At 72.3% G+C, this 55,588-nt stretch carries 48 protein-coding genes and 1 pseudogene (2 of these 49 cut by a window edge); 21 read left to right on the forward strand and 28 right to left on the reverse strand.

Translation table 11 applies throughout. The features are described 5' to 3' along the window. Positions 1–142, forward strand: the 3' portion of a protein-coding gene (locus ACZ6B8_RS17590; RefSeq protein ID WP_471607749.1) for a haloacid dehalogenase type II. The gene continues 554 nt to the left of window position 1, outside the view; 142 of the gene's 696 nt are visible here — the last part of the coding sequence; its start codon lies off the left edge, out of view; it ends in the stop codon at positions 140–142. Between the two features lie 244 nt (positions 143–386). Then, positions 387–3,032 carry a rifamycin-inactivating phosphotransferase gene (gene rph, locus ACZ6B8_RS17595; RefSeq protein ID WP_471607750.1) on the forward strand — a complete coding sequence of 882 codons (2,646 nt, stop codon included), beginning with the start codon at positions 387–389 and terminating at the stop codon, positions 3,030–3,032. 70 nt (positions 3,033–3,102) lie between these two features. Here the strand turns inward: rph and ACZ6B8_RS17600 are convergent, their stop codons facing one another. Together ACZ6B8_RS17600 and ACZ6B8_RS17605 are read right to left on the reverse strand one after the other, a co-directional pair. Then, a complete protein-coding gene (locus ACZ6B8_RS17600; RefSeq protein WP_471083248.1) occupies positions 3,103–4,224 on the reverse strand; it encodes a tetratricopeptide repeat protein in 1,122 nt (373 codons plus the stop codon). Then, positions 4,221–5,603, reverse strand: coding sequence for an ATP-binding protein (locus tag ACZ6B8_RS17605; protein ID WP_471607751.1), 1,383 nt, complete (start codon positions 5,601–5,603; stop codon positions 4,221–4,223). The genes ACZ6B8_RS17600 and ACZ6B8_RS17605 overlap by 4 nt, the downstream gene beginning before the upstream one ends. 65 nt (positions 5,604–5,668) lie before the next feature. Here ACZ6B8_RS17605 and ACZ6B8_RS17610 point away from each other — a divergent pair, with 65 nt between their 5' ends. The 3 genes from ACZ6B8_RS17610 (at position 5,669) to ACZ6B8_RS17620 (ending at position 9,613) form a co-directional block, all read left to right on the forward strand. Continuing rightward, a complete protein-coding gene (locus tag ACZ6B8_RS17610) occupies positions 5,669–6,535 on the forward strand; it encodes a hypothetical protein (RefSeq protein ID WP_471607752.1) in 867 nt (288 codons plus the stop codon). Between the two features lie 421 nt (positions 6,536–6,956). Next, a complete protein-coding gene (locus ACZ6B8_RS17615) occupies positions 6,957–7,520 on the forward strand; it encodes a CbrC family protein (protein ID WP_471607753.1) in 564 nt (187 codons plus the stop codon). A 500-nt stretch (positions 7,521–8,020) separates the two neighbouring features. After that, a complete protein-coding gene (locus ACZ6B8_RS17620) occupies positions 8,021–9,613 on the forward strand; it encodes a protein kinase domain-containing protein (protein ID WP_471607754.1) in 1,593 nt (530 codons plus the stop codon). Between the two features lie 467 nt (positions 9,614–10,080). Here ACZ6B8_RS17620 and ACZ6B8_RS17625 read toward each other — a convergent pair whose 3' ends face one another. Both ACZ6B8_RS17625 and ACZ6B8_RS17630 read right to left on the reverse strand, forming a co-directional pair. Continuing rightward, the gene (locus ACZ6B8_RS17625) at positions 10,081–11,478 is read right to left on the reverse strand and encodes an MFS transporter (RefSeq protein ID WP_471607755.1); all 1,398 of its coding nucleotides are present in this window, start codon (positions 11,476–11,478) and stop codon (positions 10,081–10,083) included. After that, the gene (locus ACZ6B8_RS17630) at positions 11,475–12,320 is read right to left on the reverse strand and encodes an alpha/beta hydrolase (RefSeq protein ID WP_471083230.1); all 846 of its coding nucleotides are present in this window, start codon (positions 12,318–12,320) and stop codon (positions 11,475–11,477) included. Before ACZ6B8_RS17630 ends, ACZ6B8_RS17625 begins: the two co-directional genes overlap by 4 nt. A gap of 93 nt (positions 12,321–12,413) precedes the next feature. On the opposite strand from ACZ6B8_RS17630, the gene ACZ6B8_RS17635 reads away from it, so the two are divergent. Continuing rightward, entirely contained in the window at positions 12,414–13,370 is a 957-nt protein-coding gene (locus tag ACZ6B8_RS17635; RefSeq protein ID WP_471607756.1) for a LysR family transcriptional regulator, read from the forward strand. On the opposite strand, the pseudogene ACZ6B8_RS17640 reads toward ACZ6B8_RS17635, so the two are convergent. Then, a pseudogene (locus ACZ6B8_RS17640) lies at positions 13,342–13,428 on the reverse strand (putative immunity protein); the annotation flags it as partial. The gene ACZ6B8_RS17635 and the pseudogene ACZ6B8_RS17640 overlap by 29 nt on opposite strands. A gap of 144 nt (positions 13,429–13,572) precedes the next feature. Between ACZ6B8_RS17640 and ACZ6B8_RS17645 the strand changes: the two are divergent. Next, entirely contained in the window at positions 13,573–14,331 is a 759-nt protein-coding gene (locus tag ACZ6B8_RS17645; RefSeq protein ID WP_471607925.1) for a phosphotransferase family protein, read from the forward strand. A gap of 28 nt (positions 14,332–14,359) precedes the next feature. Here the strand turns inward: ACZ6B8_RS17645 and ACZ6B8_RS17650 are convergent, their stop codons facing one another. Beyond that, positions 14,360–14,989 carry a class I SAM-dependent methyltransferase gene (locus ACZ6B8_RS17650; RefSeq protein ID WP_471607757.1) on the reverse strand — a complete coding sequence of 210 codons (630 nt, stop codon included), beginning with the start codon at positions 14,987–14,989 and terminating at the stop codon, positions 14,360–14,362. Between the two features lie 205 nt (positions 14,990–15,194). On the opposite strand from ACZ6B8_RS17650, the gene ACZ6B8_RS17655 reads away from it, so the two are divergent. After that, a complete protein-coding gene (locus ACZ6B8_RS17655) occupies positions 15,195–15,743 on the forward strand; it encodes a hypothetical protein (RefSeq protein ID WP_471607758.1) in 549 nt (182 codons plus the stop codon). A 43-nt stretch (positions 15,744–15,786) separates the two neighbouring features. Here the strand turns inward: ACZ6B8_RS17655 and ACZ6B8_RS17660 are convergent, their stop codons facing one another. The 4 genes from ACZ6B8_RS17660 to ACZ6B8_RS17675 all read right to left on the reverse strand — a co-directional run bounded on the left by ACZ6B8_RS17660 (position 15,787) and on the right by ACZ6B8_RS17675 (position 21,949). Beyond that, a complete protein-coding gene (locus ACZ6B8_RS17660; RefSeq protein ID WP_471607759.1) occupies positions 15,787–16,599 on the reverse strand; it encodes an acyl carrier protein in 813 nt (270 codons plus the stop codon). 246 nt (positions 16,600–16,845) lie between these two features. Next, a complete protein-coding gene (locus ACZ6B8_RS17665) occupies positions 16,846–19,971 on the reverse strand; it encodes an AAA family ATPase (protein WP_471607760.1) in 3,126 nt (1,041 codons plus the stop codon). Continuing rightward, positions 19,968–21,131 (reverse strand): exonuclease SbcCD subunit D, encoded by a 1,164-nt coding sequence (locus ACZ6B8_RS17670; RefSeq protein ID WP_471607761.1) that lies wholly within the window; start codon positions 21,129–21,131, stop codon positions 19,968–19,970. Before ACZ6B8_RS17670 ends, ACZ6B8_RS17665 begins: the two co-directional genes overlap by 4 nt. Positions 21,132–21,322: 191 nt before the next feature. Beyond that, positions 21,323–21,949 carry a YigZ family protein gene (locus ACZ6B8_RS17675; RefSeq protein WP_471083212.1) on the reverse strand — a complete coding sequence of 209 codons (627 nt, stop codon included), beginning with the start codon at positions 21,947–21,949 and terminating at the stop codon, positions 21,323–21,325. A 160-nt stretch (positions 21,950–22,109) separates the two neighbouring features. On the opposite strand from ACZ6B8_RS17675, the gene ACZ6B8_RS17680 reads away from it, so the two are divergent. Beyond that, positions 22,110–22,787, forward strand: a complete 678-nt coding sequence (locus tag ACZ6B8_RS17680; RefSeq protein WP_471083912.1) for a 4'-phosphopantetheinyl transferase family protein — start codon at positions 22,110–22,112, stop codon at positions 22,785–22,787. A 178-nt stretch (positions 22,788–22,965) separates the two neighbouring features. Here ACZ6B8_RS17680 and ACZ6B8_RS17685 read toward each other — a convergent pair whose 3' ends face one another. From ACZ6B8_RS17685 to ACZ6B8_RS17695, 3 genes are all read right to left on the reverse strand, one after another. Continuing rightward, the gene (locus ACZ6B8_RS17685) at positions 22,966–24,636 is read right to left on the reverse strand and encodes an amidohydrolase (protein ID WP_471607762.1); all 1,671 of its coding nucleotides are present in this window, start codon (positions 24,634–24,636) and stop codon (positions 22,966–22,968) included. A gap of 120 nt (positions 24,637–24,756) precedes the next feature. Further along, complete coding sequence (locus tag ACZ6B8_RS17690) at positions 24,757–26,241, reverse strand: APC family permease (protein WP_471607763.1); 1,485 nt, start codon at positions 26,239–26,241, stop codon at positions 24,757–24,759. Positions 26,242–26,371: 130 nt separating this feature from the next. After that, on the reverse strand, positions 26,372–27,046 hold the full coding sequence (locus tag ACZ6B8_RS17695; protein WP_471607764.1) for a thiaminase II/PqqC family protein: 675 nt from the start codon (positions 27,044–27,046) through the stop codon (positions 26,372–26,374). Between the two features lie 158 nt (positions 27,047–27,204). Here ACZ6B8_RS17695 and ACZ6B8_RS17700 point away from each other — a divergent pair, with 158 nt between their 5' ends. Continuing rightward, positions 27,205–27,660: a tellurite resistance TerB family protein gene (locus tag ACZ6B8_RS17700; protein ID WP_471083199.1), complete on the forward strand. Its 456-nt coding sequence runs from the start codon at positions 27,205–27,207 to the stop codon at positions 27,658–27,660. A gap of 57 nt (positions 27,661–27,717) precedes the next feature. Here ACZ6B8_RS17700 and ACZ6B8_RS17705 read toward each other — a convergent pair whose 3' ends face one another. Further along, on the reverse strand, positions 27,718–28,650 hold the full coding sequence (locus ACZ6B8_RS17705) for a M56 family metallopeptidase (protein ID WP_471607765.1): 933 nt from the start codon (positions 28,648–28,650) through the stop codon (positions 27,718–27,720). Between the two features lie 23 nt (positions 28,651–28,673). Then, positions 28,674–29,081 (reverse strand): BlaI/MecI/CopY family transcriptional regulator, encoded by a 408-nt coding sequence (locus ACZ6B8_RS17710; protein WP_355806730.1) that lies wholly within the window; start codon positions 29,079–29,081, stop codon positions 28,674–28,676. A gap of 158 nt (positions 29,082–29,239) precedes the next feature. Here ACZ6B8_RS17710 and ACZ6B8_RS17715 point away from each other — a divergent pair, with 158 nt between their 5' ends. Beyond that, a complete protein-coding gene (locus tag ACZ6B8_RS17715) occupies positions 29,240–29,815 on the forward strand; it encodes a TerD family protein (protein WP_355806729.1) in 576 nt (191 codons plus the stop codon). Positions 29,816–29,883: 68 nt separating this feature from the next. Beyond that, complete coding sequence (locus ACZ6B8_RS17720; RefSeq protein ID WP_471083192.1) at positions 29,884–30,291, forward strand: CoA-binding protein; 408 nt, start codon at positions 29,884–29,886, stop codon at positions 30,289–30,291. Positions 30,292–30,421: 130 nt separating this feature from the next. Here the strand turns inward: ACZ6B8_RS17720 and ACZ6B8_RS17725 are convergent, their stop codons facing one another. Then, on the reverse strand, positions 30,422–31,483 hold the full coding sequence (locus tag ACZ6B8_RS17725; RefSeq protein ID WP_471607766.1) for a PucR family transcriptional regulator: 1,062 nt from the start codon (positions 31,481–31,483) through the stop codon (positions 30,422–30,424). Positions 31,484–31,663: 180 nt separating this feature from the next. On the opposite strand from ACZ6B8_RS17725, the gene ACZ6B8_RS17730 reads away from it, so the two are divergent. Next, on the forward strand, positions 31,664–32,104 hold the full coding sequence (locus tag ACZ6B8_RS17730; RefSeq protein WP_471083186.1) for a nitroreductase family deazaflavin-dependent oxidoreductase: 441 nt from the start codon (positions 31,664–31,666) through the stop codon (positions 32,102–32,104). 163 nt (positions 32,105–32,267) lie between these two features. Here ACZ6B8_RS17730 and ACZ6B8_RS17735 read toward each other — a convergent pair whose 3' ends face one another. Next, on the reverse strand, positions 32,268–33,263 hold the full coding sequence (locus ACZ6B8_RS17735) for a tellurite resistance/C4-dicarboxylate transporter family protein (RefSeq protein WP_471607767.1): 996 nt from the start codon (positions 33,261–33,263) through the stop codon (positions 32,268–32,270). 305 nt (positions 33,264–33,568) lie between these two features. Here ACZ6B8_RS17735 and ACZ6B8_RS17740 point away from each other — a divergent pair, with 305 nt between their 5' ends. Beyond that, positions 33,569–35,113 (forward strand): FAD-dependent oxidoreductase, encoded by a 1,545-nt coding sequence (locus ACZ6B8_RS17740; RefSeq protein WP_471607768.1) that lies wholly within the window; start codon positions 33,569–33,571, stop codon positions 35,111–35,113. On the opposite strand, the gene ACZ6B8_RS17745 is transcribed toward ACZ6B8_RS17740, so the two are convergent. The 7 genes from ACZ6B8_RS17745 to ACZ6B8_RS17775 form a co-directional block, all read right to left on the reverse strand. Further along, positions 35,108–36,337, reverse strand: a complete 1,230-nt coding sequence (locus tag ACZ6B8_RS17745; protein ID WP_471083177.1) for a carboxylesterase family protein — start codon at positions 36,335–36,337, stop codon at positions 35,108–35,110. The two genes, ACZ6B8_RS17740 and ACZ6B8_RS17745, sit on opposite strands and share 6 nt — an antisense overlap. 124 nt (positions 36,338–36,461) lie before the next feature. Further along, a complete protein-coding gene (locus tag ACZ6B8_RS17750) occupies positions 36,462–37,436 on the reverse strand; it encodes an anti-sigma factor RsbA family regulatory protein (RefSeq protein ID WP_471083174.1) in 975 nt (324 codons plus the stop codon). After that, complete coding sequence (locus ACZ6B8_RS17755; protein ID WP_471607769.1) at positions 37,433–38,326, reverse strand: MEDS domain-containing protein; 894 nt, start codon at positions 38,324–38,326, stop codon at positions 37,433–37,435. The genes ACZ6B8_RS17750 and ACZ6B8_RS17755 overlap by 4 nt, the downstream gene beginning before the upstream one ends. A 161-nt stretch (positions 38,327–38,487) precedes the next feature. After that, complete coding sequence (locus ACZ6B8_RS17760) at positions 38,488–39,663, reverse strand: XdhC family protein (RefSeq protein WP_471607770.1); 1,176 nt, start codon at positions 39,661–39,663, stop codon at positions 38,488–38,490. Beyond that, positions 39,656–41,797 carry a xanthine dehydrogenase family protein molybdopterin-binding subunit gene (locus tag ACZ6B8_RS17765; RefSeq protein WP_471083168.1) on the reverse strand — a complete coding sequence of 714 codons (2,142 nt, stop codon included), beginning with the start codon at positions 41,795–41,797 and terminating at the stop codon, positions 39,656–39,658. Before ACZ6B8_RS17765 ends, ACZ6B8_RS17760 begins: the two co-directional genes overlap by 8 nt. After that, complete coding sequence (locus ACZ6B8_RS17770; RefSeq protein ID WP_471607771.1) at positions 41,794–42,786, reverse strand: FAD binding domain-containing protein; 993 nt, start codon at positions 42,784–42,786, stop codon at positions 41,794–41,796. Before ACZ6B8_RS17770 ends, ACZ6B8_RS17765 begins: the two co-directional genes overlap by 4 nt. Further along, positions 42,783–43,325, reverse strand: coding sequence for a (2Fe-2S)-binding protein (locus ACZ6B8_RS17775; RefSeq protein WP_471607772.1), 543 nt, complete (start codon positions 43,323–43,325; stop codon positions 42,783–42,785). Before ACZ6B8_RS17775 ends, ACZ6B8_RS17770 begins: the two co-directional genes overlap by 4 nt. A 240-nt stretch (positions 43,326–43,565) precedes the next feature. Here ACZ6B8_RS17775 and ACZ6B8_RS17780 point away from each other — a divergent pair, with 240 nt between their 5' ends. Continuing rightward, positions 43,566–44,144: a TetR/AcrR family transcriptional regulator gene (locus ACZ6B8_RS17780; RefSeq protein ID WP_471607773.1), complete on the forward strand. Its 579-nt coding sequence runs from the start codon at positions 43,566–43,568 to the stop codon at positions 44,142–44,144. On the opposite strand, the gene ACZ6B8_RS17785 is transcribed toward ACZ6B8_RS17780, so the two are convergent. Then, positions 44,107–44,991 carry a DNA-binding protein gene (locus tag ACZ6B8_RS17785; protein ID WP_471607774.1) on the reverse strand — a complete coding sequence of 295 codons (885 nt, stop codon included), beginning with the start codon at positions 44,989–44,991 and terminating at the stop codon, positions 44,107–44,109. The genes ACZ6B8_RS17780 and ACZ6B8_RS17785 overlap by 38 nt on opposite strands. A 303-nt stretch (positions 44,992–45,294) precedes the next feature. On the opposite strand from ACZ6B8_RS17785, the gene ACZ6B8_RS17790 reads away from it, so the two are divergent. After that, complete coding sequence (locus ACZ6B8_RS17790; RefSeq protein WP_471607775.1) at positions 45,295–45,990, forward strand: type 1 glutamine amidotransferase domain-containing protein; 696 nt, start codon at positions 45,295–45,297, stop codon at positions 45,988–45,990. A gap of 157 nt (positions 45,991–46,147) precedes the next feature. On the opposite strand, the gene ACZ6B8_RS17795 is transcribed toward ACZ6B8_RS17790, so the two are convergent. Together ACZ6B8_RS17795 and katG are read right to left on the reverse strand one after the other, a co-directional pair. Further along, entirely contained in the window at positions 46,148–47,512 is a 1,365-nt protein-coding gene (locus tag ACZ6B8_RS17795) for an FAD-dependent oxidoreductase (RefSeq protein WP_471607776.1), read from the reverse strand. Positions 47,513–47,848: 336 nt separating this feature from the next. After that, the gene (gene katG, locus ACZ6B8_RS17800; protein ID WP_471607777.1) at positions 47,849–50,077 is read right to left on the reverse strand and encodes a catalase/peroxidase HPI; all 2,229 of its coding nucleotides are present in this window, start codon (positions 50,075–50,077) and stop codon (positions 47,849–47,851) included. 313 nt (positions 50,078–50,390) lie between these two features. Here katG and ACZ6B8_RS17805 point away from each other — a divergent pair, with 313 nt between their 5' ends. Beyond that, positions 50,391–50,810 carry a Fur family transcriptional regulator gene (locus ACZ6B8_RS17805; protein WP_471083146.1) on the forward strand — a complete coding sequence of 140 codons (420 nt, stop codon included), beginning with the start codon at positions 50,391–50,393 and terminating at the stop codon, positions 50,808–50,810. Positions 50,811–50,895: 85 nt separating this feature from the next. Here the strand turns inward: ACZ6B8_RS17805 and ACZ6B8_RS17810 are convergent, their stop codons facing one another. Continuing rightward, a complete protein-coding gene (locus tag ACZ6B8_RS17810) occupies positions 50,896–51,579 on the reverse strand; it encodes a GntR family transcriptional regulator (protein WP_471083143.1) in 684 nt (227 codons plus the stop codon). A gap of 114 nt (positions 51,580–51,693) precedes the next feature. Between ACZ6B8_RS17810 and ACZ6B8_RS17815 the strand changes: the two genes are divergently transcribed. The 4 genes in view from ACZ6B8_RS17815 to otnK are tightly spaced (each overlapping or abutting the next) and all read left to right on the forward strand, a layout consistent with a single transcriptional unit that may run on beyond the window. Continuing rightward, positions 51,694–52,713: a phosphoglycerate dehydrogenase gene (locus tag ACZ6B8_RS17815; protein ID WP_471607778.1), complete on the forward strand. Its 1,020-nt coding sequence runs from the start codon at positions 51,694–51,696 to the stop codon at positions 52,711–52,713. Next, entirely contained in the window at positions 52,713–53,651 is a 939-nt protein-coding gene (locus ACZ6B8_RS17820) for a hydroxypyruvate isomerase family protein (RefSeq protein WP_471607779.1), read from the forward strand. Before ACZ6B8_RS17815 ends, ACZ6B8_RS17820 begins: the two co-directional genes overlap by 1 nt. Continuing rightward, positions 53,648–54,340: a hypothetical protein gene (locus ACZ6B8_RS17825; RefSeq protein ID WP_471083133.1), complete on the forward strand. Its 693-nt coding sequence runs from the start codon at positions 53,648–53,650 to the stop codon at positions 54,338–54,340. The genes ACZ6B8_RS17820 and ACZ6B8_RS17825 overlap by 4 nt, the downstream gene beginning before the upstream one ends. Further along, positions 54,328–55,588 carry the 5' portion of a 3-oxo-tetronate kinase gene (gene otnK, locus ACZ6B8_RS17830; RefSeq protein WP_471607780.1) on the forward strand. Its footprint extends 68 nt past the window's final position, so the window shows 1,261 of its 1,329 coding nt (coding positions 1–1,261); the start codon lies at positions 54,328–54,330; its stop codon lies off the right edge, out of view. Before ACZ6B8_RS17825 ends, otnK begins: the two co-directional genes overlap by 13 nt.

Here is a 55,588-nt window from a genome sequence, read left to right on the forward strand (position 1 = left end):
GCGCGGAGCACAGCGTATGGGCCTGCGCACCGCCTACATCGCCCGTCCCGTCGGCGACCCGCCCACGTCCTCGGACCGATTCGACCTGTACGCCGACGACCTGACCGACCTGGCCGGCCAACTCGACCGATCCGGAGAGTGATGGGGCCGACCGTACCTGGGCCCGAAAACAGCAAAGGCAAGGAGAGCTCTCCTTGCCACTCTCAACTTATAGCTCACCGGGGGGCTTGCCGCAAGGCCCCGGTCGTGACGCACAATCATCCGCCGAGCCACCACCTGCGGAAATAGGAGTACGGCGTGCCTGTCTTGTCGTCGATGTCGATGTGTGTGCACCAGAGACGCGGTGTCGTCGAAACAGCGGGAACGCCGAGGGGAACGGGGACGCGATGAGCGAGCGACACGTACTGGATCTTCGAGAGGTCGACGCGGAACAGGTCGCGGTCGTCGGCGGCAAGGGCGCGCACCTGGGCGCCCTGTCCCGGATCGAGGGCGTCCGCGTCCCGCCGGGCTTCTGTGTCACGACCGACGCCTTCCAGCGGATCGTCGCGGAGGCACCCTCCCTCGACGGACTGCTCGACCGGCTGTCGGACCTGGACCCGGACGCGCCGGGTGCCGCCGAGGCGGTCCGCACGCTCAGCGCGGAGATCCGCAAGGCCATCGAAGAGGTCGCCGTCCCGGACGACCTCGCGGCGGAGATCACCGACGCGCTCAGCAGGGCAGGCGACGAAGCCGCCTACGCCGTACGGTCCAGCGCGACCGCGGAGGACCGTCCGACGGCGTCCTTCGCAGGGCAGCAGGACACATATCTCAACGTCGTCGGTCCCGCGGCGATCCTCCGGCACATCAGCCGGTGCTGGGCCTCGGTCTTCACCGAGCGAGCCGTGACCTACCGCCGGCGCAGCGGCGTCGACCACCGGACCGTCCGTATGGCCGTGGTCGTGCAGCAGATGGTCTTCGCCCGGGCGTCCGGCATCCTCTTCACCGCCGACCCCGTCACGGGCAACCGCGGGCAGGCCACCGTGGACGCCGGCTTCGGTCTCGGCGAGGCCCTGGTCTCCGGCCTGGTGAACCCGGACGTCTTCAAGGTGCGGGACGACCGCGTCGTGGAGAGGACGATCGCCGCCAAGCAGCGTGCCGTGCACGCGCTGGACGGGGGCGGGACGCGGGAGGTGACGGTCGACGCACGGCAGCAGGAGCAGCCGGCGCTGTCGGACGCCCAAGCCCTGGAGCTCGTACGGCTCGGGCGGCGCATCGAGGCGCACTTCGGCCGCCCGCAGGACATCGAATGGTGCCTCTCCGACGAGGGTTTCCAGATCGTCCAGAGCCGGCCGATCACCACGCTGTTCCCGATCCCGGAGACCGGCGACCAGGACAACCACGTCTACGTCTCCGTGGGTCATCAGCAGATGATGACGGACCCCATGAAGCCGCTGGGGTACTCCATGTGGCAGCGGACGGCGATGGTGCCGATGCACGAGGCCGCCGGCCGGCTCTTCGTGGACGTCACCCAGCGCCTCGCCTCACCGGACAGCCGGGCCGCCCTGCTGGACCTGCTGGGGCGGGGCGACCCGCTGATCAGGGACGCGCTGGAGACGGTCATCGACCGCGCAGACTTCATCCCCGCGCTGCCGGACGCGGAGCCCGACGGAGCCCTTCCGGGCAGCGGTGCCCCAGCCACCGCCACCTCGGCGTCCGGAGACGACATGTCGATGCCCGAGGAGGCCGACCCGGCCATCGTCGCCGAGCTGATCGAGCGCAGCGAGACCTCCGTCGCGGCCCTGCGGCGCGACATCCGCACGAAGAGCGGACCGGAGCTCTTCGACTTCCTGTCGGAGGCCTTCGAGGAGCACAAGCGGGTCCTCGGCGACCCGTTGAGCTTCCGCGCGATCATGGCGGGGATGGAGGCCACCTGGTGGCTCAACGACAAGCTTCTCGAGTGGCTGGGCGAGAAGAACGCGGCCGACACGCTCACTCTGTCCGCCCCCGACAACATCACGTCGGAGATGGGCCTTGAGTTGCTCGACGTCGCCGACGCGGTCCGCCCGCATCCCGAGGTCGTCGCGTACCTGCGGGACGTCGAGGACGAGGACTTCCTCGACGGGCTGACGAAGGTCGCGGGCGGCGCCGAGGCGCGCGACGCCATCGAGGCGTATCTGAACCGGTACGGCATGCGCTGCGTCGGGGAGATCGACATCACGAGGCCGCGGTGGAGCGAACGCCCCACGACGCTCGTGCCCGTACTCCTCGACAACGTACGGAACTTCGCGCCCGGCGCCGCGGAGCTGCGCTTCGAGCAGGGGCGGCAGAAGGCGCGGGCCAAGGAGGAGGACGTGCTGTCGCGCCTGCGGGCGCTGCCGGACGGTGAGCGGAAGGCCGACGCGGTCAAGCGCATGATCGACCAGGTCCGGGCCTTCGTCGGATACCGGGAGTACCCCAAGTACGGCATCGTCTGCCGCTATTTCGTGTACAAGCAGGCCTTGCTGGCGGAGGCCGGACGCTTGGAGCGGGCCGGGGTGATCCGTGCGGCCGAGGACGTCTTCCACCTCACGTTCCAGGAGTTCCGCGACGCCGTCCGCTCGCGTCAGGTGGACGACGGCCTCATCCAGCGTCGCAAGGAGGCGTTCCGTTCGTATGCCGCGCTGACGCCGCCGCGGGTCCTCACGTCGGAGGGCGAGGCCGTCACCGGCGCGTACCGTCGCGACGACGTGCCGGCCGGCGCCCTGACCGGTCTGCCGGTGTCCGCCGGGACCGTCGAGGGCAGGGCCCGCGTCGTCCTCGACATGGCGGACGCCGATCTGGAGGCCGGAGACATCCTGGTCACACCCTTCACCGACCCCAGCTGGACCCCGCTGTTCGTGGGCATCGCGGGCCTGGTGACGGAGGTGGGCGGCCTGATGACGCACGGAGCGGTGATCGCCCGCGAGTACGGCCTGCCGGCCATCGTGGGCGTGGAACAGGCCACCCGCCTCATCCGGGACGGTCAGCGGATCCGTGTCCATGGGACCGACGGGTACGTCGAGATCCTGTCCTGAGCGGGACGCCTGAGCGAGGCCTGGCGCGTACGTGCGCACGTCCGCGTACGCGCCAGGTCCCACCGGCGGCTTAGCCCCGCTTCTTCCGGTCGAACCAGATCGTGGCGGCCGTCGGGACCAGGCCCGCCCAGAAGAGCAGTTGGGGGATCGACAGGTCCGTCCAGGGGACCTCGGCGATCAGCAGGGCGCAGAGCACGGCCCAGGCGGCCTGGGCGACGACCACGCGAGCCCAGCGGCCGCGGCGGAGCAGCGAGCGGACGTTGAGGCGGATGCCGGTGCGCAGCCGGCGGTAGCGGCGCCAGGCGCCGAAGGCCCAGACCGCCCCCATCAGGACGAGACACCACAGGCGCTGCCCGATCGGGACGGGCAGCTCCGGGGCGGGCTCGTCCTCGGAGGGGAAGACGTTGACCATGGCGCCCGCGAGGACCACGCACAGCACCGCGAGCCACCGGGTGCCGCGCAGCAACCGGTAGGTGGCGTGGTCGAGTTCCTGTCGCATGGTCGCCGAGCCGGGCTCGGTCGCGAGCGCGTCCGCGTACAGCTCCGCGGCCTGGGCGGCGCCGACGCCCGGTGCGCGGGCGGCTTTCGCCGTCTGGCGGGCGAGGGCCTCGGAGTGGCCGGGGTCGATGCGGAGGATGGCCTCGTCGAGCTGGTCGGCGACCGTGCCGTTGCCTGCGGCGCTGGCGATGCGGTGGGCTATCTCGTGGGCGTAGAGGTGCTCCGGGCCCAGGCGCAGTGCCTCCATCGCCAGGTCCGCCGCGTCACGCGAGATGCGGTCCATGTCATGGGTGCTGAGCTCTCGGGCCCCGGACTCCTTGGCGAACCGGACCAGCGACTCCCGCCACACGGCGTCGGCGAGCATGGCATAGGCGTGCGGCTCGTGCGGCGCGACGCGGATCGCCTCACGGAGGACCGGCTGGACCTTGAGCCAGCCGTTGTCGCGGACCAGCGCGTCGGCGCGGAGCAGCAGGGCTCCGTAGTCCTCGGGATCCCGTTTGAGGGCCTCGTCGGCCGCGGTCGCCGCCTGGCCGGGGTCCTGGGCGTTCAGATGGCAGTAGCCCATCTTGACCCAGGCGCGTACGTCGCCCGGGTCCTCCGCGAGTCTTCGGGCCAGCAACTCCCGTGCCTGGTCGTGGCGTTCGAGCTCGATCAGGGCCTGTGCCTGCTCGACGGTGGGGTGCAGCGCGCTCACAGCTTCCGCTTCTTCTTCAGGTAGGTGACGAGGTCGTCGTACATGCCGCCGTCGTTCGCGTACAGGGCGACGTTGCGGGCGGCGGCGAACCAGGGCTCGGTGGACGGGACGATCTGCCTGACGGCCGACAGGAGGTCCTTCATACCGATCATGCGGACCGTGCCGGTGCGGGCCGAGTCGAGCAGCGCGCTCTCGGCGGCCGCCTCGCACACGTGGGCCAGGTCGGCACCCGACAGGCCGTCCGTCGCCTTGACCAGCTTGCCCAGATCGACGTTCTCGACGGGCCGTTCGCGCAGGTGGTAGCGGAGGATGGCCTCGCGGGCGGGGGCGTCCGGCGGCAGTACGAGCAGAGTGCGGTCCAGGCGTCCGGGGCGGCGCAGCGCGATGTCCACGTCCCAGGGCACGTTGGTGGCCGCGAGCACGAAGACGCCTTCGTTGGCCGCGAAGTCGATGCCGTCGAGCTCGCTGAGCAGCTGGTTGACCGTGTTGCGCAGGCCGCTGTGCTGGGTGCGGCTGCGTTTGGCGCCCAGCGCGTCGAGTTCGTCGAGGAAGACCACGCAGGGGGCCTTGCGGCGGGCGGTCCGGAAGATCTCGTGCATGTTGCGCTCGGAGTTGCCGATCCACATGTCGAGGACGTCGTCGATCGACACGGAGAGGAAGTTCGCGCCGAGTTCGCCGGCGATGGCGCGGGCGATGAACGTCTTGCCGCAGCCGGGCGGCCCGTACAGGAGCAGGCCGCCGCGCAGGCTCTTGCCGTAGAGCTTGCGCAGTTCGGGGTTGCGCATGGGCGCGAGGAACGCGGCCTCCAGCCGCTCCTTGACCTCCCGCATGCCTCCGACGTCCGCCAGGCGGAGCGTGCCGGGGGCGTCGACATCCCAGGCGGAGGCGTTACCGGGGTCGCCGCTGCCGTCGGCGGTGAGGGGGGCCTCCGTCCCGGCCCCGCCGTCGGGCCCGGAACCGATTTCGATCCCGGCTCCGGTCTCGGTCCCGGTTTCGCCTCCGATGAAGCGGGGCGGGATCACGTCGCCCACCTGGTCCGCGGCGGCGCGCCAGTCGAAGCCGGTGGCCTGCTCCTCCGGCGCTGACGGCTCGGGTGCGGGCGTCGGGGCCGGTGTCGAGGCCGGCTGCGTGGGATCGTGCGGAGTCTCCGCCCCCTGCGTGTCCACGGGAACGGCCGCGCCCATGGCCCGAGTCATCAGCGCGCGGGCACCGGTGTCGCCGGGAGCGTGTTGCAGGGCGACGGCCGCCTCGGCGATGGCGGCGTGCTGCGCTCCCGCGCCCAGCAGCAACTCCGCCAGGTGCAGCCGCAGCGGGATGTCGTGCGGCGCCGCGTCGACGGCCGCGCGCAGGCTTCGTATCAGGGGAGATTCCTCGGACATGTCGCTAGCTTATGTAAAGCTGATCCTCCGGCACCGCCTGCGTCTTCTTCCGGGAGTATCCGCCTGTGTTTCCCCCTTCCGTCATCGTCGGCCTGCACGGGACGCTGCGCCTCCACGCGTGGTTCGAACGGTCCGAAAGCGGGGGTGGGATCGGAGGCAAGGGCCGTGTCGAGGAAGAGACCTTCTTCCTCGCCGTGGACCGGGCCGGTTCGTACGGTTGGCGGACCGTTGGCGGTCAGCTGCACGAGGACGGCCAGGTCACGGCGGAGCACGAGCCGACGGCGTGGGAGCACGAAGACGCCGGGGGCGACTGGACCCAGGACGGCGACGTGCACCAACTGGCGTGGCTGGCGGCGGGAATCTGCACGGAAGCACCTCGTCCGGGGGTTCCCGTGCGTCCGATCGCGCTCGTGTTGTCCGACACCCTGGCCCGCGTCGGAACGGTGACGTTCACGGGCCTGCACGCGATGCTGCCCCTCCAGGCCACGGAGCGCGACACGGCCTTCCACCAGATCGAGCTCGCGCCGTGGTTCGAGCTGACGGATCCGGACGCCCGTCACGAGGTGACCGTGACCGTGTCCTGCCGTCCGGGCGAGGGCGGACCGGCCGAACACGACGCGCCCGCCCTGGTCGAAGCGATACGGGAGAGGGCCCAGGGAGCCGTGGACGCGGAGGCCCGCACACCCGCGACGGTGGACGGGCTCACGGGATTGGACCTCGACCTCGGCCGGACGGTGCACACGCACGGGATGCGCGAGGTCGTACGGATCGGCTGTCGCACACGGGAGTGGTCGCCGGACATGGCGGTGTGGCTGGTGGAGATGACCGCGGAGGCTCTGCTCGAGGCGGGACGGTCGGCGCCGGTGGTCGTGACGGCCTCGTCGACACACCGTGGGCGTACGAGTGGTGACTCCTTCAGTAGGTGTTTTTGATCCCTGGCCGTGAGGTGCGTGCGCCTGGATGATCTGAGTTGCGGTGACTGGCGAGGCGGCTCGGCGGTACTGCCGGGAGTGTGGTGATCCGCTGCCGCAGACGATGGCGGCGGAGGCGGTGTACTGCTCGGACCGTTGCCGGGTGCGGCCTACCGCCAGCGGCGGGCGTCACGGAACGGCGTAACGGAAGCGCCATAGCTGAGCGCCTCGCCAACGCCTCCAACACCTGAGATTTTGCAGGGTAGTTGAGAGCAAATGCCGAGCGCTTCGAGGGCGCCAGGTTCACGTCCTGCCCCGGCATGTCACGCCTGCGGTGGGCAGTGACCGGGGCCGGCGCCTGATCTTCGCGTGAGCGGGTGCCGCATCGCGGCAAATGGATACCAGCTTCGCGGTGCCCGTTTCTGGTTGGGATGATGGTCCCGTGGCAGAGCCGACCTTTCGATACCACCCCGATCCGCTGGCCTCCGGGTCTGCGTTGCGCACCGACCATGTCTGCAGTGTCTGTGGCATGGATCGACAGATCCGCTATCAAGGCCCTGTCTACGGTCGGCAACCTGATTCCCTCTGCCTTCACTGCATCGAGTCCGGGGCAGCGTCGCTGGCGCTGAGCATCTCAGGCGGAGGCGATGGGGACTCCGACATGGCTGCGATGTTCAGCGATGCCGTTGACGTCCCCGACGACGTGCCTCTGTCGGTCGTCGAAGAAATCACCCGACGCACTCCCGGCTTTGCGGGTTGGCAGCAGGAGGCCTGGCTGTACCACTGTGGTGACGGCGCGGCCTTTCTCGGCCCTGCCGGGTATCGCGAGCTTGAAGCCTACCCAGAGGCCCTCGCCATGCTCCGTGCGGATCACCGGTGTTACGGCTGGTCGCCGGCAGATACCGAGGGGTTCTTGCGGGGGCTGGACCGCGCTGGCGAGCCGGCGGCCTACCTGTTCCGCTGCTTGCACTGCAGCACGAGTCTGGCCTCTTGGGACATCGGCTGACACCCGCCTATTCCGTGCCGTGATCACGGCCGTCGATGGTCGTTCGCCGGGGCCTCGTTCCCTTCTTGTGGTGTGCGGGTCGGGTGCAGGACTCGCCGGTGGCGAGCACGCGTCCAGTGGCGTAGCGGGTGGCGGCTCGTCGCGCGCATCAACGACGACAACCACGCCTACGCCTATGTGGCCGAAACCATGGGGGGAGAGGCCCTCTGGCGAACGATTACAACGCCATGGCCCCCTTCGGACTCCCGCTCAGCCGGTCTGGCATACGCGCTGCGAGTCCTTGGCCAGTCATATGCTGAACACCCCGCCTACCAGCAGGAATGGCACCCATAGCCCTTCAAGGAGACAGTCCCTGGTCGTGCGAAGTGGTGCGTTGATGGTGGGGTCCCTGCGAGGCTGTGACGGGACCGCCCTCGTGGGCAAGCGCGTAGCCAACGCCCTCTGCTCGTAGTCTGATTGGGAGAACTCATCTCTGGTTCGTGCGTGCGAGGGGCGTGGCAATGAGGGCACTGGAACCGCTGGGCGCGGACGACCCGAGCGAGGTGGGGTCGTACCGGTTGCTGGGAGTGCTTGGGCACGGCGGGATGGGGCGGGTGTATCTGGGGCGCAGCCCGGGTGGCCGACTCGTTGCCGTGAAGGTGGTGCACCGCCACTTGGCGGCGGATGAGCGCTTCCGTTCGCGGTTCGTGAATGAGGTAGCGGCGGCGCGGGTGGTGAATGCGGCCCAGGACCGCGACTACACCGCCGCCGTACTCGCCGCCGATCCGGAGGCTGAGGTTCCGTGGGTGGCGACTGGCTTCGTGGCGGGCAGCGACCTGACGCACATCGTGGAGGAGCACGGTCCACTGCCTCACCGGACCGTACGCACGCTGGGAGCAGGGCTGGCCGAGGCGCTGAAGGCCGTGCATGCCCAGGGGTTCGTGCACCGGGACGTCAAGCCGTCCAATGTGTTGCTCGCGCTCGACGGCCCGTATTTGATCGACTTCGGTATCGCCCGTGCCGCTGAGACGGCGACCCGGCTCACCTCGACCGGCATGGCCGTGGGTTCGCCCGGCTTCATGGCCCCCGAGCAGGTCACCGGCGAAGCGCCTGTCGGCCCCGCCACGGACGTCTTCGCGCTCGGCGCCGTGCTCGCCTATGCGGCTAGCGGCCACCCGCCCTTCCCTGGTGACAGCGCCGCCCAACTGCTCTATCGGATCGTTCACGTCGAGCCACAGCTCGACGGTGTCGTACCGGATGCCATACGTGAACTGGTCTCCGCCTGCCTCGCCAAAGATCCTTCCGCCCGTCCGGAACCGCTGGAGGTCATCCGGGCCCTGGCTGGTCAGCAGGGTGCGGGCGCGTTGCTGGAGAACTCTTCCCGGTGGCTGCCCACGGCAGTCGCCGAGGGCATCGGCCGCCGGGCCGTGGAACTGCTCCAAATGGAGTCCGGGCCGCCGAATCCGGGGCCGCCCGTACGAGGTCCCGTGCCGCCTCACCCGCCCACGGCCGTGGACCCCGCACCCGCGTCCGGTCCGGGCGCCGCCACGATGACAGCAATCGCCCAGCCCAAGCCCAAGCCGAAGCCTGCGAGCGAGGGGAAGCCCGCGCCCACGGCATCGACGAAGCCGAAAGCCCCGGATGCCGAGTCGAAGAAGCAATTCGGCCTGGCCGTAGGAGTCGTCCTGGTGCTCGCCGCAGTGGGCCTCGGCATATGGATCGACCGCCAGGGAAGCGACCAACCCGACCAACCGGTCGCCCTTCCCGCCTCCTTCGTCGGACGCTGGAACGACTCCCAGAACGGCTACGGCAATGAGCTCGAACTCAAGGCCGGCCGGGTCGGCGAAGAAGTAGGCACGCTCACAGCCGACATCGATGGCCAGAACGGCTCAGCTACCTGCACATACCGCCTCAGGCTCAACCGTACGGCGACCGACAGCTTTTACGCAGACCTTGACGCCGATCCGGCGTCCGCCGACCGTGGTGCCTGCAGCGCACCCGTGAAGATCAAACTGCAGACACAGCGTGTCAAAGGAGGGAACGGCGAAGACGTCCTCATGTTCCTCGCCGACAAGCCGGTGACCAGCCTCAACATGTTGTCACGCGTGAGCTGATCAACTGGCGATGCTCCTGGGTACGTTCGTTGGCGAGGCGGCGGATTTGCCGATCCATTGTCAACGGCGCGCCTTCCTTGTCAGCTAAACCGCGGATCCTGCAGTCGATGCAGGGGACGCGGTTCCGTAAGCAGTGGCTTCTGCTGCGATCCAGCTTTCCGCGCCCCGTGAGCACCGCCTTCGACAACCGATCATGAGCAGAACGCACGAGAGGGTCTCGCCTATCCGGTGCTCTGAGTGTGCTGACGGCCACTGCGGGCGGGTGGCGCTGCTTTCGGATGCACACTTCTGAGTGCCGTGCTGTCCCGCAGAAAGCGCGTTGGTCGAGCGGCAGTTGGGACGGGAGAGCTTCAAGTGTCGCGAGGATCGCCGGTTTCAGAAAGCGGCGATGGTCGTCGGTGTTCCCTCGGCGATTCGGAGCGGGCACGGCCGACGGGGTGAGGCGGAGGCCGCTGGAGGCCGACGCTTCACCTGCGTGCCCTTCCGCTGTGACTGCTGTGGCCGTGAACGGGCTCGGTGCCAGGTCGGTGGTGGAGCCGCAGGCTGATCAGCGCGGTGATCGTGAAGGCGGCGACCTGGTAGAGCATGGCGTGCCGGAACGCGGTGTCCGCATCGGCGGCGGGGGCGTAGTAGGCGAGTCCGGCCGCGGTCACTCCGATGGATCCGCCGAGCTGCTGTGCTGTGGGCAGCAGGCCGGAGGCCGAAGCGGCTGCGGGGCCGTGCACCTGGGCCAGGACCAGGGTGAACACCGACGCGGTGAAGGCGCCGAACGCGGCTCCGCCGACGGCCAGCACGGGGAGTGCCGTCTGGCGTCCCGCCGCCGAGCCGACGAGGGGGGCCAGCGCCAGGCACATCCCGGCGAGGATCAGGGACGCGACGGTGAGCACCGTCGGCCCGTGCCGGCGAGTGAGAGCGGGCGCGGCCCTGCTGCCGACGACGGCGCCGGCGGCGAACGGTGCCGACGTCAGTGCGGCCGCCAGGGCCGAGTACCCGACAGCGGACTGAAGGTGGAGGAAGAGGAGGTAGGTGAAGGAGGGCACGCCTGTGTTGAACACGAACACCAGCAACGTGCCTCTCCGCGCCGACCGGTCACGCAGCACCGCGGGATGGATCAGCGGATCAGGCCGGTGCGGGAGGCTCCGGACGAAGTGGCCGAGGGCGGCCACAGCCACGGCGAAGCCGGCCCACGTCCACCAGGGCCAGCCTGCTTCCCGCCCCAGCGCCAGGGGCAGGACCAGCGCGCCGGCTCCTATGGTGACCAGCAGCGCACCCAGCTTGTCGACGCGGAGTCCGTCCGCTCCGCGGGTGCGGGGCAGCGCGGTCGCTCCTGCCAGCGAGGCGAGCGTCACCGGCACGGTGAGGAGCATCACCGGCCGCCAGCCGAGGCCGAACAGATCGGCACTGAGGACGAGTCCGCCGATCAGCGGCCCGGCCAAAGACGCGACGGCCATGGTGGCGCCGTACAGGCCGAAGGCGCGCGGCCGGCGCGTTGCAGGAGTGGCGGCCTGGATGAGCGACAGGACCTGGGGGGCGACCAGACCGCTGCCCGCGCCCTGCACCAGCCGTGCAATGATCAGCGATGCGGCGTCGGGGGCACACGCGCCGGCCAGCGAACCCGCGGTGAAGACCACGCTGCCCGCCACGAACAGCCGGCGGTAGCCGTACCGGTCGCCCAGCCGTGCGGCGGGGATGAGCAGGCACGCGTACGTCAGGGTGTATCCGGCGAGGACCAGTTGCACGGAGCCGGGACCAGCGCCCAGGCCGGCCTGTATCGCCGGCGCGGCCACCTGGGCGACCGTGACGTTGAGCAGTTGCACGAAAGTGGCGCTGAGCACCACCGGCAGCACGAGGCGTCCGCCGCTCACGGCAGCAGAGCCGCGGCGAGCTCGTGGGGCCGGGCGGCGAACGGACTGTGGCTGCCCGGCAGGGTGCGCACGGTGAACGGGTTGCCGGGCATGGCCCGGTCGGCTTCCGCGATCATCAGATCCTGCACGGCCGCCGGCAGCGCCCGATCGTCGGCGCAGCGCACGAAGGTCCGCGGAACACTCCCCCAGCGTTGCGGAGTCACGGTGACCGGAGTGGCCGGGATCGCCAGCGGCAGATCGGGGCTCAGTGCCGAGCGCCAGCGGTCGAAACGGTCCGCGGGGGTGTCGTGGTAGTGGGTCTGCCGCAACTCCTCGACGTAGGCGGGATCCTGCGAGAGCGGGTTGATCCGCACGGCGCCCAGTTCCCCGGGGTCGCCGAGGTTGAGACTCTGACCCCGAGCCGTCGCGTGCTCGGGAGAGCCGAGATAGTCGAAGAACCGGGGCCGTCCGGCGGGCACGAAGGCCGAAAGATAGACGATCTCATCGACGAGTTCGGGTGCGCGTTCGACGGCCAATGACGCGGGGCCGCCGCCCGCGCTGTGCGCGACGAGCACGACCCGACGGTGGCGGCGGGCCTGGCGCAGCGTGTCGAGGACGGACTCGGCGCTGTCGTCCATCGTCACGGTGGCGAGCGCGGACTTCTCGGTCAGCAGGCCCGGCTGGCCCGGCTGGAGGTAGCCGCTGGGCAGGGGCGCGTCGAAGCCGTGCCCCGGCAGATCGACGGCCATGCTCGCGGCACCGCGTACGGCGAGTGCGCGCTGGGTCGCCGCCCACTGCCCGGAACCGTGCCAGGCCCCGTGCACGAAGACGAAGACGGTGTCTGTGGAGGAAGAATCGGTCATGACCGCATTCCACGCGACCCGGCCCCGATCATCCAATGAAAGATCTGACAGGCTGCCCGACGATACATATGAGATATGGCTGGGAGGCTTTACATGGAGACGCGGCACCTGCGCTATGCGCTGACTCTCGCCGAGCACGCGCACTTCGGCCGGGCGGCCCGCGCGCTGGGCATCGCGCAACCTCCGCTGTCCAAACAGATCGCCGACCTCGAACGGGAAGTGGGCGCCCGCTTGTTCGATCGCACCCGCCAGGGAGTGTTCCCAACGGCGGCCGGCACGGCCTTCCTCCCCCGGGCGCGCAGGGCGCTCGACGAGATCGCCGCGGCATCGGTGGACGCGGCCAGGGCAGCACGCGGGGAGACAGGACAGCTACGCCTGGGCTTCATCGCCTCGGCACTGCTCGAACCCCTGCCGGACGTCCTCGGCCGGTTCGGCCGCGAACGGCCCGACGTACGCCTCGAACTGCACGAGATGGCAACCAGACGCAGCACCGCCGCGCTCATCGCCGGCGAACTGGACGTGGCGATCGGCCTCGGCCCGCCCCGGGGCATCGGCGCCGAGCAGCTGGTGTCGGCCCCGATCGGACACGACCACCTGGTCGCCGTCGTCAGCAGCACACACGCATACGCGGGACAGTCATCTGTGGACGTCGAGCAACTGCGGCAACAACCACTGATCGTGGCGCCGGAGGAGGACGAACCCGCCGCCGTCGCCGGGCTGCGGACCCTGCTGGGCAAGGACTCCCCTGCACTCGCCGGCGCGACCGTCGCGAGGGACATCCACACCATCATCGGCCTCGCCGCCTGCGGAGTGGGCGTCGGCCTGGGCCCCTCCCGCATGCTCACGGCCCCACGTCGGGGCACCTGGCTCTGCGAGGTCACCCCACGAACACCACTGCCCGATCTGATCCTGTCCTTCCGCGCCCAGGACCGTTCCCCAGCACTGAACGCCTTCCTCGACGTCATCCGTACGAACTGCCCCGAGGTCGGCGCCACCCTCGACCACCGACTCGGCCCACTCGGGCGAGGAGCTGGTGGTCCGGGTCAGTGAGGGTCCCACCACGGCGGATCGTCACGAACCGTGGGTCTCGCACCTGCGGGAGGATCATGGTCGGCTCTGCCTTCCTGCTGGTCCGCATCGATGCCGCGCAACCGAGCGGCTCATGGACTGGGTGCCCGGAGGTCGCGCGGTGCCCAGGAAAAATACCGGTGCCGTCGCCGGCCGTATCGCGATACTGGTCACCATGCTCACCGTGGATGAGGTCAAGGTCGTCGTCGCCCACTCCGAGCGCGCGACCCTGCGCGTCGGCGACGTGTTCCTGAAGGTGGACGCCGATCAGGCCCGCGCCGACGCCGAGGTGGAGGCCATGGCCTCGGCGCCGGTCCCCACCCCGGAGGTGCTGTGGCGCAAGCCGCCCGTGCTCGCGATCGCCGCGGTCCCGGGGACGGCGCTCGGCCGCCTCGGTGAGCCGACGACCGCGTCACCAGCGGCGTGGGCCGCGGCGGGCGCCGCCATCCGCACCCTGCACGACGCGCCGCTGCCGCCCCGGCCCGGCCGGGCGGGCCCTGGACTCGACGCGTTGGCGGCGGAACTCGACGGCGAGTGCGAGTGGCTCGTGTCCAACGACGTCCTGCCCGCCGACCTCGTCACCCGCAATCGCCGGATCGCCCAGGCCGCGCTCCGGCCGTGGACGCCGGTGTTCACCCACGGCGACCTGCAGATCGCTCATGTGTTCGTCGACAATGACGAGGTCACCGGCATCATCGACTGGTCCGAGGCGGGCCGGGGCGATGCCCTGTACGACCTCGCCACCTTGACACTCGGACACGAGAAGCACCTCGGCGACCTCGTCGCCGGCTACGGCACCGACGTCGACATCGACCTCGACGTGATCCGCGCGTGGTGGTCGTTGCGCAGCCTGCTGGGGGTTCGCTGGCTGGTCGAGCACGGCTTCGATCCGACGGCGCCGGGCTGTGAGGTCGACGTGCTGAGGTCCCTGATGTCCTCGTGATCACCTGGTGTCGGTCACCTGGCGCGCCCTACGGTCGGCGGGCCAGCACATGGGTGTCGAGGAAGCCCCGCTCGGACGCCGGGTCGTGGAGCAGCCGAGCCACAATGACGAGCCCGGCCCCGGTCAGCAACTCGGTGAAACGCTCCACCGGCCAGCTGTAGGCGGGCGTGACCTTGTGGTCGAAGCGGACCGGCTCCGGCCCCTCGGTCCCGAAGAAGGACACCAGGAGCAGGCCCCCCGGCGCGAGGACGCGCACCTGCTCGGCGAGGAGCGCGGGCAACTCGCCGGGCGGAGTGTGGATCATCGAGTAGTGGGCCAGCACCCCGCCCAGCGAGCCCTCCTCGACCGGCAGGTTCTCCATGCGCGCCACGTCGAACCGCAGCGCCGGGTGGGCCCGTCGAGCATGGTCGACCATGGCCGGCGAGAGGTCGAGTCCGAAGGCGTCGAGCCCCAGTCCGTCCAGCATCGCCGTGAGGTGACCGGGCCCGCACCCGACGTCGGCAGTCCGCAGGTTGCCCGTCCCCCGCACCAACTCGGCGAAGGTGCCGATCATGTGCCGTGCGACCGGCTGTGTCTCCAGCCGGTCGGCGAACAACGACGCGTACAGGTCGACGACCCCGTCGTAGGCCACTCTGGTCTCGTCCTGATGATCCACCATGGGCAGGAAGCTAACACCCGTGTCGTCGGCGGCGATTCGTCGGCCCCTCCTGGTGCGGAGGGCGCGCGGACCTCCCAGCGGTCGATCGTGCCCGCCCGCGGTCGTACGTCGATGGCCGGTTCTGGGCCGTGTCGGCGGGGGCCGCCTTCCGTACGCTCGATGGAACCGGATTCTCCCGTCTCACGCGCAACCCCAGGGGGTCGTCGTGCTGTACGCATTCGCCTTCGAGCGGATCGGTGCCGTGGTGAGCGACCTCTATTTCCTGAATCCGCATCCGCTGCACGGCCAGGAGACGCCCGAGCGCGGGGCGCGGCTCGAGCTGCGGGTCTTCGAAAGCGGCGAGCTGCCCGGCTCCATCTACTCGGCCCGCCCCATCACGATCGGCCGCCCACTGTGGCGGGTGGATCTCCTGCAGGACGCGGACGCCGCCCCGGACACCTTCGACCGGACGCATCACCACCCCGGCATCGTCGGCTGGGAACCCGGTCCGCGGACCTTCGTCGAGGAGCTGTCCCATGATCCGCTCGGGTGGCTGACCGGCAGGCTCACCGATGTCTCCAGCCTGCTGAACGAGACCGGCATCGCACCGCACGACATCTCCGCGGCGGACGCGGACGGCCTTCGCGCCGCGGCGCCCGAGATCGTGGGCACGGTCCGCCGCGTGCTGGAGCGGGTGTGGGCCGGCGAGCTCGCCCGTCCCGAAGCGGACGGGGGGTCAGGAGCGGTGACCAGCGTGCGGGCCGGTTGGCTCTAGCGCGCACCTGCCCCGGTACTTCCGCTCCATCGCCCCGGCCTCGCTACGCGCGCGGCAGCGACGTGTTGGTGATGGGCAGCTTCTGCTCCGCGCCCGTCACGTACATGTCCCCCGGCGCCGTGCGCAGCGTGAACGCGCCGTCGTCGCGCGAGACACGCACGGACAGGACGAAGAAGCCGTCCTCCTCGGCGGTCGTCTTCACGTGGGACTGGCTCTCCCAGTAGGTCTGTAGGAAAATCTCGGTGCCCTGGGGTTCGACTCCCCTGGGCAGACTGACCTTGCCCTGGACGGTGAGGATGTCGCCGGCCTTCACCTTCGTCTTGTTGACCTTGTAGGTGACGGAACTGGGCTTGGCGGTGGTGGTCACGGTGGTGTCGGCGTAGTGCCCGTCCTGCGGGGTGTCGGGGTCGCCGTCCTCGTCGTACAGGGCCGTGATCTGCACGTTCCGCTCGACGTTGAGGAGGCTGCTGCCGGTGACGTGGTCGATGTCGACGTCGGCAAGGGTGAACTTCCCGGCGGCGTCGGTGACGGGCTTGCCCAGGTCCCGCGGCTCGTAGTAGTGCGGGTCGATCGGGTCGCCCCACGGATTCCATGTGGTGAACCGGACGACTTCCCGGACGGTGACGGGGAGGTTGGGCGCGGGGGTGCCGTCGGCCTTGGTGACGGTGCCGGTTACGTCGACGCGACGGTGGTCGAAGTCGGTCTTGGCCGGGGTGGTGCGTACGGTCAGCACATAGGCGTCACCGTTCGCCGTGTCCTTCGGCTCCGCCGAGGCGGCGGGCGCGGTCAGGGCGCCGGCGGTGAGCAGGAGCGCGGCGGTGAGGGTGAGCCGTGTGGGCAGGGACTTTCCGAGCATGGGGCAACTCCGGGTCCGGTCGGGGCGGTTGTGCGTCACGCCGGACGGCATCGTCTCCGCCGCGGCGCGGTGTGCGACGCAACTGGTTCGACCGGTGGGGCGGGAAGGAGTTGTCCCGGGTGCGGGCGCTGTTACGCGGCTGTCGCAGGGGGGCGGTTTTGTCCCGAATTCGGGTTCACCCGGACGTCGGCTGCGCGCCGTCCCGGCTTTGCCGCGCCGCACGCATGCCGATCGAGTCCCGTGTCCTCAGACCCCGCCCCGCTGCCGTACCGACGACCCGGCCCGTCCCTTCACGACCTCCAGCTGCGCGTACACCCGACGCCTCAGGTCGGCCACGTGGCTCACGATGCCCACGCTGCGGTCGCGTTCGCGCAGGGAGTCGAGGACGTCCAGGACCTCGTCGAGCGTCTGGTCGTCCAGGCTGCCGAAGCCCTCGTCGATGAAGAGCGTGTCGAGGCGGACGCCGCCCGCCTCGTCGGTGACCACGTCGGCGAGGCCGAGGGCCAGAGCGAGGGAGGCGAAGAACGTCTCGCCGCCCGACAGCGTCGACGTGTCCCGCTCGCGGCCCGTCCAGGCGTCCACCACGTGCAGCCCCAGGCCCGAACGGCCGCGTCCCGTACGGTCGTCGGAGTGGACGAGGGTGTAGCGACCCGACGACATGGTGCGCAGCCGCACGGTCGCGGCCGCCGCCACCTGTTCCAGGCGGGCGGCGAGCACGTACGACTCCAGGCGCATCCGCCGTTCGTTCTCCGCCGAGGTGCCTGCGGCCAGGCCGGCGAGCCGGGCCACTCTGTCGTATGCGTCCCGCAGAGGTGCCAGCCTGCGCATCGCCGCGATCGAGCGGGCCGAGAGGCGGTCGAGTTCGGCGCAGCGGCGCTCCGCCGCGTCCCGCGCGGACGTCGCGCCCCGCAAGCGCAGTCCCGCCGCCTCGGCGGCCTCCCGCGCGGCCGGCAGATCGACGGCGGGCTGCCGTGCCGCCGCGGCCGTTTCGGGCTCCGCGAGTACGGCACGCACCGCGGCCTCCTCGTTCCGCCAGGCGTCGATGCGGTGTTGGACCTCGCGGTAGCGGGCGTCGTCGAGCAGGGCGGCTGCCGCGGCCGCCGGCGTGTCGAACCCGGCGCGGTAGGCCGCGTCGGCGAGGCGCGCGTCCGCGTCCTTGAGCCGCTCGGCGGTGTCGGCGGCCGCGCGCGCCGCGTCCGCCGCCTCGGTGAGCAGCGCGGCCTGCCGTTCCAGCTGGGCGGCCCGGTCCGCGACGCTGCCGCTCCCGCCCCGCGCTCGCGTCAACTCCGCGTCGAGCGACTCCTGTTCCCGGGCGAGGGCGTCCCGCAGGGTGGTCCGGGACGCGGCGCGCCGCGCGGCCTCCTGCTGACCGGCGAGCCTGCGGTCGTGCTCCCGCTCGGCCTGATCGAGGGCCTCCCTGGCGGCGTGCAGACCGGAGGCACGGTCGCGCGCCTCGGTGTAGGCGTGCAGCAACGCAGCGACCTCGGTGGCCAGTTCGTCGGTGGTCCGGTCGACCGCCTCGACGGACAAGCCTGCTCCAGCGGCCGTATCCCTTTCTGCGGCCGGCGTGTCCTCGGTCCCGGCCGTCGCCCCGTCCCAATCCGTCGCGGGTCCGCCGCCCCGCGCCGCCTGCGTCGCCGCCGCAAGAGACTCCCGCACGTCTCCCAGGGCGCGCTCCGCCGCCTGGCGTGACTCGTCCGCCAGGCGGTGGTCGGCGAGCGCCGCCTCCTCCGCGCGGCGGTCGACATGGCCGGCGACCTTCTGGGTCGGCGCCGGGTGCTCCGTCGCCCCGCACACCGCGCACGGTTCGCCGTCCGTGAGGTGCGCGGCCAGTTCGGCGGCGATGCCCGTGAGGCGCTGCTCCTTGAGCGCGAGCCAGTGTTCGTGGGCCGCGGTGGCGGACTCGCGGGCGTCCAGGGCGTGTTGCTGCGCCGCGGCCACGTCCTGGGCGAGACGGTCGCGGCGGCGGGCCGCGTCCAGGCGGGCCCGCGCCGGTTCGAGGCGGCCCGCGAGTCGCTCGGCGTCGGTCGCGGCCTCCTGGGCGGATGCGATGCGCTCCTGGAGCGCGGCCCGGTGCGCCTCCCAGCCGTCGAGCCAGCCCGCCGCCTCCTGGAGCAGTTCGTCGTCCGCGCGCTCCTGGCGGTCCAGCGTCGCGCGTTCGGCGGTGATCTCGGCGATCCGCCGCTCGGCGCGGCGGGCCGACGTCAGACCCCCCAGCTCCTCGGCCGCCGCACGGGCGGCGGCGGCGAGGCCCGCCGCGCCGGAGGCCGCGAACGTCTCGGGCAGGTGGCCACGCGCGCGGGCCTCCGCCTCCGCCGCGCGGTGGTGGTCGGCGTCGGCGGTGTCGCGCAGGCCCAGGGCGGGCGCGACCTTCTCGGCCTTGCGGGCCCGTTCCAGACGCTCTTCGAGCTCGCGCTGTTCGCTCTCGCGCGCGTGCAGTTCCGCGGCGCGCGACTGCGCCTCGGCGAACCGGGCTTGGAGCCGGTCGAGTTCACGCGCGTCATTGAGCCGGCGCTCGGCGGCGGCCTGGGCCGATTCCGCGGCCGAGAGCGCGCAGCGCGCGACGGTGAGGCGTTCGCGGGCGCCCACGCGGGCGACGGCCGCCCAGGCGAGGACCGCGTCCGCGAGACCCGGGTCGCCCGGGGCCGCGTCGGGCAGAGGCAGTTCGGCGCCGTTGCCGTCGTCACCGGCGGCCTGTTGCATACGGTGCGCGTCGGCGAGCAGGGCCGCGTCCCCGTCCTTGACCTCCGCCTCGGTGGTGCGCCGCTGCTCGGCGAGGCGCTGTTCGACGGCGGCGAACCTGCGGGTGTCGAAGAGCCGCCCGAGCAGCTTGCCGCGCGCCTCCGCGTCCGCGCGCAGGAAGCGCGCGAAATCGCCCTGCGGCAACAGCACGACCTGGCAGAACTGCTCCTTGCTCATGCCGAGCAGCTGGGTGATCTCCTCACCGATCTCCTGGTGGGAGCGGCTCAGGTCCTTCCAGCCGGCCGGGTCCGCTCCGGCGTCGTATGCGCGCAGCCAGCTCTGTGCCTTCTCCATGGTGGTGCCCTTGCCGCGCTTCTTGGGGCGCTCCCACGGGGGCTGGCGAGTGATCTCCAAGCGGCGCCCGGCGACGGTGAGTTCGAGGCACACCTCCGTGCGGGTGCCCTGCTGCGCGTGGTCGCTGCGCAGCGTCACGCCCTGCCCGCTGCCCTGCCGGGCGCCCGGCACCGAGCCGTAGAGGGCGTAGCACACGGCGTCCAGGACGGAGGTCTTGCCCGCGCCGGTCGGGCCGTGCAGCAGGAAGAGCCCGGCGGCGCCGAGGTCGTCGAAGTCGATGTCCTGGGTGGTGCCGAAGGGCCCGAAGGCGGTGATGCGGAGCCGGTGGAGCCTCATCGGGCGACCTCGCGCAGGGTGTCGTCGGTACGGACCGCGTCGAACGCCGAACGCAGCACTTCCCGCTCCCGTTCGTCGGGGCCCGCTCCTCGCACGTGGGTCACGAAGTCCACGGCGATCTGCTGGTCGCTGCGGCCCTGGAGGCGCTGGGCGTAGGAGACGTCCGGGTCGTCGGGTGCCCGGTCCGGGTCGAAGACGAGGCTGAGGGTGTGCGGGAAGCGTTCGCAGAGCCGGGCCATAGGGTCGTCGGGGCGCACCGCGTCGGTGAGGGTGGCCTCGACCCACGCCTCCTCGTGGCGGGCGAGGGCGGGGTCGTCGAGCAGCTCGTCGAGGGTGCCCCGGAGCCGCGCGAGGGGGCGGGGCACCGGGCAGTCGACGCGCTCCGCCTCGACGTCCCCGTCGGGGCCGAGGTCGACGAGCCACATGCTCTTGTGGTGGCCGGCCTCCGAGAAGGAGTACGGCAGGGGGGACCCGGAGTAGCGCACGCGCGGGTCGATGATCTGGCTGCCGTGCAGATGGCCGAGTGCCACGTAGTCGACGCCGTCGAACACCCCGGACGGCACGGACGCGACGCCGCCGACGGTGATGTCCCGCTCGCTGTCGCTGGCCTCGCCCCCGGTGACGAAGGCGTGGGCGAGGACCACGGAACGCGTCCCGCGCGGCCGGGCGGCGAGGTCGGCACGCACGCGCGCCATGGCGGCGGCGAGAACCGCTTCATGTCCCGCCTTGTCCACGCCGAACTCGTCCTTCACCAGGGCGGGTTCGAGGTAGGGCAGGCCGTAGAAGGCCACCTCGCCGTGTGCGTCGGCGAGGACCACCGGCCGGTCGCAGGCGGCGGGGGCGGTGCGCAGATGGATGCCGGCGCGGTCAATGAGTCCCGCGCCGACTCCGAGGCGGCGCGCCGAGTCGTGGTTGCCGGAGATCATGATCGTCGGCACGCCGAGGTCCGCGAGCCGGTGCAGGGCGTCGTCGAAGAGCTCGACCGCCGCGAGCGGCGGCACCGCCCTGTCGTACACGTCACCGGCCACGACCACGGCGTCCACGTCGCGCTCGCGCACCGTCGTCACCAGGTGACCGATGAAGGCGGCCTGGGCGTCGAGCATGTTCACGCGGTGGAACGATCGCCCCAGATGCCAGTCGGACGTGTGCAGCAGCCTCATGATTCACGAGACTATCGGGCGGGTCGGACATCACGGGCGGCCACTCCCGTAACCGCTCCCCGCCGGCTCCCTCAGACCGCTCCATGCCGGCACCGGCACTCCGCACCATCACCGCACCTTTTGCCCGAACCATCCCGCTCTGTCCGGAGCTCCGGGAGCCCGCGGGAATCCCGGGGTTCCCCTGTCAGGTGTCAGGCGTCCCCGTACGCCTCTCCCCCGAGCTCGAGGATGGCGCTGCCCGCGGTGGCGTCGGCCAGCCAGCCCCGGAAGGCGTCCACGTCGGCGTCGGGCAGGCCGATCTCGATGGTGACGGCTTCGCCGTAGCGGATGTCGCGTACCTCGCGTCCGGCCGCGCGCAGATCGTTCTGGACCTTTCCGGCGCGCTGGTGGTCGACCGTGACGGTGACCAGGCGGAAGCGGCGGCGGGTGACGGTCCCGAGGGCGTCGAGGGCTTCGCCGACCGATCCTCCGTAGGCACGGATCAGACCGCCGGCGCCGAGCTTCACGCCGCCGTAGTAGCGGGTGACCACCGCGGCGACGTACCGCATGTCGCGGCGGAGCAGCATCTGGAGCATGGGGACGCCCGCGGTGCCGCCGGGCTCGCCGTCGTCGCTCGCCTTCTGGACCGCGGCGTCGGCCCCGATGACGTACGCGAAGCAGTTGTGGCTGGCGGTCGGGTGCTCCTTGCGGACGCGCGCGACGAAGTCCTGGGCCTCCCGCTCGGTGGCCGCGGGCGCCAGGGCGCACAGGAAGCGCGAGCGGTTGATCTCGGTCTCGTGCACGCCCTCGCGGGCCACCGTGCGGTACTCGTCCTGCATCACGCCAGCGTAGGCGCTCGTCGGCGGCCCGCCGCACCCGGGAGGGCGGCCGGGTGGCGTGGGCCACAGCCCGCACGCGCGCGTGCGCCGCCCGGTACGGTGATCTCTCGTGACGTCACCTTCGATACCCGTGCGCCAAGTGCCGGATCCCGCCGGACCCTTGGCGAGTCTGCTCGCCGACGTGCCTGTCACCGTCGTCGAGACCCACGAGGACCCCGTCGGCGCCGTGCTCTTCCCCGAGGAGGAGGCGGTGGTCGCGAAGGCGGTGGCCAAGCGGCGCAACGAATTCACCACCGTGCGGCACTGCGCGCGCACCGCCCTGGCCCGGATCGGTGTGCCGCCCGCGCCCATCCTCCCGGGCCTGCGTGGCGCGCCGGGCTGGCCGGCCGGGGTCGTCGGGAGCATGACGCACTGCGCCGGGTACCGTGCCGCCGTCGTGGCCCGCGCGGGCGAGGTGATCTCGGTCGGCATCGACGCGGAGCCGGGTGAGCGTCTGCGGGACCCGGAGGTCCTGAACCTGGTGGCCGACGAGACGGAACGAGCCGCTTTGGGAGCGCTCGGTGTCCGGTACCCGGACCTCCCGTGGGACCGGTTGCTCTTCAGTGCCAAGGAGTCCGTCTACAAGACGTGGTTCCCGCTCACCGGACGCTGGCTCGGCTTCGAGGACGCCCGGGTCGAGCTGGCTCCGGAGGGGACGTTCACGGCACGGCTGCTGGTCGAGGGGCCGGTGGTCGAAGGGGCGGAGGTGAAGGTGTTCTCCGGCCGGTGGGCAGTGCGGGACGGGATAGCCGCCACGGCCATCGTGCTGCCGGTGTCCTCCGCGCTTCCGGTGGCGTGAGGCGCGGCGTGCCGTCAGGCCTTCGGCGCCACCGTTGACCCTCCCTGTGCGATGCCCCTCCATACGCTGATGAGCCTCCTATAGGGAGGGCTCTACAAGAGGGCTCCCTATAGGAGGGCGGGCCATCACCCGCTCGTAGGGGATGGACGGGCGCTCACCTTCCGGTAGGACGGCGCGCTCACCCTTCGGTTGCCCGATACGTGGGGCGGCCGCCCAGCCAGGTGCCCCGCACGCGCGCGTGCCGGATCTCCATGGGGTCGGCCGTCCGCGGGTCGGCCGAGAGCAGCACGAGATCGGCGGGGGCACCCGGCGCGAGCTCCAGACGGTCGTCGGCGCCCGCCTGGTGGGCGACGCCGGCCGTCGCCGCCGTCAGCGCCTGGTCGACGGTGAGCCGCTGGTGCGGGATCCAGCCGCCGGTCGGCTCGCCCGTGAACGTGCGCCTGGTGACGGCGACTTGGATGCCCTCAAGCGGCACGTGCGAGCTGACGGGCCAGTCGCTGCCGAACGACAACCGCACGCCGTCGCGCGCCAGCTCCCCCATCGGGTACTGCCGCCCGGCGCGCTCCGGGCCGATGCGCGGGATGGACAGCTCGGTCTGCAGCGGGTCCGGCTGGGCCCACAGCGGCTCGAAGTTGGCGATGACGTCGAGTGCCGCGAAACGCGGAAGGTCGGCGGGGTCGACGACCTGGACGTGGGTGATCACCGGACGGCGGTCCCAGGCGGGGTTGAGGGCCACCGCCGACTCGATGGCGTCCAGCGCCGCGCGCACGCCCGCGTCACCGATGGCGTGGATGTGGGTCTGGAATCCCTCGGCGTCGAAGGCCCGCACGGCCTCGGCGAGTGCGCCGGGCTCCCAGACCGGCATGCCGCAGCTGTGGGGTGCGTCGAGGTAGGGATCGAGCATGGCGGCCGTACCGCCCTCGATGACGCCGTCGCTGAAGTACTTCACCGTCCGCGCGGTGAGCAGTTCCCCGCCGTCGGCGGCCACCCGAGCGCGGGTCGCGGCGAACGGCGCGAGCTGCTCGCGCCAGCGGTCCGGGTCGGCCCGCTGGGCGAGGTCGACCCGGACGGAGAGGGCTCCGCTCCGGGCGGCGACGAGATAGGCCTCAACCATCTCCGGCTCGACCCAGGCGTCCTGGACCCAGGTGATGCCCGCGCGCGCGTACGCGTGCCCGGCCCTGCGCACCGCCTCCACAAGGTCGTCCGTGGCCCGCGCGGGCACCTGGTCGAGCACCAGGTCACAGGCGTGCCATTCGCGCAACGTTCCCAGAGGACTGCCGTCCGCGCGCCGCACGATCCAGCCGAGGCGTGGTTCGGGCGTCGTCTCGTTCACCCCGGCCCGGCGCAGCGCCTCGGTGTTGCACCACACCGTGTGGTAGTCGTGGGCGCGCAGGACGACGGGCCGGTCGGGGACGGCGGCGTCCAGCCAACGCGCGTCGAACGCACCGTCGGGGGCGAGTGCGGGGTCGTAGGACGCGCCCACGATCCACTCGGTATCGGGATTCTCCTTCGCCCACCGCCCCACTTCGGAGACGATCGCGTCCACGGAGTCCAGCTCCTTGATCTGCGGCCCGAAGCTTTCGAGGCCGCCGAAGAGCGGGTGGGCGTGGCCGTCCCCGAAGGCGGCCATCAGCAGGCCGGAGCCGATGTCGACCCTCTCGTCCGCCGTCGGGGCGAGGGCGCGGGCTTCGTCCCCCAGGGCGACGATCCGGCCGTCGCGCACGGCGAGCGCCGTGCTGTCAGCGGTGCGGGTCCCGGCGGGCCGATCGCCCCCCTCATCGAAACCGTCAACGCTACCGCTACCGCCGGTGCGTACCGTGCCCAGGAAGACGAGGGTGGTCGCCGTCATGCTGCCGCTGCTCCTTGCTCCAGGTCTCGTGACTTCGGGGTCTCGGGGTCTTACAGGGGGCTCAGGGCTTCGGAGCCCTGCGGTGGACCGGCCCTCTGGACGACCGTACGGACGCGGCGGTCACACCCGGTCGGCGTCCACCGTCGTCAGTCGCTCGTACGCCGCCGCGTCGCGTCGTCTGATCCGCAGCGCCGGCACCACCCCGGCCGCGAACAGCACCGGCAGCGGTGCGATCAGGGCGACGTTCACGCCGGTCGAGGCGCCCGTGAGCAGGTCGAGGTCGGCGCAGACAAGGACGATCATGACGGCGAGCCCCGCGCACGCGACCAGCGGCGCGACGATCACCCGCCAGGCCGGCATGCCGCGCCGGTCGGCGCGGAAGAAGCCGTACACGGCGAGCGCGGCGAGCGCCTGCAGGAGCATCACGCCGAGGATGCCGGAGCCGCTGGTCCACAGGAAGGTCACCGTGTACGGGTCGGCTCCGACGGCCGTCGTCAGCACGGTCACGACGAGAGCGATGCCCGACTGCACGACGACGGCGGCGGCCGGCGCCTTCGTCCGCGCCGAGACGGTGCCGAGCCGGGCCGGCAACAGGCCCTCCCTGCCGAGCGCGTAGAAGTAGCGTGCGGCGCCGTTGTGGAAGGCGAGGGTCGCGGCGAAAGCGCTGGTGATGAGCAGGACGTGCATCGAGTCGGCGGCCCACGCTCCGGCGAACCGCTCGGTGGCCGAGAACACCATGTCGGTGCCGCCGTCCCCGTTCGCGACCGCCCGGGCCCGATCGGATCCGTACGCGTTGATGATCATCCAGACGGTGAAGGTGTAGAAGAGCGCGAGGAACGCCACCGCCACGCAGGTGGCGCGGGGCACGCTCCGCTCGGGTCGCCGCACCTCCTCCGCGTAGATGGCGGTCGCCTCGAAGCCGACGAAGGCCCCGATGGCCAGCACGAACATGCCGCCCACCCCGGAGTTGCCGAGGCCGGCGGGCGAGAGCGTACCGAGATCGAGTCCGCGCGGGCCTCCCCCGTCCGCGATGACGCCCCCTTCGAAGACGAGCAGCACCAGCACTTCGAGGACGAGCGCGACACCGAGGATCCTGGCGCTCAGCGTCACCTTGAGATAGCCGAGCACTCCGATGGCGGCCAGTCCGGCCAACGCCCAGACCCACCACGGCACATGCACCCCGGTGAGGTCCTCGACACCCGACTCGGCGAACCACCCGAAGGCGGCGAGCAGCCCGACCTCGATGGCGTTGTACGAGAAGAGCGCGACGTAGGCGGAGCCGGCCCCGGTAGGCCTCCCCAGCCCCCGCCCGATGTACGCGTAGAAGGCGCCTGCGTTGCGCACGAAACGGCTCATGGCGGTGAAGCCGGCGGCGAAGACGATGAGCAGCAGACCGGAGATCAGATAGCCGAGCGGTGCCGCTCCGCCCGCCATGCCGATGGCCACCGGCGCGACCCCGGCCATGACGGTGAGGGGAGCGGCGGCGGCCACCACGAAGAACACCAGGTCCCCGGTCCCGATGGCGCCGCCGCCGAGGCCACGGGGTGCGGGCGGAGTCGACGGGGTCGAGGGGACGGAGGAGGCGGAGGTGGTCGGTGTGGTCACGCGCGTACCCCTGAGGTCGGATGCGCCGGAAACCAAAGCCTTTGGTCCGCGCTGGCAGGACCGTACTCTGCGCGGGAAACGTCTGGGAAGGGGGCCTCGGGTGGTACGGGCCGAGCGGCGGCAACTGCCGTTACGCCTCCCCCTCGCCCCGCGCGACCGTCTCCCAGAACATCTCCTCGTACCGCGCCACCAGCCGCCCGAAGCGCAGGTGCGCCGCCGTCACCCGGCCCCGGTCGAGGCCCGCCTGCACCGCGGCGAGCGCCTGCCGGTCGAGGTCGGGCGCGGGCTCCGCGAACAGGTCGAAGAAGCCGCAAGCCGCGTCGGAGAAGCCGTAGTGGTCCCGCAGCGCGCGGGCGATCGCGGCGCAACTGCGGCCCCACACCTCGAAGTTCGCGGTCAGCGCGAGGACGACGTCGGCCGGCTCGCCGTTCAGGGCGAGCCACGCCACGTACGAAGGGTAGGCCTGGCAGCCGGCCTGCGGCTCGTACGTGGCCGCCTCGTTCCTGCTCACCCCGCAGGCGTCGAGCAGCGGGGTGAGCCGTTCCCGCGCGAGGCTCTCCCCGTCGGCCAGGGCGTCGAAGAACGCGGCGGATTCCAGGTCCTTCGCCTCGGCCGCACGCCGGGACAGGTGCTGGAAGGAGCGCCGGTCGGCGGGGATGACGTGCCGCTGCTCAAGACCCAGGACGGCGATCGTGCGCACCCGCGCCGAACCGTCGGCGATGCGCGGGACGAGCGGATTCGTGGCGGGGTCGGGGGCCAGGCGGGTGGCTGTGGTCCGCAGGAGTTCGTGTGCCGTGGGCGTCATGGCGCGCACCTTCCGCTGTGCGGGAACTTCTCGGCCCGACTGCTAGTTTCTACTCTGCTGTAGAAACCGGCGGGGGCCCGGACTTGCGCGCAGCGTACCGGGCACCCCGTCGAACACCCCTGATACATCGACACATCGATACGTTTATGGAGTTCCCCATGGCTCTGTGGGACCGCGTCAAGGAATCCGCATCGACGATGCAGACGCAGCTGATGGCGAAGAAGAACGACCTCAAGAGCGGCGCCTTCCGCGACGCCAGCATGGCGATGTGCGCCCTGGTGGCGGCCGCCGACGGCACCGTCGACCCGTCCGAGCGCCAGCGCGTGGCCCAGCTGATCGGCACGAACGAGGTCCTGCAGAACTTCCCCGCGGACGACCTGCGCCGCCGCTTCGACGCGTACGTGGACAAGCTGACCGCCGACTTCGCGTTCGGCAAGGTGAGCGTCCTCCAGGAGGTCGCCAAGGCGAAGAAGAAGCCGGCGGAGGCCCGCGCGGTCATCCAGATCGGCATCGTCATCGGCGGCGCCGACGGCGACTTCGACAAGGACGAGCAGGCCGTGGTGCGCGAGGCGTGCTTCGCGCTGGAGCTGCCGCCGCACGAGTTCGACCTCTGACCCGGCCTCTGACGCCTCGCGGACCGGTCTCCCGGACCGGTCCGCGCCCCGCACCACTCAAAGCGGTGTGGCCGCCCGCAGGATGAGCACCATCGTCACGGCCGAGTTGGCCGAGGACATCGCGGACACGGCGGTGCCGAAGGCCGCGCACCAGAGGGCCAGCCCCACGGCCGTGAACACGGACGGGCGGGTCCGGGCGGCCGGCGCCGGAGCGAGCAGCGCGGCGACCCGGCGCGGCACCGGCCCCGGCGCCGCGAGTCCCGCGAGAGTCGGCGCGGGCACACCGCGCGACACGAGCGCGGCCTTGCCGATGGCGCGGGCCACCACGCGCCGGTCCCGCACCGCTCCTGCCGCCGCCTCGTCGGCCCACCGCTCGGCGGCGTAGGCGACGGAGGTGCGCAGCGGGCGCAGGAACGGATTGGCGCGGGCCGCGAGTTGCGTGACGATCAGGTGCCGGTGGTGCCGCGCGGACAGGTGGGCCCGCTCATGCGCGAAGAGCGCGCGGCGCTCCGGGGCCGTGAGCCGGGAGAGCATGCCGTGGGTGACCACGACGCGGCCGCCCGCGCGCGAGGGCAGGGCGTAGGCGTACGACGCGTCCTCGGCGAGGACGGCGACGGAGTTGCCGGGCAGCCCCTCCAGGGCGCGCCGCCCACGCACCCGTACGCGCGCGTGCCGCCACAGCGTCCGGGCGCACGCGATCCAGACCGCGAGCAGGGCGGGGATCGCGACCCGCCCCGCGACCTCGTCGTAGGGAACGGCCGCCCGCACCTCGGGGTCGGACCAGCCGTCCGGCAGCGGGTTTCCCGGCAGTTGGGCGGTGCCGACGACCATGAGGAGCGCCAGACAGAGGGTGCTGCAGAGCGCCATCACCCCGGCGACGGCGGTCAGCAGCCGTGTCGCGGTGCGTGGATGGAGATGCTGCTCGGCGAGGCGGGCGATCGGCCACGCGGTCAGCGGCAGCACGAGGGGCAGGAAGACGAACACACCCATCAGTGGAGAACCCCCGTCGGGCGTCAGTCGTCGGCCTCGGCGCCGGCCTGCCCGAGCAGCTCGCGCAGGAGCTGTTCGTCGTCGGGCGTGAGCGTCGTGACGAAGCTGGCGAGCACGGCCTCGCGGTCGCTCTCGCCGTCGAGGACCTTGCGCATGCGGAAAGCGGCGAGCCCGGCCTCGTCCGAGGCGGGCGTCCAGGCGAAGGACCGTCCCGCGCGCTCGCGGGTGACCACGTCCTTGGCGAGCAGCCGGGTGAGGATCGTCATGACCGTCGTGTACGCGAGGTCGCCGCCGATCCGCTGCTGCACCCACGCCGCACTGACGGGACCACGCGCGGCGTGCAGCGCGGCGAGCACCTGCGACTCCAGTTCGCCCTGTGCGCGACGGCGCAGCCGCGGCGGCCGCTCGTCGCGCTCGTCGTGGTGCGTCATGCCCGGGAATCCTCCGTCGTCCGTGTACTCCACCGCGGACGGGGAGCGCCCTATCGTAACGGGGCACCACCGCGCACCCCACTTCTACATTCCTGTAGATTTCGGGGAGCCGGCATCCGACATCCGGCAATCACACACTCGGACCTCAGGAGGACATCGTGGGAGTTTCCCTGGCCAAGGGCGGCAACGTCTCGCTCAGCAAGGAGGCCCCGGGCCTCACCGCCGTGCTGGTCGGCCTGGGATGGGACGTGCGCACCACCACCGGCACCGACTACGACCTCGACGCCAGCGCGCTGCTCTGCGACGACTCCGGCAAGGTCGTCTCCGACCAGCACTTCGTCTTCTACAACAACCTCACGAGCCCCGACGGCTCGGTCGAGCACACCGGCGACAACCTCACCGGTGAGGGCGAGGGCGACGACGAGGCCGTGAAGGTCAACCTCGCGCAGGTGCCCGCCGACATCTCGAAGATCGTCTTCCCGGTGTCGATCCACGACGCCGAGACGCGCGGCCAGAGCTTCGGCCAGGTCCGCAACGCGTTCATTCGCGTGGTGAACCAGGCCGACGGCGTGGAGATCGCCCGCTACGACCTGTCGGAGGACGCCTCGACCGAGACCGCCATGGTCTTCGGCGAGCTCTACCGCCACGGGGCGGAGTGGAAATTCCGCGCGGTCGGCCAGGGTTACGCCAGTGGGCTGCGCGGCATCGCGTCGGACTTCGGTGTGAACGTCTGACGCATCCGGCGCCCGGCGTCACGGCTCCGACGGCACCCGGCCGCGGGGCCCGATCGAGGAGGCAGGTCATGTACGGCGACCAGGAAACGGTCCGCAAGATCCTCACGGAGTCCGGTGACACCTGGGCGGTCGTGGGCCTGTCCAACAACCAGGACCGGGCGGCGTACGGCGTCGCGGCCGTCCTGCAGCGTTTCGGCAAGCGCGTCGTGCCGGTCCACCCCAAGGCCGAGACGGTCCACGGCGAGCAGGGCTATCCGTCCCTGTCCGCCGTGCCGTTCCCGGTCGACGTGGTGGACGTGTTCGTCAACAGCGCCCTGGCGGGCCAGGTCGCCGACGAGGCGGTCGCCGCCGGTGCGCGGGCGGTGTGGTTCCAGCTCGACGTCGTCGACGAGGCCGCGTACGACAGGACCCGCGCCGCGGGCCTCGACATGGTGATGAACCGCTGCCCCGCCATCGAGATCCCGCGGCTGGGCTGAGGCCGGTCCGGCCAGGCTCGCGGCGGCGTCGCATACGGCGTCGGCAAGCTCGGGCAGCCGCCTCCCGGAGGGCTTCGACGCCTTCCGGGAGGCGGCTCTCGCGTGTGGGCGGCGCGCATCCGGTCGCGGCTCAGAAGGGCTGGGCGGGCCAGTCGAGGAGCCGCGCCCCGATCACCGCCGTCTGCAGCGTGTAGCGGTGCACGGGGTCCGACGGACTGGCGCCGGTGAGGCGGTGGATGCGGTCCAGGCGGTAGGTGAGGGCGCGCACGCTCAGGGACAGCCTGCGGGCCGCCTCCGCCGCGACGCAGCCCGCGTCGAAGTAGGCCGCGAGCGTGTCGATGAGGGGCTGCGCACCGCCGCGCGCCTCGCGCAGCGGCCCGAGCGTGTGCAGCACCAGATCGGTCATGGCCTGCCGGTCGCGGGTCAGCACGGGGTAGACGAGCAGATCGGCGGCGCGGAGCAACGGTCCGTCGAGCTCCAGGCGTTCAGCCAGATCCAGGGCGTTGAGTGCCTCCTCGTACGACTGGACCACACCGCCCGGGCCGGGCTGCGGGCGGCCGACGACGACGCGGCCGCCGTCGGTGGCGGCGTAGGCGTGCTTGGCGAAGAAGGAGAGGACCTCACCCTGGTCGCCGGGGGCGATGCAGACGAGCCGGCCGTCCTTGGTGGTGACCAGGATGCTGCGGTCCCCGAACCGGCCGATCAGCGCGCGCTCGACCTCGCGGGCCACCGAGTCGCCCTCCTCGTACTCACGGGCCCCCTCAGCGACCGCGACCGCGTGCTCGTACGAGAGGCGCAGCCCGAAGCGCTCCGCGCGTTCGGCGAGCAGGCCGAGGTTGCTGCGGCCGTGCAGCAGGTCGTCGATGAACTCCCGCCGTGCAGCCTCCTCCTGGCGGACCGCGAGCCGCTGGGCGCGCTCGTACCCCGCCGCGAGGGCGTCCACGGCCTGCTCGGCCGCGGCCAGCACGCTGTCCACGGAGCCCGTCGCCGCGGTGGGCCAGTGCTCACGGGTCGCCACCAGATGCGCGCGCACCAGTGCCCGCAGCCCGAGTCCCGCCTCCGCGGCCCGCTCCCCCAGCGCGCGCCGCGCGTCCAACTCGTCACGGGTCGGCCGACGCCCGGTCGCTGCCGCCGCGGCGAGCAGCGGGGCATAGCCGTCGAGATACTCCTCGGGTATGCCGTGCTCCGCCATGTGCCGCCCCCACCGTCCAGGTGACCCGCCGTCACCGATGGCCCGCGCCACCGGAATGGATCATTTCAGCCATTTCTAGCGCACCGGGTTCCGGGGGTGCCCGGCAGGGGCGGGTGAGGCGTTCGAGTGAGACGGCGGCACAAGCGGAACAACACGGGAGCGCGTGGCGTTGGGCCAGGTATGCCTCTGACTGGTGAATACGAGCCCGGTACCTGGGACTGGGCGAGCAAGCAGGTCGACGAATACGAGAGCTCCGGCGGGACGGAGGGGACGACCATGCAGGGCAAGCCGGTCATCGTCCTCACCTCGGTCGGTGCCAAGAGCGGCAAGCTCCGCAAGAATCCCCTGATGCGCGTCGAGCACGCCGGACAGTACGCGGTGGTGGCTTCGAAGGGCGGCGATCCGGCGAACCCGTCCTGGTACCACAACCTGGTCGGCAACCCTCATGTGGAACTGCAGGACGGCCCGGTCAAGAAGGACTACCGCGCGCGGGTCGCCTCCGGCGAGGAGCGGGAGCTCTGGTGGGAGCGTGCGGTGGCGGCGTGGCCGGACTACGCCGAGTACCAGAAGAAGACCTCCCGGGAGATCCCGCTCTTCGTCCTGACCCCGGTCGAGTCCTGACCTCGGTCGGATTCTGACCGCGATCGAGTCCTGATCCGCCCGGGCGGCGGCCGTGCTTCGGTCGGTCGCCGCCCGGAGGGCTCCGACGCCTACCGCCTGCTGCCCTTCGTAGACCTCGGCGAGGACGAGCGCGACCAACCGGTGTCCGCCGCGGCCCCGGACTTCACGAAGACCCACGGCCTCGCGGAGATCCACGGCCTCGCCCCGCCACCGCCCGGACCATCCCCACGCACACCCACACCCAGACCGCCACCGCGATCCACAGCAGCACCCGCCCCGGTTGCCGCAGCCAGGAGACGCCCGTCGCGGCGCTCACCGACAGGGTGGCGGCCGCGGTCATGCCCATGGGGAAGACCGTGGACCAGCGCCGTACGTCATATCGGAGCCGGGGCCGTCGCACCTCCGCGGCGAGCAGGACGAGGTACCAGGCGAGGTCCAGCGCGAGCGCGGCCAGCGTCACCGCACGCAGCACGTCCTGCCGGACCCCGGTGACCAGCGGCGCGGCGAGCAGCTTCGCCCCCGCGAGCGCCGAGATCGCCAGCGCGCCGCCCGCCACCCACTGGTCGCCCGCCCCGGTGCGGACCTGCGCCAGGTCGAACCGGGTGAAGGCGGCCACGTACAGCACCAGACCCAGGCAGAAGAACACCGCGGCGACGGCCGAGAGGGGGCGCGCGGGGAGGACGGCGGCCAGGGTCGCGGACAGGACCGCGATCCCCTGGGTCGCGACGCAGACGAGGAAGACCGCCCCCGGCATGCGGTGACCCCAATGCCGCACGACGGCGGGCAGCAGGACCAGCCAGAGGACGGTGGCGAGCAACAGCAGGGCCGGGGCGACGGGCGAGCGGCTGAGGAGTGCGAGGCGCGCGCCGAGCACTCCGGTCGCGGCGACCGCGGTCAGTGCGGCCGGGGTGTCCGCCTCCGACCGCCAGCGGGCGCGCCGGCTCACCAGGCGGGCCGTGAAGTCCGCCGCGAGGCCGAGCCAGGCGGCGCAGGCCAGGACGAGCGCGATACGGGAGAGGGTCTCGTGTCCGAGGAGGTACAGGCCGACGGAGATGATCCCGGTGGCCATCACCGCGGAGCCCGCCGCGGGCGGCAGCGCCGTCCACCAGGCGGCGAGGCGTGCCGCGCGTGTCGTCGGCGGGCCCGGTCCCGAGGTCATGGCCCCAGCATCGGCGACCCGGCCAGGACGCGCCGACCGGGACGCGCCGACCGGGCGGGGCCGATCGGCGTGCCGGGAGTCACGGATCTCCTGGGACGCCTTCACCACGGTGGCCGGCGGGACGGACTGGACGACACGGCTCCAGTGGGGCGACTGGGACCTGCATATGCGGACTGGGACGTCGGCCCCCCTGTGGCGGGCGGCGCGACGGCCGGGTTTGTCCCGCGGGTCACGGGAGACTCGCACCCACCGGATACCGAGAGACCTTGGAGGCCCACCATGTCCACCGTCGTCAGGGGGCGATCATGAGCAACGAGGCGTCGGATGCGTTGCCGGGCCGCCCGGAGTCGTACTGGATGGAGACCGCCCCCGCGACGCCCCACTCGCCCCTGACCGACGACATCGAGGTGGACGTCGTCGTGGTGGGGGGTGGCGTCGCCGGTCTGAGCACGGCGTGGGAGCTGGCCCGCGAGGGGCGCTCGGTCGCCGTCCTGGAGGCCGACCGCATCGCCGCCGGCGTCACCGGCCACACCACCGCCAAACTCACGGCCCTGCACTCCCTCGTGTACGAGCGACTGCGCCGCACGCGCGGACCTGAAGCCGCCCGCCTCTACGCGGAGTCGCAGCAGCAGGCGGTGGAGCACGTGGCGTCGGTGGCCGCCGAGCTCGGCATCGACTGCGACCTGGAGCGCGCGCCCGCCTACACCTACACCACCCGGGCCGAGGACACGGACGAGCTGCGGGCCGAGGCCGCCGCGGCGCGGGAGGCGGGACTCCCCGCCGTGTACACGGAGGAGACCGGTCTGCCGTTCCCGGTGGCGGGCGCGGTGCGGGTGGACGACCAGGCACAGTTCCACCCCCGCAACTATCTGCTGGCGCTCGCCGAGGACCTGCGGGCACGCGGCGGCGTCATCCACGAGCGCTCCCGGGTGACCGGCCTGCACGAGGGCTCACCCTGCACGGTGACCACCGAGGCCGGACACACCGTCACCGCGCGGGCCGTCGTCATCGCCACCCACTACCCGGTCTTCGACCGCGCCCTGCTGTTCGCCCGGCTCTCCCCCCGGCGTGAACTCGTCGTGGCCGCCCCCCTGGCCGGCCAGGACCCGGGCGGCATGTACATCACGCGGGAGGAGGGCAAGCGTTCGGTGCGGACCGCGCCGTACCGGGACGGCGGACGGCTGCTCATCGTCACCGGTCACAGCTTCACCCCGGGCACAGGGGACGCCGCCGCCGGATTCACCGCCCTCAACACATGGATGCGGGAGCGCTTCGACGTCGGCGGGACGGTCTGCCGGTGGGCGGCGCAGGACAACGACGTCAGCGACGGCGTGCCGATGGTCGGCGCCTTCCATCCCGGTGCCCGGCACACCTATGTGGCGACCGGGTTCGGCGGGTGGGGCATGAGCGGTGGCGTGATGGCGGGCCAGCTGCTCGCCCGGATGATCGGCGGGCGGAAGTCCGCTTGGGCCGAGCTGTACGACCCGCGCAGGCTGTGGAGCACCCTGCGAGAGGCGCCCGCCCTGCTGAGCCAACAGGCCGAGGTGGCACGGCACTTCGTCGGGGACCGGCTCCGCACGACCCACGTCGACTCGGTGGACGAGATCCCCGCGGGGTCCGGCGCCGTGGTCCGCGTCGAGGGGCGCCGGTGCGCGGTGCACCGGGGCGCCGACGGCGGCCTGCAGGCAGTGTCGGCCCGCTGTACCCACCTGGGCTGTCTGGTCGCCTTCAACGAGGCGGAGACGGCGTGGGAGTGCCCCTGCCACGGTTCGCGCTTCGCCACCGACGGGGCGGTGCTCCAGGGGCCGGCGACCCGTCCGCTGGAGCACCGGGAGCTGCCCGGCTCATGAGATTTTGGGCACCGGCCCCTCGACCAGGGGCGCGGGCAGGGCGCCGGGCTTGCCGGTGCGGGCGAAGGTGACCCACGCGGCGCGCAGTGCCCTGCCGATCCGGTCGGTCTCCTCCCACGGGGTGTCCCCCAGCATCGGCGAGCCCCGCCAGGCGTCCCGGGTGCCGAAGAGCAGCGGCAGGTCCAGGCAGTGGGTGGCGCCATAGGGGGATCCGGCAGGACGCCAGTCGAGACGGTACGACTGCACCTGGGCCCCGGCGCGGGCGAGTTGGGCCCCGTAGCGGGTGAGGGGCTCCTCGTAGACCTCGCGGGTGCGCTCCGCGACGTCGGCGCCCGCCACGCCGAACGCGCTCATGTCGTCGGCGTTCCAGCCGTACAGGACGTCGAGGCCGTGCACGTTCCCCTCGAAGGCCTCCTCGGGGGCGGGCAGCGGGGCGATGCCCTCGACCGGGATGAAGGCGGGGTCCAGTGCGCGGCCCACTCTGCGTTGGTAGGTCCGCGCCGTCTCGATCTGGGCCGCGAGGAGCGCGGGAACGCCGGCGGTGCGCGGGTCCCCGCCGAGTGCGTCGGCGAAGAGGCGGCCGATGTCGAGGGACGTCTCATGGGGGCGTGCGGTGGTGCCGATCGGGGCGCTCTGCAGGATCGCGCGGTGGAACAGGCCGCGGGTCTCGGGAAGTTGCATCAGGAGACGGATGGAGATGCCGCCGGCGGACTGTCCTGCCACCGTGACGTCGGCCGGGTCACCGCCGTACCCCGCGATGTGCGTCTGGACCCAGCGCAACGCCTCCACCTGGTCGTACAGGCCGAGGTTGCCCTCGCTCACCCCGTCGAGACAGAGGTAACCGAGCGCTCCCAACCGGTAGTTGACGCCCACGACGACCACGTCGCCCTCGGCGGCCAGGACCCCTCCGTCGTACCAGTCCATGCAGCCCGCTCCGCTGCTGAACGCCCCTCCGTGCAACCACACGAGCACCGGTCTGGCTCGCCCGTCCCTGGCCGGTGTGGTGACCGTCAGGTTGAGGCAGTCCTCGCCCTGCGGGTGCATGTCACGGGGCGGGCCCATCACCGCATCGAGCCGCGAGGGCGGCTGCGGCGAAATCTCTCCGGTGGCGGGGCGGGAGTCACGCTCGGACACCGGGCGCGGGCGGGCAAAACGCTCCGCTGTGGCGTAGCGGATCGGGCCCGAGCGGACCACGTCCGCGGGGATCTTCGTCGAGTCGGTCATGCCGGCCCACCTTCCCTGCGCGTACGGCTGACCCGGCGAAGTCTCCGCCACGGGGCGGAACCGCGCCACCGGCGTGCGGGGGCCGGGGGTCGGGTGCCGTTCAGCGGGGCAGCGGGGCAGCCGTTCAGCGACGGAAGTGCATCCGCACCACGGAACCCTCCGCGCCGAGACGCTCGGTGACCAGGTCGCTCAACTGCCGTACGAGCCACAGTCCGTGGCCCGCCACCGCGTTGCCGTCGGGCGGCACGTGCCCGAGGTAGCCCACCGTGCCCCCGGCATGGACGGCGGGCCGGCCGGCCCCGGCGTCGGCGACCTCGCAGACGACCCAGTCGGCGTCGCACCAGAGCCGCAGCGCGCCCCGGCCGCCGCCGAAGCGGACGGCGTTCACCACGGCCTCGTGGACGGCGGCGACCATGTCGCGTGCGCGGTCCTCGGCGACCTGACAGCGTCGGGCGTATTCGGCGACGGCTATCCGGATCGCCACCGACTCGCCCCGCTCGAAGGCGACTTCGGGGGCCGGTCCGGCCGGATCTGCCAGGCCCCTTGCGGTCCGTGCGAGGGCGTCGCACTCGGCGTAGAAGTGGGCCGGATCGGTGTAACGGCCGTCGGCGGCCGGACGGCCGGTGCCCGTGGTGACCTCGGGGTGGGTGCGCACGACGCCGTCCAGCACGTCGTCGGGCAGGGCACGGGCGTCGTAGGGGCAGACGATCCAGTGCGGCGAGGCGGCGAACGCCACGTTGACCAGGGATTCGTAACGCATCCACTCCCGGGTCTCGAAGGCCGTGCGCCCCGACCAGACCGGTTCACCGATGACGCGGACGCGTCGCGTGCCGCCCGCGTCGCGCTCGGTGCAGTAGCCGTTGTACCGGCCCAGCGTGCGGGACGGGTAGTGGTACCAGTCCTGCGCGTCGACGAAGTCGACGTTCCGCGCGGCGCCGCCGAGCGCGTCCCGCAGCAGCGCGATGTTGTGCCGGGCGACGACGGCGAGCACGGCCTCGTCCGCCGCGAGACCGTCCCGGACGAAGCCGACCGTGCCGGACAGGAACGCGTCGTCCGAGGCGTAGCAGAGCGCCTGGTGGACGAAGCCGCCGCGCGTCATGACCCCTCATCCTCCTGTCCGAGGTCCAGGCCGGGGGCGCGGTCCCAGCCGGTCACGCGCAGCACCCGGCGCACGTGCGGGGCGGCGCCGTCCAGGGTGAGGCCGCCGCCCGACGCGTACAGGCCGAGGCCCGTGCGGAGGAGCAGACGCAGCGCGCAGATGTCGATGAAGGTGAGCCCGCGCAGGTCGAGCCGGGTACGGGGCGGGCCGTCCGCCCGTTCGGCGGTGCGGTCGGCCTCGGTGCGCAGGGCGCGGGCCAGCGCGGTGACGTTGCTGTCGTCGATCTCGCCGCACAGGGCGAGGCCGGGTGGCGCGAACGTCCGGGTGATCCGCAGCAGTTCGTCCTGCCAGACGTCGTCGGCGACGGCGTGGCCGTGGTGCAGGGCGTCGGCCGCGGTCAGTTCACGGGGCCCGAAGAGGCGTCGGTCGTACAGGCACAGGCCGAGCACGGGCAGGGTCGAGAAGGCGGATCCGAGCAGCCGTTCGGTCTCACAGAACCCGCCGGCCGGACCGCCGTCCCCGTCCGGCGCCATGTCCAGGACCACCCGCAGTCCCAGGAATCCGTCGGCCACCGCGGCCTCGGTCTCGCGGCGCACCAGGTCAACCGGCCCTCGCGCGCCTCCCGCCCCGTCCGGCCGGGAGCCGGTCCTCAGCCGGCCGGCGGCCAGTGCGCCCGCCACGTCGCATCCCGCGCGCCGCAGGAAGCCCAGCGGGGCGTCCCCTGATGTCTCGTCCGAGGTCAGGAGCAGCGCTCGCTGGCCGGCGGCCAGGCCGTCCGTGAGGAACGCGGCGAGCACCGCCTCGCGTTCCTCGTCCGTGCGGTAGCCGAGGAAGAGATGGTCCCCCGGCCTCATCTGCCCCACGGCCCGCAGGGCAGGAGCCGCGTCCATCCTCACGCACCCCCTCCGCGCACCACCGCGTCGCCGCTACCCGGTGTGGCGGGACGATTACACGGTACGCATCCGAGCAGCCCGCCGGAACGGCTTCGGTGAAGCGTCCGCCGATGATGAGGGCGTTGATCTTCATGGGGGGATTCCCCGGAGGCGTCCGGTCAGGCCACCACCCTGGCCCGGGACGGCGAGCCGTCGGGTGTGTCGCGGTGGATGGGGTGCCGGGAGCCGGTCAGCGGCCGGCCGGTGCCGCCCTGCCGCGTCGCGACGATCTCCGCGGCGATGGACAGGGCGGTCTCCTCGGGCGTGCGCGCCCCGAGGTCGAGGCCGATCGGCGAGCGCAGCCGGGCCAGTTCGGCCTCGGTGACACCCTCCTCGCGCAGCCGGCGGTTGCGGTCCTCGTGGGTGCGGCGTGAGCCCATCGCGCCGACGAACGCCACGGGCATCCGCAGCGCCGCCGCGAGGAGCGGCACGTCGAACTTGGCGTCGTGGGTGAGGACGCACAGGACGGTGCGGCCGTCCGTCCCGGTGTCCCGCAGGTAGCGGTGCGGCCAGTCGACGACGATGTCGTCCGCCTCCGGGAAGCGGGCCCGGGTGGCGAAGACGGCACGGGCGTCGCAGAGCGTCACGTGGTAGCCGAGGAACTTGCCCGCGCGGACCAGTGCGGCGGCGAAGTCGACGGCGCCGAAGACGATCATGCGTGGGGGTGGCTGGCTCGACTCGACGAGGACGGTCACCGCGGTTCCGCAGTGCGCGCCGCTCTCGGAGACGACGAACTCCCCGGTGCGGCCCGCCGCCAGCAGGGCGCGGCTCTCGCTCCTGGCGGTGCGGTCCAGTTCGGGGTGGCCGCCCAGGGTGCCCTCGTGCGTCGCGCCCCGCCGTTCCTGGCCGGGCTCGGCGGGTGTCACCAGGAGGGGCCTGCCGAGCAGTTCGGCCGGGCCCCGGTACACGCGGGCCAGCGCCACCGCCCCGCCGCCGGCCGCGGCGGACAGGGCGGCGGCGAAGACCGCCCTGTCCGGCGCGTCGACGGCCACCGGGGTGACCAGCACCTCGATGACACCGCCGCAGGTCAGTCCGACGGCGAAGGCGTCCTCGTCGCTGTAGCCGAACCGTTCGACGACGGCCCGGCCGTCCTGGAGCGCCTCGACGCACAGGTCGTAGACCGCGCCCTCCACGCAGCCGCCGGAGACCGAGCCGATGACGGTGCCCCCGCCGTCGACGGCCAGGGCGGCGCCGGGGCCGCGCGGCGCACTGCCGCCGACGCTGACGACCGTGGCGACGGCGAAGTCCCGGCCCTCCCTGATCCACCGGTCGAGGTCGTCGGCGATGTCAAGCACGGGCGATGTCCCCGGAGACGGTGCCCGCGCGCAGGATGCGGTCGGGGCGGATGGGGAGCGCGCGGTGCCGCACACCCGTGGCGTGCCAGACGGCGTTGGCGACGGCGGCCGCGGCGCCCACGATGCCGATCTCGCCGATGCCCTTGATGCCGACCGGGTCGTCCGCGTCCGGGTCGGCCACCCAGTCCGCCTCGATCTGCTGCACGTCGGCGTTGGAGGCGATGTGGTAGCCCGCGAGGTCGGGGCCGACGAGGCCGCCGGACGCCGCGTCCCTGACCGCCTCCTCGTGCAGCGCCATCGACAGGCCCCAGATCATGCCGCCGACCAACTGGCTGCGTGCGGTCAGCGGGTTGATGATCCGGCCCGCGGCGAAGATGCCGAGCATCCGGCGCACCCGCACCTCACCGCTGGTGACGTCCACGGCGACCTCGGCGAACTGGGCGCCGAAGGAGTGCCGTTCCTTCTCGCTGAGCGCGCCGATGGCCGCTCCGGTGTCCGAGCCCGCGGTGATGCCCTCCGGCGGGATGTGGCCGCCGGGGACCAGCTTCTCCCGCAGCTCGCGGGCGGCGAGCGTGATCGCCCAGCCCCAGGACCGGGTGCCCATGGAACCACCGGCGATCATCGCCGGCCCGAAGTCGCTGTCGGCGATCCGGACATGGATGCGGTCCGGGGTCACCTCCAGGGCGTCGGCGGCGATCAGGGTGAGCGCGGTCCGCGCGCCGGTGCCGACGTCCGCGGCGGTGATGCGCACGGTGAAGGTGCCGTCGGCCTCTGCGGTGATCGCGGCGGTGCTCGGTCCGACGAGCACCGGGAAGGTGGACGCGGCCGTACCGGTGCCGATCAGCCAACGGCCCTCGCGGCGCACGCCGGGACGCGGGTCACGGCCGTCCCAGCCGAACCTGCGGGCCCCTTCCTCGTAACAGGCCAGCAGGTTGCGGCTGCTGAACGGCAGACCGGAGACGGGGCCGACGTCGGGTTCGTTGCGGACCCGCAGCGCGATGGGGTCCATGCCGCACTTCTCGGCGAGCTCGTCGAGCGCGGACTCCACGGCGAAGGAGCCGGGGGCCTCGCCCGGGGCGCGCACATAGGTCGGCGTCGGCACGTCGAGGCGGACGAGGCGGTTGACGGTGTGGTGGGCGTCGGCCGCGTACATCGAGCGGCCGTACCCGGCGCTCTCCTCGACGAACTCGTGGACGGTCGACGACAGGCTCTGCGCCTGGTGGTCGAAGGCGAGGAGCCTGCCGTCCGGGCCGGCGCCGAGCCGGACGCGCTGGGTGGTGGGGCTGCGGTAGCCGACGAGCGAGAACAGCTGACGGCGGGTCAGCACCACGCGGACCGGCCGGTGGAGGACGGTCGTGGCCATCACGGCGAGGATCTGGTGGACCCGCAGCCCCTTGGAGCCGAAGGCGCCGCCGACGTGCTCGGACGTCACCCGCACCGAGCCTTGGTCGAGCGAGAACAGCTTCGCGAGCTCGTCCGCGACCCAGGTGCTGCCCTGGTTGGAGTCGACGACCTCGAGGCGGCCGCCGTCCCAGCGCGCGGTCGCCGCGTGCGGCTCCATCGCGCAGTGGTGCTCCTCGGGCGTGGTGTACTCGGCGTCCACCAGGTGGGCGGATGCGGCGAGTTGGGCGTCCAGGTCGCCCTTGCCCTTGCGCATGCTGTCGCCGTCCGGCGTGTATGTGCCCGGGCGGCCTGCGGCGAAGGCGACGTCGTGCGGCTCCTGGTCGTAGTGGACGACGAGCGCCTCCGCCGCCTCCCTGGCCTCCTCGGACGTCTCGGCGACGACGAGCGCCACCGGCCAGCCCACGAACGGCACTCGGTCGTGCTGGAACATCTCGACGATCGGGTCAGGGCGCCCCAGCATGCCCACGTAGTCCCCGTCGACGCGCGGCGCGTTGCCGTGGTGCAGGACGGTGAGGACACCGGGCATCGCGAGGACGGGCTCGGCCTCGACCGAGCGGACCCTGCCGCGGGCGATCGTGGAGAGCACCAGCCAGCCGTGGGCGAGGTCCGCGAAGGGGATCTCCCCGGCGTAGCGGGCCGCGCCGGTGACCTTGGCGAGGCCCTCGATGCGGGTGTGCGCGGTGCCGACGGCGTTCGTCGCCGCGCCGGTCACGGTGGTGGTCGTGGTCATCGGGCGGCCTCCTCGGTGAGTTCGGTCAGCACGGCCACGACGAGGTTGCGGATGAGCGTCACCTTGTAGCCGTTGTCGGGCAGCGCGCGGGCCGCGGCCAGTTCGGCGTCGGCCGCGGCGGCGAACGCCTCGGCATCGGCAGGCCCGCCGGTCAGCGCCCGCTCGGCCGCCCTGGCCCGCCACGGCCGGGACGCGACCGCGCCGATGCCGACGCGCACGTCCCGTACGACGCCGTCGTGGACGTCGAGGGCCGCGGCGATCGAACCGATGGCGAAGGCGTAGGAGGCGCGCTCGCGCACCTTGCGGTAGCGGGAGACGGCGGCGACCGGGGCGGGCGGCAGCGAGACGCCGGTGATCAGGGCGCCGGCCGGCAGCGCGGTCTCCAGGTGTGGAGTGTCGCCGACGGGCAGGTAGAACGCGTCGATCGGCAACTCGCCGGGGCCGTCCGCCGATTCGTAGTGCACGACGGCATCGAAGGCGGCGAGGGCCACGCCCATGTCGGAGGGGTGGACGGCCACGCAGTGCTCGGTGGCGCCGAGGATCGCGTGGTTGTGGTGCTCGCCCGCGACCGCGGAGCAACCGGTGCCCGGTTCCCGCTTGTTGCAGGGCTTGCTGAGGTCGGTGAAGTAGCCGCAGCGGGTGCGCTGCAGGAGGTTGCCGCCCACCGTCGCCATGTTGCGCAGCTGCCCGGAGGCACCCGCGAGGACGGCCTGCGCGAGGGCGGGGTAGCGGCGCCGCACCTCGGGGTGGGCGGCCAGGTCGCTGTTGGTGACGGTCGCGCCGATGCGCAGCCCGCCGTCGTCGGCGATCTCGATGCGGTCCAGGGGCAGTTCGCGTACGTCGACGAGGAGTCCCGGCCGCTCGACGCCGCTCTTCATCAGGTCGACGAGGTTGGTGCCGCCGCCGAGGTAGCGGGCGTCGGGGTCGGCGCCGAGGACGGCGACGGCTCCCGACACGTCGTGGACGCGCTGGTAGGCGAAGTCCCTCATACCGTCTCCTCCTCGGCGCGCGCGGCCTTGGCGACGGCCTGCGTGATCGACATGTACGCGCCGCAGCGGCACAGGTTGCCGCTCATCCGCTCGCGGATCTCCTCCGCGGTCAGTTCCGGCGCGCCCGCCTCGGGCCGCACATCGGTGGTGGCGGCGCTCGGCCAGCCGTCGGCGTGCTCCTGGAGCGCGCCGAGCGCGGAACAGATCTGCCCCGGGGTGCAGTAGCCGCACTGGAACCCGTCGAGGTCGAGGAAGGCCTGCTGCACGGGGTGCAGCCGGTCGCCGTCCGCGACGCCCTCGATGGTGGTGATCTCCCGCCCCTCGGCGGCGACGGCGAGCTGCAGGCAGGAGACGGCGCGGCGGCCGTCGATCAGTACGGTGCAGGCCCCGCACTGGCCCTGGTCGCAGCCCTTCTTGGTGCCGGTCAGATCGAGCCGCTCGCGCAGCGCGTCGAGCAGCGTGGTGCGGTGGTCGACGGACAGTGAGTGCTTCTCGCCGTTGATGTTCAGGGTGACGGCACTGGACGTCGATGGAGCCATGAGCAGCCTTCTTTCGCGAATCGCGTCGAACGAGGCGGTTCGGCGGGAAGTTCGGGAGGATGTGGCGCTGTACAGGGGTGACGGACCCCCGCACGGCGGCGGAGGGGTCCCCGGCGGCGATGTCTGCCGCTATGGTGAGGCTAAGCGGACACTCGTCCGTTAGTCGTTGAATCTAGCGGACAGCTGTCCGCTCAGCAAGGCGCAACCAGGCCGTGCTGCGCGAGAGCGGAAGGAGAGCCCATGGGTCAGCACAAGAACGCACCCCTGCGCTCGGACGCACAGCGCAACCGCGAGCGGATCCTCGAGGTCGCGCTGGAGGAGCTGACGCGCGCGAGCGACGCGCCGCTCAGCGCGATCGCGAAGAAGGCGGGGGTCGGCCAGGGCACGTTCTACCGCAACTTCCCCAACCGCGAGTCACTCGTCCTCGAGGTGTACCGCTACGAGGTCATGCAGGTCTGCGACGCGGCCTGCCAGTTGCTGCAGAGCCGCGCTCCCGACCGGGCCCTGCGGGAGTGGATGGACCGTCTCGTCCGGTTCGGGATGGCCAAGGCCGGTCTGGCCGACGCGATACGGAAGGCCACGAGCACGCTCGGCAGTCTGGCCGGTGTGGGTCCTGGCCCGCTCACCGAGGCCATCACGCTGCTGCTGCGGGCGAACGAGGAGGCCGGCACGATCCGGCCCGGGGTGACCCCCGACGACTTCCTGCTCGCCATCGCCGGCATCTGGCAGATCGATCCGCGCACCGACTGGGAGACCCGGGCGGGCCGGCTCATGGACCTCGTCATGGACGGTCTACGGGCGGGCGCTCCGGGACGCTGAGCGACTCCCGGAGATGGACCGCCGCGTCTCGCAGCGCGGACGGCACGCCGGCGCCCTGCCGCAGCAGCACGGCCGCGGTGGCGCCCAGCGACTGCGCGGCGCGGGCCGACCCGATGCGGGCCACGCGCGGCGCGACTTCGCGGATGAGCCCCTCGGCGTCCCGCCAGGCACCCGCCCCCACGAGCGCGGAGAGCAGCTCGGCGGTGAACAGCTCCCGGTACGAGGGTCCGTCCGGAACCGCGGCGGCCCGGCGCAGGAGCGGAATGGCCTGATCCCAGCGGTGCAGCCGGGCCGACACCCAGCCCTCGTGCCCGAGGAGTTCGGTCTCGTCGATCCACCAGGCCCAGGGTGGATCCCCCGCCGATACGCCGTCCAGGAAAAGATCCCTGGCCCGGGCGAGGCGCCGTGCGGCGGCGTGGCCGGCGCCCAGCATGGCGGTGGCGTGGGCCTGCCGGATCAGGACGAGCGCGCCGACCCTGGCGGGCAGGGGACGGGGTCCCGGCACGCGCGACGCCGTGGCCAGGGCAGCGCGTGGGCGGCCGGTGTGGGCCTGGAGCATGCTGTGGTTCAGCAGCACCAGCCGGCCCGTCCATCGGTCGCCGCAGAGCGCGGCGAGGGCCAGCGCCCGCTCGTTCGCCCGCCGGGCCCGGCGGTAAAACCCCGCGTCGAACAGGATCCAGCCGATGACCTCCCACAACTCGGCGAGCGCGGCCAGCAGTTCACTGTCAAGGGCGGCCAGGCGCACCGGCTCCGCGGCGAGTTCGGGAACGTCGCGCGCGGCTTCGGGGAGCACGGGCACGGCGGCGCGCGCCCCACGCCCCGCATCGAGGTCGAGCAGTCGCCGCATGGTTTTGACGACCCCGGGTACGGAGGAGGCGGGCCGGTCGGGATGAGCGGGGTGCGGGGCGCGGCACCCGACCTGTTCGCACGCCGGCTCCTGTGCCCGGCGCGGGCCGTCCATGGACGTCATCGGGTTCCGCCGCCTCCCCCTGCTTGCTCGATGGCCGCGCCCGTCCGGTCTACCGTCGAGGACATCGCCGCACCGACGATCCGGCACCGGCCTGTCAGTATGTTCAGGGTGCCAGAACGCCGGTTCGCGTCCGCCGTCCCCTCCCCCGCCCCCTCGGGGCCCGTCATTGGAGAGCACCGCATGTCGAAGATCCTGTTCGTTGTCACCGGCGCGGACCACTGGACGCTGGCCGACGGCACCCGGCATCCGACCGGCTTCTGGGCCGAGGAGGCGGTCGCCCCGTACGAGGCGTTCAAGGCCGCGGGCCACGAAGTCGTCGTCGCCACCCCGGGCGGTGTCGTCCCCACCGTCGACCCCGGCTCCCTGGCCCCGGAGTTCAACGGCGGCCAGGAGGGCGCCGACCGCGTCGAGGCCGCTCTGGCCGCGTTCACCGAGCTCCAGGGCCCGGTCGACCTGGCGGAGGTGGACCTCGACGACTACGCCGCCGTCTTCTACCCCGGGGGCCACGGCCCCATGGAGGACCTGGCCGTCGACGCCACTTCCGGCGCGCTGCTCACCCGGGCCCTGGAGACCGGCAAGCCGCTCGGCATCGTCTGCCACGCCCCGGCCGCCCTGCTGGCCGCCGTCTCGGCCGACGGCATCCCCTCCGTCGCGGGCTACCGCCTGACCGGCTTCACCAACGTCGAGGAGGGCCAGGCGGGGTTCGCCGACCGCGCCAAGTGGCTGTTGCAGGACCGGCTGGTGCAGGCCGGCGCCGACTTCCGGGAGGGCGAGCCCTGGGCGCCGTACGTGGTGGCCGACCGCAACCTGGTCACCGGGCAGAACCCGGCGTCCGCCGCCCCGCTCGCCACGGAGCTGCTCAAGCACCTGCCTTGAGCCTCGTACACCGGCGGCGCCTCCCCCACTGCCGGTCCGGGAAGGCCACCGCCCCATAGAGGGCCCGCGGGGATCGCAAGCCGGTGGTGGACCATCGCGAAAGCCGTCGGCCCCGGCGCCACACGGGCGACGGGGCCGACGGCCGAAGCGAGAATCCTTACGCGCCGCTGGCGTTGAGCATGTCCTCGCGTTCGACGAGCTTCACGCGCTCGCGGCCCTGCGGCTCACCGAGCGACTTCTCCGCGGCGTCCAGCCGGTACCAGCCGTCCCACGTGGTGAAGCGGACGTTCCGCTCGCCGAGGAAGGCGTCGACGGCCTCGGGCTCGGGCGACGCGGGAACATGCAGCCTGCCGTGCTCGCGGTCCTCCAGGAGGCTGGCGACCGTCTCGTTGGCGTCGCCCTTGGTGTGGCCGATGAGGCCGACGGGGCCGCGGCGGATCCATCCGGTGACGTACGTCGACCGCAGGTGCTCGCCGCTCTCCTCGATCACCCGTCCCGCCCGGTCGGGCACCGTGCCGGAGGCGACGTCCCAGGGCAGCTTGGGCAGTTCGTCGGAGAGGTAGCCCACGGCCCGGTAGACCGCGCCGAGGTCCCAGTCCTTGAACTCGCCGGTGCCCTTGACGTTGCCGGTGCCGTCGAGGGCGGTGCGCTCGGTGCGCAGCCCGACGACCGTGCCGTCCTCGCCGAGAATCTCGGTGGGCGACTCGAAGAAGTGCAGGAACAGCTTGTGCGGACGGTCGCCGACGTCGCGGATGGCCCAGTTCTCCAGGGTCTTGGCGACCATGTCGGCCTGCTTGTTGCCGCGCCGGGTCGCGATCGACCCGTCGTCGTAGTCGATGTCCTCGGGGTCGACGATGACCTCGATGTTCGGCGAGTGGTCCAGCTCCCGGAGCTCCATCGGGCTGAACTTCGCCTGGGCGGGGCCACGGCGGCCGAAGACGTGGATCTCCTTGGCACGGTTGGCCTTGAGGCCCTCGTGGACGTTCGGCGGGATCTCGGTGGGCAACAGTTCCTCGGCGGTCTTCGCGAGGATGCGCGCCACGTCGAGGGCGACGTTGCCGACGCCGAGGACGGCGACCTTCTCCGCCTCCAGAGGCCAGGTGCGCGGCACGTCCGGGTGGCCGTCGTACCAGGAGACGAAGTCCGCGGCGCCGTACGAGCCGTCGAGGTCGATGCCCGGTATGTCGAGCGCGCGGTCGGCCGTGGCCCCGGTGGAGAAGATCACGCCGTCGTAGAAGGCGCGCAGGTCGTCCAGGCTGATGTCGCGCGGGTAGTCGACGTTGCCGAAGAGGCGGATCTGGGGCTTGTCGAGCACCTGGTGCAGGGCGGTGATGATGCCCTTGATCCGCGGGTGGTCCGGGGCGACGCCGTAGCGGATCAGGCCGAAGGGCGCCGGCATCCGCTCGAAGAGGTCGATCGACACACCCGGCTCGACCGCCACTGCGGACTTGAGCAGCGCGTCGGCGGCGTAGATCCCGGCGGGGCCGGCTCCGACAATGGCTACCCGCAGAGGGCGAGGCATGTTCAGGTTCCCTTCGAGCGGTGATGGAGTGACTCAAGGGGAAGCCTAAACTAAGGCAAGCCTAAGTAAGTAGGCGGGTCAACTTTATGACCCCATAAGGCTGCCTTATGAGTCTATCCGGTCAGCGGCGGCCTTCCCCCAGGGGGGGTTGCTCGGCCAGGCGGGGTTGCACGGCGCCGTCTGCCCGGACGCAGACGCACGTCCAGGCCGGCCCGGAGGTGGGCCGGCCTGGACGCGATGGTCACTTCACCCGACGCAGAGCCGGGTCCAGCGGCTTCGATCACGCGGTCCCGGTGGCGATTCGATCACACGGTCCCGGTCCGGTGACGAACCGGATCAGGCGACGTCGAACCGGTCGAGGTCCATGACCTTGGCCCACGCCGCGACGAAGTCGTGCACGAACTTCTCCTTCGCGTCGTCGCTCGCGTACACCTCGGCGAGCGCACGCAGCTCGGAGTTGGAGCCGAAGACCAGGTCCGCGCGGGTACCGGTCCACCGGACCTCGCCGGTGGCCGCGTCGCGGCCCTCGAACGTGTCCTGCGCCTCGGACGTCGACTTCCACTGCGTGCCCAGGTCGAGCAGGTTCACGAAGAAGTCGTTCGTGAGCGTGCCGGGGCTCGTGGTGAACACGCCGTGCTTGGACCCCTGGTGGTTCGCGCCGAGGACCCGGAGACCGCCCACGAGGACCGTGAGCTCCGGGGCGCTCAGCGTGAGCAGGTTCGCCTTGTCCAGGAGCAGGTACTCGGCGGGCAGCCGGTTGCCCTTGCCGACGTAGTTGCGGAACCCGTCGGCGGCCGGCTCGATCGCGGCGAAGGACTCCACGTCGGTCTGGTCCTGCGACGCGTCGACGCGGCCCGGCGTGAAGGGCACCTCGACGGTGAACCCGGCGTCCTTGGCCGCCTGCTCGACGGCGGCGCCGCCGGCGAGCACGATCAGGTCCGCGAGGGAGACCTGCTTGCCGTCGCTCCGGCCGGAGTTGAAGGACTCCTGGATCCCCTCCAGGGTGTGCAGGACTGTCGCGAGCTGGTCGGGGTTGTTGACCTCCCAGCCGCGCTGCGGCTCCAGGCGGATGCGCGCGCCGTTGGCGCCGCCACGCTTGTCGCTGCCGCGGAAGGACGACGCCGCCGCCCACGCGGTGGAGACGAGCTGGGACACCGACAGGTCCGAGTCGAGGATCCGCGCCTTGAGCGCGGCGACGTCCGAGGCGTCGACGCCCTCGTACGTCACCTCTGGCAGCGGGTCCTGCCAGAGGAGTGTCTCGCTGGGGACCTCCGGGCCGAGGTAGCGCACGACGGGGCCCATGTCACGGTGGGTCAGCTTGAACCAGGCCCGCGCGAAGGCGTCGGCGAACGCCTGCGGGTCCTCCTTGAAGCGGCGCGAGATCGGCTCGTAGACCGGGTCGAACCGCAGCGAGAGGTCGGTCGTCAGCATCGTCGGGGCGTGGGTCTTCGAGGAGTCGAAGGCGTCGGGGACGGTGCCCGCGCCCGCGCCGTCCTTCGGCCGCCACTGGAAGGCGCCCGCGGGGCTCTTGAACAGCTCCCACTCGTAGCCGAAGAGGATCTCGAAGAAGCTGTTGTCCCAGGCGGTCGGGGTGTCGGTCCAGATGCCCTCGAGCCCGCTGGTGATCGCGTCGGCGCCGACGCCGGTGCCGTGCGAGCTCTTCCAGCCCAGGCCCATCTGCTCCATCGGGGCGGCCTCGGGGTCGTCGCCGACCGCGTCGGCCGGACCCGCGCCATGGGTCTTGCCGAAGGTGTGACCACCGGCGATCAGCGCGACGGTCTCCTCGTCGTTCATCGCCATCCGGCGGAACGTCTCACGGATGTCGCGGGCCGCGGCGATCGGGTCCGGAGAGCCGTTCGGGCCCTCGGGGTTGACGTAGATGAGGCCCATCTGGACCGCGCCGAGGGGGTTCTCCAGCTCGCGGTCGCCGGTGTACCGCTCGTCACCCAGCCAGGTGGTCTCGGGGCCCCAGTACACGTCCTCGTCGGGCTCCCACACGTCGGCGCGGCCGCCGCCGAAGCCGAAGGTCTCGAAGCCCATCTGCTCCAGGGCGACGTTGCCGGTGAGGACCAGGAGGTCGGCCCACGACAGGGACTGTCCGTACTTCTTCTTGACCGGCCACAGCAGCCGGCGGGCCTTGTCGAGGCTGGCGTTGTCCGGCCAGCTGTTGAGCGGGGCGAAGCGCTGCTGGCCGGCACCGGCGCCACCGCGGCCGTCACTGATGCGGTAGGTGCCCGCGCTGTGCCACGCCATCCGGATCATGAAGGGGCCGTAGTTGCCGAAGTCGGCGGGCCACCAGTCCTGGGAGGTGGTCAGCACCTCGGCGATGTCCCGCTTCACCGCGGGCAGGTCGAGCGAGCCGAACGCCTCGGCGTAGTCGAACTCCTCGCCCAGCGGGTTGGCCACGGCGGGGTTCTTGGCGAGGATCTTCAGGTTCAGCCGCTCCGGCCACCACTGCCGGTTCCCGCCGCCCTGCGTCGGGTGTGCGGCGCGCGCGACCGGGCAACCTCCCCCTGTCTCCTCCGGCTTGGGGTCGGTGACGATCGCGTCGTGGTTCTCAGTCATGGGAATCCTTCCGGAGGGGGCGGATCACGGTGCTCAAGAGCTGAGGGTGGTGGAACAGTCGGGGGCACAGGTCCGACCGACCGCTCGCGAGGCGTGCGGTGCGCGAGCCGCGGATCCGGATGCCGGGCCGTGCGGGCCCGTCTCCTGAAGTCACGTGATGTTCCCTGCTGTTGCCCTGTCCCTTGGCTGTCAGCCGGAACCGATCCTACGATGGACCAAGTCCAAGTCAATACGACAGACAGGCGCACGCGCATTCATTCGACGGGACTCTGCACGGTTTCGACGGGACTCCGCACAGTGAGGGCTGGTGGTCATGAGTGACCTGCTGCAACGACTTCGCGAGCGCGGCTGGCGGATGACCGCCCAGCGTCGCGTCGTCGCCGAGGTGCTCGCCGGCGAACACGTCCATCTCACCGCCGACGAGGTGCTCGCCCAGGCCACCGAACGGTTGCCGGAGATATCGCGCGCCACCGTCTACAACACCCTCGGCGAGCTGGTCACGCTCGGCGAGGTGGCCGAGGTCGCCACCGACGGCCGCGCCAAGCGCTACGACCCGAACGCCCATCACCCCCACCAGCACCTGGTGTGCTCGGGGTGCGGCGCGATCCGCGACGTCCACCCCGACGGCGACCCACTGGCCGCCCTGCCGCCCGCCGAGCGGTACGGCTTCACCGTCGCCGTGGCGGAGGTGACGTTCCGGGGCCGGTGCCCGGACTGCGCCGGACGCACCTGACCGGCTCCGGGCACGGCCATCTTCTCGCACAGCGGGTCCGGACGTCCGGACCTGCTGTGCCGCGGAGCCGTCCCACCGGCAACCGTCAGTCCTCGCCGACCGCCTGGCGGTCGGTGAGGGCGCGCGTCTTGGCGTTCTCGATGTGCTGCCGCATCTTCTTCGCGGCGCCCTCCGGGTCGCCCGCGGCCAACGCCTCGTGGACGGCGCCGTGTTCGCGGGCCGGGGACTCGGCCTCCGAGGAACCCAGCTCGGTGAAGAGCCGGAAGCGCTGGACGTGCCCGCCCAGGGAGCGGTAGGCCGTCTCCAGGAACGGGTTGTCGCACTGGGCGGCGATGCGCAGGTGGAAGCGCTCGTCGGCGGCCCAATAGGCGCGCACGGACGTCGATCGGGGCGCGGTCGCGTACCGCTCCAAGTCGTCGATGCTCGCCTTGAGTTCGTCCAGGAACTCGGGGGTGGTGCGGCGCGCCGCCTCGTGCACCATCGCCGGCTCCAGGACGAGACGCGCGTCCATCAGCTTGATCAGCTCACGCTCGGTGAAGAGCGGTGCGACGCGGTATCCCTTGAGCGCCTCGCGCCGCACGAGGCCGGTGTGTTCCAGGCGGGCGAGGGCTTCGCGGAGCGGGGTCTGGCTGACCTCGAGCTCCCGGGTGAGGGCCCCGATGTTGAGGGACTGGCCCGGCGACCAGAGCCCGTCCATGAACTGCCCGAGCAGCACGTCGTACATCTTGTCCGCCAAGGGTTGCCGGGCGGGCGGGCGGGTCGCAGCCATCGTGCCTCCTTCGACGCCCGACCTTAGCGCAGCGCCACTCCCCTCTTGATCGCGGAAAAATCCTATACTATTTTCTCCTCGCTATAGTATAGTGATGGATCAAGGAGGATCCAGATGGCCGACAACGCTGCTCGCGTACTGGTGACCGCGGCGTATCTCGCACCCGACGGCGAGGTGGACCGGCTGATACGGGAGGCCGGGTGCCGCACTGTCTTCGCCCGGCCCGTCGATCTGCGCGGGCCGGGCCGTTCGGGCCCGGACCGTTCCTTGCGGGCGGCCGTCGCCGACGCGGCCGCCGTCGGCATCGTGGCGGGCACCGACCCACTCCCGGCCGACGTGATCGACGCCTCCCCCGCACTGCGGGTCATCGCCCGCTGCGGAGCCGGCTACGACAACGTGGACGTGGCCGCCGCGACCCGGGCGGGGGTGGCCGTCACCCATACCCCCGGCGCCAACCGCCGGTCGGTCGCCGAGCATGTGCTCGGCCTGCTGGTCTGCTGCGCGCGCGGCATTCCGCAGAGCGTGGCCGACGTACGGGCGGGCGGCTGGTCGCAGCCCAGCGGGCGGGAGTTGGCGGGCGGGACGCTCGGCGTGATCGGGCTCGGGGCGATCGGACGGACCGTCGCACGGCTCGGCCTCGCGCTGGGCATGCGGGTCGTGGGACACGATCCACAGCTGGATCCCGCCTTCCTCGAAGAGACGGGAATCGGTGCACTGCCCCTGGAAGAGGTGCTGCACGAGGCGGACTTCCTGACCTTGCACGTGGCGCTCGACGCGTCGACCTACCACCTGATCGACGGCACGGCACTGCGGCGCATGCGGCCCGGCGCGTATCTGATCAACACCGCACGGGGTGGCATCGTCGACGAGCGGGCACTGGCCGACGCGCTCGCCGAAGGGCGGTTGGCGGGCGCCGCCCTCGACGTGACGGAACAGGAGCCGCTGCCGTCCGGCTCCCCCCTCCGTGCGTTCGAGAACGTGCTGGTCACCGGGCACATCGCGGGGGCGACTGCGGAGGCCAGGGCGCGCTCCAGCCTGTCGGCCGCCCGGCAGGTGCTCGACGTGCTGGCCGGCCGCACGCCCCCGCACCTGGTGAATCCGGAGTGTGGGGCAGCCCGGGCGCAGGTGCGGTGATGGCATCCGCGGGACGGGTGCCCGCTCAGCGGGGCGGCACATCCCCGGCGCCTTCCGCGACCTCCCCGGCCCGGTCCGGACAACCAACGCCCACACCGATAGCACCAGCACCAGCACCAGCACCAGCACCAGCACCAGCACTACGGATACCGGGCGGGCCGCTGCTGGCGGCCAATCTGAAATGGCTCTTCACGGAACTCCCCTTCGAGCGGCGCTTCGACGCCGCCGCCGAAGCGGGCTTCGCCGGTGTCGAGTACGCCGCGCCCTACCCGTACCCGGCGGTACGGCTGCGTGCGCTGCTCGGTGCTTCGGGACTGCGCCAGGTCCTCATCAACTCCCCTGCGGGTGAACCGGATTCACCGGAGCGTTCGGGTCTCGCCTGCCATCCGGGACGGGCCGCGGACTTCCGCGCCGGGATCGAGCGGGGTCTGGAGTACGCGACCGAACTGGGCGCGGGACTCCTGCACGTACTCGCCGGAGTCGCCCCGCCGGGCGTCGCCCCGGACCGCGCCTTCGCCACCTATGTCACCAACCTCGCCCGGGCGAACGAGCTCGCGCGCGGCACCGGCGTCCGGCTCGTCGTCGAGGCGCAGAACGAGCGCGACGCACCCGGGTACTTCCTGGGCACCCAGGCGCGGGCCAGAGCCGTCGTGGAAGCGGTCGGCCCCGACCACGCCGGACTGCTGCTCGACCTCTACCACGCCCAGGTCACCGAGGGAGATCTCCTCCGGACGCTGCGCACCTGCCTTCCGTACGCCCTGCACCTGCAGATCGCCGACCCACCCGACCGCACCGAGCCCGGCACCGGCGAGATCCGCTGGCCGCGCGTCTTCGACGAGTTGCGCGCGGCGGAGTACGACGGCTGGCTCGGCTGCGAATACCAGCCTGTGCACGGCACGGTGGCGGGACTCGGCTGGACCGCGGAGGTGACCACATGAGCGCCGCGCCCACGGGCCGCCGCCCCGGGTCCGCCGGGCCGCGCATCGCGCTGATCAGTGCCTCGTCCGCGGCGATCGGCCCCGCCGTCGCCGGCCTCGCCGAAGGATTTCCGCGTGCGGTGGCCTGGAACCTCCTCGACGACGCCCTGCTCACCGACGCCGAGGCGCAGGGCGGGCTCACCCCGGGCCTCACCGAGCGGATGCGGAGGCTCATCGCTCACGCCGTCCAGGGTGGCGCCCATGGAGTCCTCCTCACCTGTTCGCTGTACGGGCCGGTGGCAGCGGGAGTCGCGGCCGGGGTGCCGGTGTTCGCGGCGGATGCCGCCGTCTTCGCTGCGGCCCTCTCGGGCGGTCACCGTCGGGTCCTCGTTCTCGCGTCGTTCGACGCGGCTCTCCAGGATTCCCTCGACCGCTTCCGCGCGGCCGCCGACTCGGCCGGTTCCTCCGTCGACGTCGTCGGACAGGTGATCGCTCCCGGGGAAGTGCCGGAGCCGGCGGGGGCGGACGCCGTGCTCCTCGCCCAGTACTCGCTCGCGCCGAGGGCCGACTACTTGTCCGCCGCGCTCGGGATCCCGGTGTACGCCGGACCGCGCGCCGCCGCCCGCGCCCTTAGCGGCGCGCTCGTGGAAACGGCGGAAACAGCGGAACGCGCGGAATTCGAGGGAGGGGGCACAGCATGCTCGGAGTGATCGCCGACGACGTCACCGGTGCCACGGACGTGGCCCTGACCCTCCGCGAAAGCGGCCTGCGGACCGTGCTGTACTTCGGGGTTCCCGGAGACTTGGGGGTTCCCGGGGCACAGGTCGCTCCGCCCGCCGGGCGGGACGCCGTCGTCATCGCGCTCAAGAGCCGGATGGCGCCGGCCGCCCGGGCCGTCGACGAGTCGCTCGCCGCCCTGCGCCGCCTGCGCGCACAGGGGGCGCGGCAGATCTACTTCAAGTTCTGCTCGACGTTCGACTCCACCGCCGACGGCAACATCGGCCCCGTCCTGGACGCGCTCGCCGACGCCCTCGGCGCGCCGACGGTCCTGCTGACACCCAGCTCGCCGGAGCACGGCCGTTCCCAGTACGAGGGGCATCTCTTCGTGAACGGCGTGCCGTTGGCGCAGTCCCCGATGCGTGCCCACCCCGTGACTCCGATGACGGACTCGTCGCTGCCCCGGCTGCTGCGGGCCCAGACGGGCCGCACGGTGGAACTCCTGCGCTGGGAAACGGTACGAGCGGGCACCGAGGCCGTACGGGCAGCCGTCCTCGACGCCGCGCACCGGGGCAGCCGCTATCTGCTGGCCGACGCCCTCACCGGGGACGACCTGAGCGCCCTCGGTCACGCCGTCGCCGACGCGCCGCTGACGGCCGGGGCGGCCGGTCTCGCCGGCGGCCTTGGCCGCGCTCTCGCGGGCGCCACCCCGGACATGGCCGAGGACGACGACCCGTCGGGCGTCTGGCCCGCGGTCGTCCTGTGCGGCAGCTGTTCGGCCCGCACGCTCGAACAGCTCGACGTCCTGCGGTCCTCGGGACGTCCCGTACACCGCCTCGATCCCGTCGCCGAGCCGGATCCCGCGGCGTTGGCCGGGCGCGCCCTCGACTGGTACGACGCGCTGCCGCCGGACGCGTCACACGGCGCGCCCGTGTTCCACTCCTCGGTGCCACCCGATCAACTCCGCGCCGTCCAGCAGGCCTTGGGTGCCGACCGAGCGGCCGCCGTCCTGGAGGAGGCCACCGGCCGCATAGCCGTGGGGCTGGTGGGCCGCGGCGTGCGGCGTGTGATCGCGGCCGGCGGGGAGACCTCCGGGGCCGTGGTCAGAGCGCTGGGCATCACCGGCGGGTGGATCGGCAGGGCGGCGGCGCCCGGCGTGCCCTGGATCCGCCCGACCTCCGGGCGCCCCGTCGCCCTGCTGCTCAAGTCCGGGAACTTCGGCGGCCCCGGGTTCCTCGCCG

It is taken from the genome of Streptomyces sp. NPDC041122, assembly GCF_055592445.1.

Excerpts from the sequence above, each read along its gene's own strand:
- rph (WP_471607750.1), top strand. The coding sequence starts at position 387 with ATGAGCGAGCGACACGTACTGGATCTTCGAGAGGTCGACGCGGAACAG.
- ACZ6B8_RS17605 (WP_471607751.1), bottom strand. The coding sequence starts at position 5,603 with ATGTCCGAGGAATCTCCCCTGATACGAAGCCTGCGCGCGGCCGTCGAC.
- ACZ6B8_RS17620 (WP_471607754.1), top strand. The coding sequence starts at position 8,021 with ATGAGGGCACTGGAACCGCTGGGCGCGGACGACCCGAGCGAGGTGGGG.
- ACZ6B8_RS17630 (WP_471083230.1), bottom strand. The coding sequence starts at position 12,320 with ATGACCGATTCTTCCTCCACAGACACCGTCTTCGTCTTCGTGCACGGG.
- ACZ6B8_RS17635 (WP_471607756.1), top strand. The coding sequence starts at position 12,414 with ATGGAGACGCGGCACCTGCGCTATGCGCTGACTCTCGCCGAGCACGCG.
- ACZ6B8_RS17650 (WP_471607757.1), bottom strand. The coding sequence starts at position 14,989 with ATGGTGGATCATCAGGACGAGACCAGAGTGGCCTACGACGGGGTCGTC.
- ACZ6B8_RS17660 (WP_471607759.1), bottom strand. The coding sequence starts at position 16,599 with ATGCTCGGAAAGTCCCTGCCCACACGGCTCACCCTCACCGCCGCGCTC.
- ACZ6B8_RS17665 (WP_471607760.1), bottom strand. The coding sequence starts at position 19,971 with ATGAGGCTCCACCGGCTCCGCATCACCGCCTTCGGGCCCTTCGGCACC.
- ACZ6B8_RS17670 (WP_471607761.1), bottom strand. The coding sequence starts at position 21,131 with ATGAGGCTGCTGCACACGTCCGACTGGCATCTGGGGCGATCGTTCCAC.
- ACZ6B8_RS17675 (WP_471083212.1), bottom strand. The coding sequence starts at position 21,949 with ATGCAGGACGAGTACCGCACGGTGGCCCGCGAGGGCGTGCACGAGACC.
- ACZ6B8_RS17685 (WP_471607762.1), bottom strand. The coding sequence starts at position 24,636 with ATGACGGCGACCACCCTCGTCTTCCTGGGCACGGTACGCACCGGCGGT.
- ACZ6B8_RS17695 (WP_471607764.1), bottom strand. The coding sequence starts at position 27,046 with ATGACGCCCACGGCACACGAACTCCTGCGGACCACAGCCACCCGCCTG.
- ACZ6B8_RS17700 (WP_471083199.1), top strand. The coding sequence starts at position 27,205 with ATGGCTCTGTGGGACCGCGTCAAGGAATCCGCATCGACGATGCAGACG.
- ACZ6B8_RS17705 (WP_471607765.1), bottom strand. The coding sequence starts at position 28,650 with ATGGGTGTGTTCGTCTTCCTGCCCCTCGTGCTGCCGCTGACCGCGTGG.
- ACZ6B8_RS17710 (WP_355806730.1), bottom strand. The coding sequence starts at position 29,081 with ATGACGCACCACGACGAGCGCGACGAGCGGCCGCCGCGGCTGCGCCGT.
- ACZ6B8_RS17720 (WP_471083192.1), top strand. The coding sequence starts at position 29,884 with ATGTACGGCGACCAGGAAACGGTCCGCAAGATCCTCACGGAGTCCGGT.
- ACZ6B8_RS17725 (WP_471607766.1), bottom strand. The coding sequence starts at position 31,483 with ATGGCGGAGCACGGCATACCCGAGGAGTATCTCGACGGCTATGCCCCG.
- ACZ6B8_RS17730 (WP_471083186.1), top strand. The coding sequence starts at position 31,664 with ATGCCTCTGACTGGTGAATACGAGCCCGGTACCTGGGACTGGGCGAGC.
- ACZ6B8_RS17735 (WP_471607767.1), bottom strand. The coding sequence starts at position 33,263 with ATGACCTCGGGACCGGGCCCGCCGACGACACGCGCGGCACGCCTCGCC.
- ACZ6B8_RS17740 (WP_471607768.1), top strand. The coding sequence starts at position 33,569 with ATGAGCAACGAGGCGTCGGATGCGTTGCCGGGCCGCCCGGAGTCGTAC.
- ACZ6B8_RS17745 (WP_471083177.1), bottom strand. The coding sequence starts at position 36,337 with ATGACCGACTCGACGAAGATCCCCGCGGACGTGGTCCGCTCGGGCCCG.
- ACZ6B8_RS17750 (WP_471083174.1), bottom strand. The coding sequence starts at position 37,436 with ATGACGCGCGGCGGCTTCGTCCACCAGGCGCTCTGCTACGCCTCGGAC.
- ACZ6B8_RS17755 (WP_471607769.1), bottom strand. The coding sequence starts at position 38,326 with ATGGACGCGGCTCCTGCCCTGCGGGCCGTGGGGCAGATGAGGCCGGGG.
- ACZ6B8_RS17765 (WP_471083168.1), bottom strand. The coding sequence starts at position 41,797 with ATGACCACGACCACCACCGTGACCGGCGCGGCGACGAACGCCGTCGGC.
- ACZ6B8_RS17770 (WP_471607771.1), bottom strand. The coding sequence starts at position 42,786 with ATGAGGGACTTCGCCTACCAGCGCGTCCACGACGTGTCGGGAGCCGTC.
- ACZ6B8_RS17775 (WP_471607772.1), bottom strand. The coding sequence starts at position 43,325 with ATGGCTCCATCGACGTCCAGTGCCGTCACCCTGAACATCAACGGCGAG.
- ACZ6B8_RS17780 (WP_471607773.1), top strand. The coding sequence starts at position 43,566 with ATGGGTCAGCACAAGAACGCACCCCTGCGCTCGGACGCACAGCGCAAC.
- ACZ6B8_RS17785 (WP_471607774.1), bottom strand. The coding sequence starts at position 44,991 with ATGCGGCGACTGCTCGACCTCGATGCGGGGCGTGGGGCGCGCGCCGCC.
- ACZ6B8_RS17790 (WP_471607775.1), top strand. The coding sequence starts at position 45,295 with ATGTCGAAGATCCTGTTCGTTGTCACCGGCGCGGACCACTGGACGCTG.
- ACZ6B8_RS17795 (WP_471607776.1), bottom strand. The coding sequence starts at position 47,512 with ATGCCTCGCCCTCTGCGGGTAGCCATTGTCGGAGCCGGCCCCGCCGGG.
- katG (WP_471607777.1), bottom strand. The coding sequence starts at position 50,077 with ATGACTGAGAACCACGACGCGATCGTCACCGACCCCAAGCCGGAGGAG.
- ACZ6B8_RS17805 (WP_471083146.1), top strand. The coding sequence starts at position 50,391 with ATGAGTGACCTGCTGCAACGACTTCGCGAGCGCGGCTGGCGGATGACC.
- ACZ6B8_RS17810 (WP_471083143.1), bottom strand. The coding sequence starts at position 51,579 with ATGGCTGCGACCCGCCCGCCCGCCCGGCAACCCTTGGCGGACAAGATG.
- ACZ6B8_RS17815 (WP_471607778.1), top strand. The coding sequence starts at position 51,694 with ATGGCCGACAACGCTGCTCGCGTACTGGTGACCGCGGCGTATCTCGCA.
- ACZ6B8_RS17820 (WP_471607779.1), top strand. The coding sequence starts at position 52,713 with ATGGCATCCGCGGGACGGGTGCCCGCTCAGCGGGGCGGCACATCCCCG.
- ACZ6B8_RS17825 (WP_471083133.1), top strand. The coding sequence starts at position 53,648 with ATGAGCGCCGCGCCCACGGGCCGCCGCCCCGGGTCCGCCGGGCCGCGC.